The organism is Bacteroides helcogenes P 36-108 (assembly GCF_000186225.1).
GTDB classification, from domain to species: domain Bacteria; phylum Bacteroidota; class Bacteroidia; order Bacteroidales; family Bacteroidaceae; genus Bacteroides; species Bacteroides helcogenes.
This window is the reverse complement of sequence record NC_014933.1, coordinates 3,690,971-3,748,641: the sequence shown is the minus strand read 5'-3', so window position 1 is coordinate 3,748,641 and position 57,671 is coordinate 3,690,971. Positions and strand designations below refer to the sequence as shown.

55 protein-coding genes and 1 pseudogene (2 of these 56 running past the window's edge) are annotated in these 57,671 nt (G+C 47.6%); 34 read left to right on the top strand and 22 right to left on the bottom strand.

All coding sequences use genetic code 11. From position 1 onward, the window contains the following. From BACHE_RS15570 to BACHE_RS15545, 6 genes are all read left to right on the top strand, one after another. On the top strand, positions 1-341 hold the end of the coding sequence (locus tag BACHE_RS15570; RefSeq protein ID WP_041579919.1) for a dipeptidyl-peptidase 3 family protein. 1,708 nt of this gene lie to the left of the window's left edge; only the last 341 of its 2,049 coding nucleotides appear in the window; its start codon lies beyond the left edge, outside the window; the stop codon is at positions 339-341. 5 nt (positions 342-346) lie between these two features. Next, positions 347-1,051 carry a DNA alkylation repair protein gene (locus tag BACHE_RS15565; RefSeq protein WP_013548673.1) on the top strand — a complete coding sequence of 235 codons (705 nt, stop codon included), beginning with the start codon at positions 347-349 and terminating at the stop codon, positions 1,049-1,051. 30 nt (positions 1,052-1,081) lie between these two features. After that, positions 1,082-1,570, top strand: a complete 489-nt coding sequence (locus BACHE_RS15560) for a Fur family transcriptional regulator (RefSeq protein WP_013548672.1) — start codon at positions 1,082-1,084, stop codon at positions 1,568-1,570. Further along, complete coding sequence (locus BACHE_RS15555; RefSeq protein WP_013548671.1) at positions 1,567-2,838, top strand: adenylosuccinate synthase; 1,272 nt, start codon at positions 1,567-1,569, stop codon at positions 2,836-2,838. The genes BACHE_RS15560 and BACHE_RS15555 overlap by 4 nt, the downstream gene beginning before the upstream one ends. Before the next feature lie 100 nt (positions 2,839-2,938). Continuing rightward, positions 2,939-4,237 carry an alpha-L-fucosidase gene (locus BACHE_RS15550; protein WP_013548670.1) on the top strand — a complete coding sequence of 433 codons (1,299 nt, stop codon included), beginning with the start codon at positions 2,939-2,941 and terminating at the stop codon, positions 4,235-4,237. A gap of 130 nt (positions 4,238-4,367) precedes the next feature. Next, a complete protein-coding gene (locus BACHE_RS15545; protein ID WP_013548669.1) occupies positions 4,368-5,063 on the top strand; it encodes a zinc metallopeptidase in 696 nt (231 codons plus the stop codon). A gap of 64 nt (positions 5,064-5,127) precedes the next feature. On the opposite strand, the gene BACHE_RS15540 is transcribed toward BACHE_RS15545, so the two are convergent. Beyond that, positions 5,128-6,291, bottom strand: a complete 1,164-nt coding sequence (locus BACHE_RS15540) for a TPR end-of-group domain-containing protein (protein WP_013548668.1) — start codon at positions 6,289-6,291, stop codon at positions 5,128-5,130. A gap of 131 nt (positions 6,292-6,422) precedes the next feature. Between BACHE_RS15540 and hisS the strand changes: the two genes are divergently transcribed. Continuing rightward, complete coding sequence (gene hisS, locus BACHE_RS15535; protein WP_013548667.1) at positions 6,423-7,784, top strand: histidine--tRNA ligase; 1,362 nt, start codon at positions 6,423-6,425, stop codon at positions 7,782-7,784. Between the two features lie 81 nt (positions 7,785-7,865). On the opposite strand, the gene BACHE_RS15530 is transcribed toward hisS, so the two are convergent. Beyond that, positions 7,866-9,080 (bottom strand): TPR end-of-group domain-containing protein, encoded by a 1,215-nt coding sequence (locus tag BACHE_RS15530; protein WP_013548666.1) that lies wholly within the window; start codon positions 9,078-9,080, stop codon positions 7,866-7,868. Between the two features lie 216 nt (positions 9,081-9,296). Here BACHE_RS15530 and BACHE_RS17445 point away from each other — a divergent pair, with 216 nt between their 5' ends. The 9 genes from BACHE_RS17445 (at position 9,297) to BACHE_RS15490 (ending at position 16,265) form a co-directional block, all read left to right on the top strand. After that, positions 9,297-9,503, top strand: a complete 207-nt coding sequence (locus BACHE_RS17445; RefSeq protein ID WP_148229867.1) for a hypothetical protein — start codon at positions 9,297-9,299, stop codon at positions 9,501-9,503. A 41-nt stretch (positions 9,504-9,544) separates the two neighbouring features. Further along, entirely contained in the window at positions 9,545-10,288 is a 744-nt protein-coding gene (locus BACHE_RS15525; protein WP_013548664.1) for an EFR1 family ferrodoxin, read from the top strand. A 180-nt stretch (positions 10,289-10,468) separates the two neighbouring features. Then, a complete protein-coding gene (locus tag BACHE_RS15520; RefSeq protein ID WP_013548663.1) occupies positions 10,469-10,741 on the top strand; it encodes a co-chaperone GroES in 273 nt (90 codons plus the stop codon). Between the two features lie 40 nt (positions 10,742-10,781). Continuing rightward, a complete protein-coding gene (gene groL / locus BACHE_RS15515) occupies positions 10,782-12,419 on the top strand; it encodes a chaperonin GroEL (protein ID WP_013548662.1) in 1,638 nt (545 codons plus the stop codon). A 193-nt stretch (positions 12,420-12,612) separates the two neighbouring features. Further along, positions 12,613-12,831, top strand: a complete 219-nt coding sequence (locus BACHE_RS15510; RefSeq protein ID WP_013548661.1) for a winged helix-turn-helix domain-containing protein — start codon at positions 12,613-12,615, stop codon at positions 12,829-12,831. A gap of 157 nt (positions 12,832-12,988) precedes the next feature. Continuing rightward, on the top strand, positions 12,989-14,008 hold the full coding sequence (locus tag BACHE_RS15505) for a threonine aldolase family protein (protein ID WP_013548660.1): 1,020 nt from the start codon (positions 12,989-12,991) through the stop codon (positions 14,006-14,008). Positions 14,009-14,199: 191 nt separating this feature from the next. Further along, entirely contained in the window at positions 14,200-15,141 is a 942-nt protein-coding gene (locus BACHE_RS15500; protein ID WP_013548659.1) for a DnaJ C-terminal domain-containing protein, read from the top strand. Positions 15,142-15,158: 17 nt separating this feature from the next. After that, positions 15,159-15,449: a chaperone modulator CbpM gene (locus tag BACHE_RS15495; RefSeq protein WP_013548658.1), complete on the top strand. Its 291-nt coding sequence runs from the start codon at positions 15,159-15,161 to the stop codon at positions 15,447-15,449. A gap of 99 nt (positions 15,450-15,548) precedes the next feature. Next, the gene (locus BACHE_RS15490; RefSeq protein ID WP_013548657.1) at positions 15,549-16,265 is read left to right on the top strand and encodes a sulfite exporter TauE/SafE family protein; all 717 of its coding nucleotides are present in this window, start codon (positions 15,549-15,551) and stop codon (positions 16,263-16,265) included. 196 nt (positions 16,266-16,461) lie between these two features. On the opposite strand, the gene BACHE_RS15485 is transcribed toward BACHE_RS15490, so the two are convergent. From BACHE_RS15485 to BACHE_RS15455, 7 genes are all read right to left on the bottom strand, one after another. Beyond that, positions 16,462-16,944, bottom strand: coding sequence for a DinB family protein (locus tag BACHE_RS15485; protein ID WP_013548656.1), 483 nt, complete (start codon positions 16,942-16,944; stop codon positions 16,462-16,464). A gap of 495 nt (positions 16,945-17,439) precedes the next feature. Further along, the gene (locus BACHE_RS15480) at positions 17,440-17,889 is read right to left on the bottom strand and encodes a DUF6078 family protein (RefSeq protein WP_013548655.1); all 450 of its coding nucleotides are present in this window, start codon (positions 17,887-17,889) and stop codon (positions 17,440-17,442) included. A gap of 10 nt (positions 17,890-17,899) precedes the next feature. Further along, the gene (locus BACHE_RS15475) at positions 17,900-18,670 is read right to left on the bottom strand and encodes an N-acetyltransferase (protein ID WP_013548654.1); all 771 of its coding nucleotides are present in this window, start codon (positions 18,668-18,670) and stop codon (positions 17,900-17,902) included. 594 nt (positions 18,671-19,264) lie between these two features. Beyond that, the gene (locus BACHE_RS15470) at positions 19,265-20,971 is read right to left on the bottom strand and encodes an acyl-CoA dehydrogenase family protein (RefSeq protein WP_013548653.1); all 1,707 of its coding nucleotides are present in this window, start codon (positions 20,969-20,971) and stop codon (positions 19,265-19,267) included. Positions 20,972-21,047: 76 nt separating this feature from the next. Next, positions 21,048-21,419: a four helix bundle protein gene (locus tag BACHE_RS15465; RefSeq protein ID WP_013548652.1), complete on the bottom strand. Its 372-nt coding sequence runs from the start codon at positions 21,417-21,419 to the stop codon at positions 21,048-21,050. 52 nt (positions 21,420-21,471) lie between these two features. Beyond that, positions 21,472-22,491 carry an electron transfer flavoprotein subunit alpha/FixB family protein gene (locus tag BACHE_RS15460; RefSeq protein ID WP_013548651.1) on the bottom strand — a complete coding sequence of 340 codons (1,020 nt, stop codon included), beginning with the start codon at positions 22,489-22,491 and terminating at the stop codon, positions 21,472-21,474. Between the two features lie 84 nt (positions 22,492-22,575). Beyond that, on the bottom strand, positions 22,576-23,469 hold the full coding sequence (locus tag BACHE_RS15455) for an electron transfer flavoprotein subunit beta/FixA family protein (protein ID WP_013548650.1): 894 nt from the start codon (positions 23,467-23,469) through the stop codon (positions 22,576-22,578). Between the two features lie 304 nt (positions 23,470-23,773). Between BACHE_RS15455 and BACHE_RS15450 the strand changes: the two genes are divergently transcribed. From BACHE_RS15450 to BACHE_RS15420, 7 genes are all read left to right on the top strand, one after another. Next, positions 23,774-24,538 carry a polyphosphate polymerase domain-containing protein gene (locus BACHE_RS15450; RefSeq protein WP_013548649.1) on the top strand — a complete coding sequence of 255 codons (765 nt, stop codon included), beginning with the start codon at positions 23,774-23,776 and terminating at the stop codon, positions 24,536-24,538. A 160-nt stretch (positions 24,539-24,698) separates the two neighbouring features. After that, positions 24,699-25,370, top strand: coding sequence for a DUF4956 domain-containing protein (locus BACHE_RS15445; protein WP_041579915.1), 672 nt, complete (start codon positions 24,699-24,701; stop codon positions 25,368-25,370). A gap of 89 nt (positions 25,371-25,459) precedes the next feature. After that, complete coding sequence (locus BACHE_RS15440) at positions 25,460-26,209, top strand: DUF2490 domain-containing protein (RefSeq protein WP_013548647.1); 750 nt, start codon at positions 25,460-25,462, stop codon at positions 26,207-26,209. Positions 26,210-26,306: 97 nt separating this feature from the next. Beyond that, the gene (locus BACHE_RS15435) at positions 26,307-28,247 is read left to right on the top strand and encodes a carbohydrate-binding domain-containing protein (protein WP_013548646.1); all 1,941 of its coding nucleotides are present in this window, start codon (positions 26,307-26,309) and stop codon (positions 28,245-28,247) included. Between the two features lie 82 nt (positions 28,248-28,329). Beyond that, positions 28,330-29,625 (top strand): sensor histidine kinase, encoded by a 1,296-nt coding sequence (locus tag BACHE_RS15430; protein WP_013548645.1) that lies wholly within the window; start codon positions 28,330-28,332, stop codon positions 29,623-29,625. A gap of 49 nt (positions 29,626-29,674) precedes the next feature. Continuing rightward, complete coding sequence (locus tag BACHE_RS15425; RefSeq protein WP_013548644.1) at positions 29,675-30,376, top strand: LytR/AlgR family response regulator transcription factor; 702 nt, start codon at positions 29,675-29,677, stop codon at positions 30,374-30,376. A 94-nt stretch (positions 30,377-30,470) separates the two neighbouring features. Beyond that, complete coding sequence (locus BACHE_RS15420) at positions 30,471-30,869, top strand: FKBP-type peptidyl-prolyl cis-trans isomerase (protein WP_013548643.1); 399 nt, start codon at positions 30,471-30,473, stop codon at positions 30,867-30,869. A 104-nt stretch (positions 30,870-30,973) separates the two neighbouring features. Here the strand turns inward: BACHE_RS15420 and BACHE_RS15415 are convergent, their stop codons facing one another. Beyond that, positions 30,974-32,188, bottom strand: a complete 1,215-nt coding sequence (locus BACHE_RS15415; protein WP_041579910.1) for a C1 family peptidase — start codon at positions 32,186-32,188, stop codon at positions 30,974-30,976. A 138-nt stretch (positions 32,189-32,326) separates the two neighbouring features. Between BACHE_RS15415 and BACHE_RS15410 the strand changes: the two genes are divergently transcribed. The 5 genes and pseudogenes from BACHE_RS15410 to BACHE_RS15390 all read left to right on the top strand — a co-directional run bounded on the left by BACHE_RS15410 (position 32,327) and on the right by BACHE_RS15390 (position 37,404). Then, complete coding sequence (locus tag BACHE_RS15410) at positions 32,327-33,175, top strand: patatin-like phospholipase family protein (protein WP_013548641.1); 849 nt, start codon at positions 32,327-32,329, stop codon at positions 33,173-33,175. Further along, positions 33,169-33,378 (top strand): annotated as a pseudogene (locus BACHE_RS15405) (hypothetical protein); the annotation flags it as partial. The gene BACHE_RS15410 and the pseudogene BACHE_RS15405, both read left to right, overlap by 7 nt. 44 nt (positions 33,379-33,422) lie before the next feature. Beyond that, positions 33,423-35,297 (top strand): glycoside hydrolase family 32 protein, encoded by a 1,875-nt coding sequence (locus BACHE_RS15400; protein WP_013548640.1) that lies wholly within the window; start codon positions 33,423-33,425, stop codon positions 35,295-35,297. A gap of 33 nt (positions 35,298-35,330) precedes the next feature. Then, the gene (locus tag BACHE_RS15395) at positions 35,331-36,497 is read left to right on the top strand and encodes an MFS transporter (protein WP_013548639.1); all 1,167 of its coding nucleotides are present in this window, start codon (positions 35,331-35,333) and stop codon (positions 36,495-36,497) included. Positions 36,498-36,516: 19 nt separating this feature from the next. Further along, a complete protein-coding gene (locus tag BACHE_RS15390) occupies positions 36,517-37,404 on the top strand; it encodes a carbohydrate kinase family protein (RefSeq protein WP_013548638.1) in 888 nt (295 codons plus the stop codon). A gap of 135 nt (positions 37,405-37,539) precedes the next feature. Here BACHE_RS15390 and BACHE_RS15385 read toward each other — a convergent pair whose 3' ends face one another. From BACHE_RS15385 to BACHE_RS15370, 4 genes are all read right to left on the bottom strand, one after another. Continuing rightward, entirely contained in the window at positions 37,540-38,088 is a 549-nt protein-coding gene (locus BACHE_RS15385; protein ID WP_049778970.1) for a flavin reductase family protein, read from the bottom strand. An 89-nt stretch (positions 38,089-38,177) separates the two neighbouring features. Beyond that, entirely contained in the window at positions 38,178-38,633 is a 456-nt protein-coding gene (locus tag BACHE_RS15380) for a putative quinol monooxygenase (protein ID WP_013548636.1), read from the bottom strand. A 2-nt stretch (positions 38,634-38,635) separates the two neighbouring features. Then, positions 38,636-39,646 (bottom strand): amidohydrolase family protein, encoded by a 1,011-nt coding sequence (locus tag BACHE_RS15375; protein ID WP_013548635.1) that lies wholly within the window; start codon positions 39,644-39,646, stop codon positions 38,636-38,638. A gap of 10 nt (positions 39,647-39,656) precedes the next feature. Then, complete coding sequence (locus BACHE_RS15370; protein ID WP_013548634.1) at positions 39,657-40,601, bottom strand: aldo/keto reductase; 945 nt, start codon at positions 40,599-40,601, stop codon at positions 39,657-39,659. Positions 40,602-40,774: 173 nt separating this feature from the next. On the opposite strand from BACHE_RS15370, the gene BACHE_RS15365 reads away from it, so the two are divergent. The 4 genes from BACHE_RS15365 (at position 40,775) to BACHE_RS15350 (ending at position 45,724) form a co-directional block, all read left to right on the top strand. After that, positions 40,775-41,668, top strand: a complete 894-nt coding sequence (locus BACHE_RS15365; protein WP_013548633.1) for a helix-turn-helix domain-containing protein — start codon at positions 40,775-40,777, stop codon at positions 41,666-41,668. 119 nt (positions 41,669-41,787) lie between these two features. Beyond that, on the top strand, positions 41,788-42,030 hold the full coding sequence (locus tag BACHE_RS15360; RefSeq protein ID WP_013548632.1) for a hypothetical protein: 243 nt from the start codon (positions 41,788-41,790) through the stop codon (positions 42,028-42,030). Positions 42,031-42,108: 78 nt separating this feature from the next. Further along, complete coding sequence (locus BACHE_RS15355) at positions 42,109-44,316, top strand: tetratricopeptide repeat-containing sensor histidine kinase (RefSeq protein WP_013548631.1); 2,208 nt, start codon at positions 42,109-42,111, stop codon at positions 44,314-44,316. Between the two features lie 931 nt (positions 44,317-45,247). Then, positions 45,248-45,724: an HU family DNA-binding protein gene (locus BACHE_RS15350; protein WP_013548630.1), complete on the top strand. Its 477-nt coding sequence runs from the start codon at positions 45,248-45,250 to the stop codon at positions 45,722-45,724. A 204-nt stretch (positions 45,725-45,928) separates the two neighbouring features. On the opposite strand, the gene BACHE_RS17650 is transcribed toward BACHE_RS15350, so the two are convergent. Genes BACHE_RS17650 through BACHE_RS15340 form a run of 3 tightly spaced genes read right to left on the bottom strand, consistent with a single transcriptional unit; the run spans position 45,929 to position 50,942 of the window. Next, positions 45,929-46,132: a hypothetical protein gene (locus tag BACHE_RS17650; RefSeq protein WP_187289277.1), complete on the bottom strand. Its 204-nt coding sequence runs from the start codon at positions 46,130-46,132 to the stop codon at positions 45,929-45,931. Positions 46,133-46,168: 36 nt separating this feature from the next. Further along, a complete protein-coding gene (gene nifJ, locus BACHE_RS15345; RefSeq protein WP_013548629.1) occupies positions 46,169-49,726 on the bottom strand; it encodes a pyruvate:ferredoxin (flavodoxin) oxidoreductase in 3,558 nt (1,185 codons plus the stop codon). A 37-nt stretch (positions 49,727-49,763) separates the two neighbouring features. After that, positions 49,764-50,942, bottom strand: a complete 1,179-nt coding sequence (locus BACHE_RS15340) for an ATP-binding protein (RefSeq protein ID WP_013548628.1) — start codon at positions 50,940-50,942, stop codon at positions 49,764-49,766. A gap of 128 nt (positions 50,943-51,070) precedes the next feature. Here BACHE_RS15340 and BACHE_RS15335 point away from each other — a divergent pair, with 128 nt between their 5' ends. Then, the gene (locus tag BACHE_RS15335) at positions 51,071-52,246 is read left to right on the top strand and encodes a hypothetical protein (protein ID WP_013548627.1); all 1,176 of its coding nucleotides are present in this window, start codon (positions 51,071-51,073) and stop codon (positions 52,244-52,246) included. Between the two features lie 2 nt (positions 52,247-52,248). On the opposite strand, the gene BACHE_RS15330 is transcribed toward BACHE_RS15335, so the two are convergent. From BACHE_RS15330 to BACHE_RS15310, 5 genes are read right to left on the bottom strand one after another with little or no spacing between them, the layout of a single operon-like run. Then, positions 52,249-52,614, bottom strand: coding sequence for a hypothetical protein (locus tag BACHE_RS15330; protein ID WP_041579492.1), 366 nt, complete (start codon positions 52,612-52,614; stop codon positions 52,249-52,251). A gap of 23 nt (positions 52,615-52,637) precedes the next feature. Then, positions 52,638-53,153, bottom strand: coding sequence for an HU family DNA-binding protein (locus BACHE_RS15325; RefSeq protein WP_013548625.1), 516 nt, complete (start codon positions 53,151-53,153; stop codon positions 52,638-52,640). Continuing rightward, positions 53,132-54,166 carry a hypothetical protein gene (locus tag BACHE_RS15320; protein ID WP_013548624.1) on the bottom strand — a complete coding sequence of 345 codons (1,035 nt, stop codon included), beginning with the start codon at positions 54,164-54,166 and terminating at the stop codon, positions 53,132-53,134. The genes BACHE_RS15325 and BACHE_RS15320 overlap by 22 nt, the downstream gene beginning before the upstream one ends. After that, positions 54,163-54,789, bottom strand: coding sequence for a hypothetical protein (locus BACHE_RS15315; protein WP_013548623.1), 627 nt, complete (start codon positions 54,787-54,789; stop codon positions 54,163-54,165). The genes BACHE_RS15320 and BACHE_RS15315 overlap by 4 nt, the downstream gene beginning before the upstream one ends. A 23-nt stretch (positions 54,790-54,812) precedes the next feature. Continuing rightward, positions 54,813-56,270 carry a glycoside hydrolase family 10-like protein gene (locus BACHE_RS15310; protein ID WP_013548622.1) on the bottom strand — a complete coding sequence of 486 codons (1,458 nt, stop codon included), beginning with the start codon at positions 56,268-56,270 and terminating at the stop codon, positions 54,813-54,815. 140 nt (positions 56,271-56,410) lie between these two features. On the opposite strand from BACHE_RS15310, the gene BACHE_RS15305 reads away from it, so the two are divergent. Beyond that, a protein-coding gene (locus tag BACHE_RS15305) for a carbon starvation CstA family protein (protein WP_013548621.1) crosses the window boundary here: on the top strand, positions 56,411-57,671 show its 5' portion. The gene runs 182 nt beyond the window's last position; 1,261 of the gene's 1,443 nt are visible here — the first part of the coding sequence; its start codon is at positions 56,411-56,413; its stop codon lies off the right edge, out of view.

Genomic DNA, 57,671 nt, shown 5'->3' with positions numbered 1-57,671 from the left:
CTTACGTGGTGGTGAATGATTACGAAAAGCTCCGTAGCTTATTTGGTGAGCTTCTTGCCGAAATACAGCGTGTTAAGTCCACAGGAGATTTTAAAGCAGCCCGTAATTTGGTAGAAACTTATGCGGTAAAAGTAGATCCGGTTTTACATGCGGAAATTCTGGAACGTTACAAAAAGTTGCATCTTGCACCGTATAAGGGATTTGTCAATCCGAGGTATGAGGCAGTGATGGATGCCGGTGGCAAGATTACCGATGTGAAGATTACTTACGATGAAGGATATGCGGAACAGATGTTGCGTTATAGCAAAGACTATTCTACGTTGCCTTCGATAAATAATTAATGAAGATGGATTCAAAAGAACAACTACATCAACAACTGAAAGAAATAAAAACACAGCTCCGTCTCTCCATGAACGGGGCTGTGTCCCAGAGTATGCGCGAGAAAGGGTTGGTATATAAACTGAATTTCGGCGTAGAGCTTCCTCGTATCAAAGGCATTGCTGCCGGATATGAAAAAAGCCATGCGTTGGCTCAAGCCTTGTGGAAAGAAGACATCCGGGAGTGCAAAATCCTTGCCGGTCTTATACAGCCGGTAGATCGTTTTTTGCCCGAAATTGCTGATATTTGGGTAGAAAATATCAGCAACATAGAGATAGCTGAACTTACTTCCATGAATTTGTTTCAATACTTGCCATATGCACCGGCAAAGTCTTTTCATTGGATTGCGGATGAAAGAGAATACTTGCAAGTTTGCGGCTTTCTCACCATTGCCCGTCTGCTGATGAAAAAAGGAGATATGAATGAACGTGTTGAAAATGAGTTTCTGGATCAGGCTATTTGCGCTTTTTTGTCAGGTACGTATCATGTCCGTAATGCTGCGACGACTGCTATCCGCCGTTTCATGCAGCACAGTGAAGATAATGCTTTTCGGGTATGCCGTCGTGTAGAGAGTTTTAAAGATTCAGCTTCTGAAACAGAGCAGTTGCTGTATAATCTTGTGAGAGAAGAAATTTTCTCCCTTTCTCTCTTGCTTTCCACAAAAAAGGATTAACTTTGTTGGCCGTAAAAACTGCGCCGTCAAATGGAAAGTCAGAATGTGAAAGATACAGTAAGGCAGATATTCACTGAATATCTGAATGCGAACGGGCATCGGAAGACTCCCGAACGTTATGCCATACTCGATACCATTTACTCCATGGAAGGGCATTTTGATATTGACACGCTCTATTCGTTGATGGCCGACCAGGAAAACTTCCGTGTAAGTCGCGCCACACTTTACAATACCATTATTTTACTTATCAATGCCCGCTTGGTCATTAAACACCAGTTCGGCAATTCCTCACAATACGAAAAGTGTTATAACCGTGATACGCATCATCACCAAATCTGCACACAATGCGGGAAAGTAATAGAATTTCAGAATGAGGAATTGCAGCACGCTATTGAAAACACCAAGTTGAGTCGCTTTAACCTGACGCATTATTCCTTATATATGTACGGACTTTGCAGCAAGTGCGACCGGGCCAATAAACGGAAAAAGAAGAATAATAATCATAAGAAAGAAAAATGAAAGTAGATGTTCTATTAGGATTACAATGGGGCGACGAAGGCAAAGGCAAGGTCGTTGATGTATTAACTCCAAGATATGATGTTGTGGCACGTTTCCAAGGTGGGCCAAATGCCGGGCATACACTGGAATTTGAAGGTCAGAAGTATGTGCTTCGTTCCATTCCTTCGGGAATCTTCCAAGGTGACAAGGTAAATATCATCGGTAACGGTGTAGTGCTCGATCCGGCTCTTTTCAAGGCTGAGGCCGAAGCTTTGGAAGCTTCCGGTCATAACCTGAAAGAACGTTTGCATATCTCCAAGAAAGCGCACCTTATTTTGCCTACCCATCGCATACTGGATGCTGCATACGAAGCTGCCAAAGGCGATGCTAAGGTAGGAACTACCGGAAAAGGTATCGGACCTACTTATACGGATAAGATAAGCCGTAACGGTGTGCGTGTGGGGGATATCCTGCATGATTTTGACAAGAAATACGCTGCTGCCAAAGCTCGCCACGAACTGATTTTGAAGAGTCTGGACTATGACTATGACCTTACAGAGCCGGAGAAGGCTTGGTTCGAAGGTATTGAATATCTGAAGCAGTTCCGATTGGTGGACAGTGAGCACGAAATGAACAACTTGCTGTCTGCCGGTAAGTCTGTATTGTGCGAGGGTGCACAAGGAACCATGCTGGATGTTGATTTCGGGTCTTATCCGTTTGTCACTTCTTCCAATACTGTTTGTGCGGGTGCGTGTACCGGTTTGGGTATTGCTCCCAACAAGATTGGAGAAGTATATGGCATTTTCAAGGCCTATTGCACACGTGTGGGAGCAGGTCCGTTTCCTACGGAACTGTTTGACAAGACCGGCGACCAGATCTGTACGTTAGGGCATGAGTTCGGTTCTGTAACGGGACGCAAGCGCCGTTGCGGTTGGATTGACCTGGTTGCATTGAAATATGCCATTATGGTGGACGGCGTTACCAAACTGATAATGATGAAGAGCGATGTGCTCGACTCATTTGAAACCATCAAAGCCTGCGTGGCTTATAAAATGAATGGTGAGGAAATTGATTACTTCCCGTTCGATATCAAGGAAGAAGTGGAACCGGTATATGTGGAGTTGCCCGGTTGGCAGACTGACATGACCAAGATGCAGAGTGAAGATGAGTTCCCTGAAGAATTTAATGCCTATCTGTCTTTCTTGGAAGAGCAATTAGGTGTACCCGTCAAGATTGTATCTGTGGGGCCTGATCGAGAGCAGACCATTGAGCGTTATACCGAAGAATAATATCAACAGACAACCTTCAGGTACGGATTACACGGATTTACGGTTTCGTCAGAAAAGCCGCGGGTATCCGGAGAATCCGTACCTTTTTAATTTTATTTCCATGAAAACACAAATTCTATCTTTTTTCTTGTTATTTCTATTTATACCCTCTGCCAAGTCACAGACTTATCGGCCGACGGAGGAGAACCTGAAGTCCCGTCAGGAGTTTAGGGACAATAAGTTTGGCATTTTTTTGCATTGGGGGCTTTATGCCATGCTGGCAACCGGTGAGTGGACCATGACCAACAAAGATCTTAATTATAAGGAGTATGCCAAATTGGCGGGAGGCTTTTATCCTTCTAAGTTCGATGCTGCCAAATGGGTGGCTGCCATCAAGGCGTCCGGAGCAAAATACATCTGTTTTACAACTCGTCATCACGAGGGCTTCTCTATGTTTCATACCCGTTATTCCGATTATAATATTGTGGATGCCACTCCCTTTAAACGTGACATTCTGAAGGAACTGGCAGATGAGTGTCATAAGCAAGGTATTCGTTTGCACTTGTACTATTCGCATATTGACTGGTATCGTGAAGACGCTCCGTGGGGACGTACAGGACGTGGAACGGGACGGCCCAATCCGAAAGGCGACTGGAACAGTTACTATAAGTTCATGAACAATCAGTTGACCGAGCTGCTCACCAATTATGGAGAGATTGGCGCCATCTGGTTTGACGGTTGGTGGGATCAAGACCGGAATCCAGACTTTGACTGGCAGTTGCCGGAGCAATATGCCATGATACATCGCTTGCAGCCTGCCTGTCTGGTTGGAAACAACCATCATCAAGTGCCTTTTGCGGGAGAAGACATACAGATCTTTGAGCGTGACTTGCCTGGTGAAAACCGTGCCGGCCTTTCCGGTCAGGATGTCAGTTCTTTGCCTCTCGAAACTTGCGAGACGATGAATGGCATGTGGGGATATAAGATTACGGATCCGGACTATAAATCTGCCAAGACATTGATTCACTATTTGGTGAAAGCTGCCGGAAAGGATGCTAACTTGCTGATGAACATCGGTCCTCAGCCTGACGGTGAATTGCCTGCCGCCGCATTGCAGCGTTTGGCAGAAGTAGGGGAATGGATGAAGGTGTATGGCGAAACCGTTTACGGCACTCGCGGGGGATGTGTCGCTCCGCATCCGTGGGGGGTAACCACGCAGAAAGGTGATAAATTGTATGCACATATCCTCGATTTGCAGGATAAAGTTCTTTTTTTGCCTTTAGAGGGCAAGAAAGTGAAAAAAGCCGTCCGTTTTGCAGATAAAACTCCTTTGAAAGTTCAGAAATGCGAAGGTGGTGTTATATTGCTTTTACCTGAAGTACCTGTGGCAATAGACGAAGTGGTGGAAATTCAGCTTTGAATAATCTTTTAATTCTTCCTAAAAGATAGGGGAAACTGCGGCAATGCTCGCAGTTTCCTTTTATTTTTGGCAAACTATTTGTTATACAGTAAAAAAAGACAGATTTATTCACAAGTTAAAGGAAAAAATTATGGGAACAGGAATGATAGGAATGCAATGGATTATCTTTATCGGTATTGCTGTAGTCAGTTGGCTGGTACAGATGAACTTGCAAAGCAAGTTTAAGAAATACTCTAAGATCCCCACAGGGAATGGAATGACCGGTGCAGATGTAGCTTTGAAGATGCTGCATGACAATGGTATTTATGATGTTACCGTGACGCATACACCGGGACAACTGACCGACCACTACAACCCTGCAAACAAGACAGTGAATCTGAGTGAGGGAGTGTATGGCAGCAATAGTATCATGGCTGCCGCTGTTGCTGCTCACGAATGTGGTCATGCCGTGCAGCATGCACGTGCATACGCTCCGTTGACGATGCGCAGCAAGTTGGTTCCGGTAGTTTCGTTTGCTTCCAACATCATGACGTGGGTGTTGCTGGCAGGTATCCTGATGCTGAATTCTTTTCCACAGATGTTGCTGGCAGGCATCATCCTGTTCGCGATGACTACATTGTTTAGCTTCATCACTTTACCCGTGGAGATCAATGCAAGTAAGCGTGCGTTGGTATGGCTCAGCAGTTCCGGCATTACCAATTCTTATAATCATGCGCAGGCAGAAGATGCGCTCCGTTCGGCTGCTTATACTTATGTGGTGGCTGCACTCGGTTCGTTGGCGACGCTGATTTATTACATCATGATCTTCTTGGGTCGCAGAGATTAAGTTTATACACTATGTATATAGGTAAACAGATGATGTGCTTCTGCTGGATGCATCATCTGTTTTTTTATTCCTGATAGGGCGACTGCCAGAACCAGGCATCGTCATTGACCACATACTTGGCGTGGAAGAAGTTTTCCGCATTAGGGTCTGAAGGGCAAAGCAGCACATCGTCTGCTTTTATGCTATAGAGGTTCTTGGCCATATAGCTGTCTAAATAATATTCTTTGGTAATCTTCTGCTGGTTGTTCCAGTTGGCTTCTTCGTTTAGGGTCACCGGACGACCGTCTCGCAGACGTTCGCGCACTTCTTGCACGCTTAGCATGATGCCGCTTTCATCCATCACCCAGGCATTGTTGGTAGGATCCATCCATATCCATTTATCCAAGGTATTGGAATAAACTACGTTGATGGAATGGCATTCGCCGATGTACTTTTGGGGTAAGCCGCTGATGTGGCGTGCCTTAAATCCCATGGCCAAATAACAATTCTTCAGTACGTGGGCAAGACCTCCGCAATGCAGACCTCGTGCACCGCCTTTGCAAGCTTCTGCCCATTTGATGATGTTGCTGCCTGCCGGGCTTTCATGGTTTCCATCATGTTTTATGGTATTGTGGATATAAGTCAGTATGTTCTTTATTTTTGATAATTCGTCGCCTGCGCCTGCCACACTGTCCAGCTTGAAGTATTGGCGTACCTCTACTAAATACTTGTTGTTGGGATTGATGTATTCGAAGCGGGGAAGTGTATCAGGGCACTCATTGTGGGTGTATCCCGGTGCTTTTTGAAGTATGTCGAGGTAGTCTCCCACTTTCTTCACTTTGGCAAGCACTGCCTTGAAGCGTTTGTCGCTGTGCAGGTTGTCTAAGTCGGTATCATTCATCATGTGGTTGTAATCTTGAAATCCATTGTCGTAGGCCAGTTCTAAATTTTTGATGGCTTCACTTTTCTTTTTTAGTATGGATTGGAAACAAGCTAAATTGTAGTAATAGGATTGTATGAGCCAACTGTACTTTTTCTGAGTGTTCTTGTCTTGCTCTTTGAACAGAGTTATCAAAGCCTTACCGTTCTTTTCGGCTTCTTTATAGTTTTTCTCGTTGACGGCTTGTTGCAGCTTTTGTGCGATGGCTTCTTCTTTTTGGTCGAAGTCTTTGGTGTTGTCGGATTGTGCCTGGCTAACACCGATGCCGCATAGCAGCAACATGCAGAATAAGATCAGTCTTTCTTTCATAAATGTGTAAGTTTGAAGTTCGTTTTGTCGTTTTTATGCGACGGTAATGGTACAAAGGTAAACATTCTCTTTTCTTAATCAATAAAATGCTGTAACTTTGTCGTCCGATTTTTAAAGTAATTGAAACGATTATGGCAGCTAAACCCAGTATTCCAAAAGGAACTCGTGACTTCTCGCCCGTAGAGATGGCGAAACGTAACTATATATTCAATACGATTCGTGAAGTGTATCACCTTTATGGTTTCCAACAGATAGAAACACCTTCGATGGAGATGCTTTCTACCTTGATGGGGAAATATGGAGAAGAAGGTGATAAACTTCTATTCAAGATACAGAATTCGGGCGATTACTTCTCCGGCTTGACCGATGAGGAATTGTTGAGCCGCAATGCCGTGAAACTTGCCAGCAAGTTTTGTGAGAAGGGTTTGCGCTATGACCTCACCGTGCCCTTTGCCCGCTATGTGGTGATGCACCGTGATGAAATCACTTTTCCTTTTAAACGCTACCAGATACAGCCTGTCTGGCGTGCCGACCGTCCACAAAAGGGACGTTACCGTGAGTTCTACCAATGTGATGCCGATGTTGTAGGCAGCGACTCCCTGCTTAACGAGGTAGAACTGATGCAGATTGTCGATACCGTGTTTACCCGGTTCGGCATCCGTGTCTGCATCAAGATTAACAATCGCAAGATATTAAGTGGCATTGCCGAGATTATCGGTGAGGCAGATAAAATAGTGGATATTACCGTAGCAATAGACAAGTTGGATAAAATCGGCCTTGACAATGTAAATGCAGAACTGAGGGAGAAAGGCATCAGTGATGAGGCTATCGCTAAGTTGCAGCCTATCATCCTGCTGAATGGCAATAACGAAGAAAAACTGGCTACGCTGAAGGAGGTTCTTGCTGCCAGCGAGACAGGGCGGAAGGGAGTGGAAGAAAGTGAATTCATTCTTTCTACTTTAAAGAATCTCGGCTTGGAAAATGAAATAGAACTTGACCTGACACTGGCTCGTGGATTGAATTATTATACCGGCGCCATCTTTGAGGTAAAGGCACTTGATGTACAAATCGGGAGTATCACCGGTGGAGGCCGTTATGACAATTTGACGGGAGTATTCGGTATGGCAGGTGTCAGTGGGGTAGGTATCTCTTTCGGGGCTGATCGTATCTTCGATGTTCTGAATCAGCTCAACCTTTATCCTAAAGAAGCTGTGGACGGTACTCAATTACTTTTTATCAATTTTGGTGAGAGAGAAGCTGCTTTTTCCATGAATGTGCTTGCCCAAGTACGTGCAGTTGGTATTCGTGCAGAAATTTTCCCGGACTCAAGTAAGATGAAGAAGCAAATGGGGTATGCTAACTCCAAGGCTATTCCGTTTGTTGCTTTGGTAGGGGAAAATGAGATGAATGAAGGGAAGGTTACTCTGAAAAATATGGAAACGGGTGAGCAGAAACTTGTTTCTCCCAAGGAACTGATCGGTGAACTGAATTGACCAATTTTTATCTATCATAATAAATTTACTGAAGCGCCTTTTCCCTTGATATCAAGGGAAAAGGCGCTTTTTCTTCTATTCTTAATGAGGTGTCTGCCAGAACCAGACGTCATCATAAACTATGTGTGATCCTTTTTCCATGTCATTATGATATCCATTGGGCATGAGAGCTACGTAGTCGGCAGGATTGTATTTCCGGTCTTCAGTACCGAACTCGCTATACAGCGTACAGTTAACGTAATATAGGTTTTTGGCCATATAGTAGTCCAGATAATGCTCTTTGGTTGTTCTTTCCTTGTTATTCCAATTTGCTTCTTTGTTCAATACAAGTGGCTGGCCTCTGTACAGACGTTCACGCACTTCCTGAATGCTGAGTAAATTACCGTTTTCATCCATCACCCAGGCATTGTTGGTGGGATCCATCCATATCCATTTATTCAAAGATTCAGAATATACGGCATTGATGACATGACAATCGCTGATATATTTCTTTGGCATGCAGGTTACGAAACGCGATTTGAAGCCCATTGACAGATAACATTCATTCAAAACTGTGGCCAATCCACGGCAATTCAGTCCGCGGGAGCCGTCTTTACAGGCTTCGGCCATAGTGATGGAATTCATTTTTGTAGGGTTCCCATGTTGTCCGTCATGCATTATTTTGTTATGTACGAAAGTCAATATATTCTTTATCTTCGAGATTTCGTCCCCGTTGCCGGCTACACTGTCCAGCTTGAAGTATTGACGTACTTTTATCAGATTGCTGTCGTTCTGATTCATGTAGGTGAAATGTGGGAGTGTATCCGTTCGTTCATTCCGGACATATCGGGAAGATTTTTGCAGGATATAAAGGTAGTCTCCTTCTTCTCTGATTTTGGCCAATGTCTTTTTGAATTCTTTTTCTTGACGTATGTTGTTCAGGTCAGAGTCTTTCAGTATATGGTTGTATTCGGTAAATCCGTTTTGATAGGCCAATTCAAAATGTTTCAAGGCCTCTTCTTTTTTATTTTGTAAGGATTGGTAGCATGCAATGTCATAGTAATAATGTCCATAATCCAGTCCGATTTTCTTTTGTGCCGTTTCCGGTAGTTGTTCATAGTTGTGGATGATGCTCCAGATGCATTGTTCGACTTGTGCGTAATTCTTTTCCATCAGTGCTTGCTTTTTCTTCTTGCTCTGAGAATTGAGCAGTTCGTAAAACTTGTCTGTCGGCTGGTTTTCTTTGGAGGTTTGTGCATGGCAAAGAGCCGTACAGCAAAATAGGAGTGTGAATAATAGGTAGATTTGCTTTTTCATTGCGTATAATATTTATATATTTTAGTTATAGTTGCGAAATTATAAAATTAATGCCAGAGGTGTTATGGCTTTTGTATAAAAGTTTGAATGAAAACTGAAATACATTTAAAAAGAAGTGTATGGTTGCACCTTTTTTTGTATATTTGAAGGACAAAAGGATGTGGTGTAAGTCAGTTTCTCATTTTGCCTTACATTTGTAATGGTGGTGTAGGCAGAATGAAACATTCTGCATCTATCTTTGTACTGACAAAAAAGGAGGTTCTTATGGTTTCTATTGAATTAAAGCAAGAAAAGCACAATGCCCTCGTCAGTTTCTTGATGATTGTCATAGCGGCATTGTTCCTGCTGTATATGGGAAGTTCACTTATACATTCTACAAAAGCGTTTTGGGAGAGTTATTCCATTGAGGATTTATTGGAATAGGCATTTATTATTATCTTTGCAGTCTTATAAAAAGCAAAGATATGATACTCTATTTTTCCGCTACCGGAAATTCCCGTTGGGTTGCAGAACAGATTGCTGAAGTCACCCATGATGAAATTTTCAATTTATCGGTCTGCTGTTTGAAAAGAGGAGTTGTACCGGAGTCTGTGAAGAATGCCGTGGTGTTGGGAGTCGTTTTTCCGGTTCATGGATGGTATGCGCCACATGTCGTGGCTAATTTTCTATCTAAATTGAAGCTATCGGCCTGTGAATATCGTTATGCGGTATGTACGTGCGGCGATGATGTAGGTAAGGGAATGAACCGTTTGTCCGGACACTTTCCTTTGAATGCCGCATGGTCTGTAACAATGCCCAATACTTATATTCCTATGTTCAATCTGGATACCGCTGAACTTTGTCACCAAAAAATCAGCAATGCTCTTTGTGCTGTTCGTTCCATAGGTAGGGATGTTTTATTGCGCAGAAATGTCTGGCAAGTGCATGAGGGAAGTGCCGCATGGCTGAAGACATACATTGTAAATCCATTGTTTGCCCGCTTTATAATCTGTTCCACGGGATTTCATGTAGATGAAGGATGCATATCTTGTGGGATATGCAGTAAGTCATGTCCGGTAGAGAATATAAAAATGGTAGATGGAAATCCGGTTTGGGGAGAAGATTGTATTCATTGTATGGCCTGTGTGCATGCTTGTTCTCAGAAAGTGGTGCAATACAGAAAGACTACACAAAGGAAAGGTCGCTACCGTTTGGCAGATTATCTGTAGAAATACGGTTCGCTTCCGATTTCATAGATATAGCACACATTTGTTATGATATTGCCATTTTGTCAGTCATATCCTGCCAAACAAGCGCTTTTATGCTTTGGCACGCTTTTCGCAATTCATTCAATGCTTGTATAAAGCAAAACCATTAACATGATATGTATAACATAAAACAAAAGAACTATGAACATTAAACCATTGGCAGACAGAGTGCTGATACTCCCTGCACCTGCAGAAGAAAAAACAATTGGCGGTATCATTATTCCTGATACAGCAAAAGAGAAACCTTTGAAGGGTGAAGTTATTGCAGTAGGCAACGGAACGAAAGACGAAGAAATGGTGTTGAAGGTGGGCGACACAGTGTTGTATGGCAAATATGCCGGTACGGAACTGGAAGTGGAAGGAGTCAAATACCTTATCATGCGTCAGAGCGATGTACTCGCTGTATTGGGATAATTAATTTTAAATAGTAAACCGTTAAATAGTAAATAAAATTATGGCAAAAGAAATATTATTCAATATCGATGCCCGCGACCAATTGAAGAAAGGTATCGATACATTGGCAAATGCAGTAAAAGTGACTCTCGGCCCGAAAGGACGTAACGTTATCATCGAAAAGAAATTCGGTGCTCCCCACATCACGAAAGACGGTGTGACGGTTGCTAAAGAAGTGGAATTGGCTGACGCTTATCAGAATACCGGTGCGCAATTGGTGAAGGAAGTTGCTTCCAAGACTGGTGACGATGCCGGTGACGGTACTACCACTGCTACTGTATTGGCACAGGCTATTGTTGCTGAAGGTTTAAAGAACGTAACTGCCGGTGCAAGTCCTATGGACATCAAACGTGGTATGGACAAGGCTGTTGCCAAAGTGGTTGACTCAATTAAGTTACAAGCTGAAAAAGTAGGTGACAACTATGATAAGATTGAACAAGTAGGAACAGTTTCTGCCAACAATGACCCGGTTATCGGCAAATTGATTGCAGATGCCATGCGCAAGGTTTCTAAAGACGGTGTCATCACTATCGAAGAGGCTAAGGGTACGGATACTACTATCGGTGTGGTAGAAGGTATGCAGTTTGATCGTGGTTATCTTTCCGCTTATTTCGTTACCAACACTGAAAAGATGGAATGCGAAATGGAGAAACCGTACATCCTGATTTACGATAAGAAGATTTCCAATTTGAAAGATTTCTTGCCTATCCTTGAACCGGCTGTACAGACAGGTCGTCCTCTGTTGGTTATAGCAGAAGATGTGGATAGCGAAGCGTTGACTACACTGGTTGTAAACCGTCTGCGTTCTCAGTTGAAGATTTGTGCTGTGAAAGCTCCGGGCTTCGGTGACCGTCGTAAAGAAATGCTGGAAGATATTGCCGTTCTGACCGGTGGCGTTGTGATTAGCGAAGAAAAAGGTTTGAAACTGGAGCAAGCTACTATCGAAATGTTGGGTACTGCCGACAAGGTTACTGTTTCTAAGGATAATACAACCATTGTAAACGGTGCTGGTGCAAAAGAAAACATCAAAGAACGTTGCGAACAGATTAAAGCTCAGATTGCTTCCACTAAGTCAGACTATGACAAAGAGAAATTGCAGGAACGTCTGGCTAAGTTGTCGGGGGGAGTAGCTGTTCTTTATGTAGGTGCTGCTTCTGAAGTTGAAATGAAAGAAAAGAAAGACCGTGTGGATGATGCACTTCGTGCTACTCGTGCAGCAATTGAAGAAGGTATCGTTCCTGGCGGTGGTGTGGCATATATTCGTGCACTTGATGCGTTGGAAGGCTTCAAGGGGGATAATGTTGATGAAACCACGGGTATAGACATCATCAAACGTGCCATCGAAGAACCTTTGCGCCAAATTGTTGCCAATGCAGGCAAGGAGGGTGCTGTTGTTGTTCAGAAGGTGCGTGAAGGTAAGGCTGACTTCGGATATAATGCCCGTACTGATGTTTACGAAAACTTGCATGCTGCCGGTGTGGTAGATCCTGCTAAGGTTACTCGTGTAGCCCTTGAGAATGCGGCTTCTATTGCAGGTATGTTCCTGACTACCGAATGTGTAATCGTAGAGAAGAAAGAGGATAAGCCTGAAATGCCGATGGGTGCTCCCGGAATGGGAGGCATGGGCGGAATGATGTAATATCGTTTTTCCCTGATCTTTTAATTAGATATATTGACGAGCCGCAATGTTTTTGAAAAGACATTGCGGCTTTTTTTGTTATAAAAGTAACAAAATATCTTCTTTTTTGCTTTATTTCTATCTTTTTTCAAGGAAATGTATTATCTTTAAGAACGGAAACCTAATCTATAAACTTAATAAAATCAATGTTGTTATGAATAAGGAAGAAATAGGACTGAATGCAGGAATGGTTTGGCACTTGCTTAGCGACAACGCCAAATGGAGTTACAGAACTTTGAAAGAGAAGGCCGGACTTGGTGATAGAGAGTTGGGTGCTGCCTTGGGATGGCTGGCTCGTGAGGATAAGATTGAAATTCATCAGGAAGGAGATGAACTCTATGTTTCACTGGGGATAAACATTTTTATCGGATAAAAAGAAACATTTGAATTGACTGATTGAGAAGTACCGGTTTTACAATGCGGAAATGATTTCCGTTTTAGTTGTAAAATCGGTGCTTCTTTGTTTTTTCATATTGTAGAATATTATTTCCTTTGCATATTCTTTTCAAACGATAAAAACGGAAACAATAATGAGAAGTTTTGCATCAGACAATAATTCCGGTGTGCATCCTTTGGTTATGGAGGCGTTGAACCGGGCAAATCAAGATCATGCCATAGGTTATGGTGATGATCCCTGGACAGAGGAAGCTGTCCGTAAAATCAAGGAAGTTTTTACCCCGGATTGCGAACCTCTGTTTGTGTTCAACGGAACGGGTAGTAATGCAGTGGCTCTACAACTTTGTACACGCCCTTACAATTCCGTTATCTGTGCGGAGACAGCACATATTTATGTCGATGAGTGCGGTTCTCCTGCTCGCATGACAGGTTGTCAGATACGTCCCGTCGCTACTTCCGACGGTAAGCTGACACCTGAGTTGATTCATCCTTATCTGTGTCATTTTGGTGAACAGCACCATTCGCAGCCGGGAGCAGTTTATATGTCTCAGTGTACAGAGTTGGGCACTATATATAAGCCGGATGAGATTCGTGCTTTGACGGAGCTTGCCCATCGGCATGGCATGTATGTTCATATGGACGGTGCTCGTCTGGCAAACGCCTGCGCAGCTCTGAATCTCAGTTTCAAGGAACTGACAGTGGATTGTGGCATTGACGTTCTAAGTTTTGGCGGTACAAAGAATGGCTTGATGTTGGGAGAAAGTGTAATTGTCTTTAATCCTTCCTTAAAGAAAGAAGCTTGTTTTGTACGTAAGCAGTCAGCACAACTTGCTTCCAAGCTTCGTTACCTGTCTTGCCAGTTCACTGCTTACTTGACGGATGACCTTTGGTTGAAGAATGCTATGCATGCCAACCGGATGGCAAAGATTCTCCATGACGGATTGAAAGAGTTGCCCGGAGTGCATTTTACGCAGAAAATGGAAAGCAACCAGCTTTTCCTTACAATGCCTCGTCCGGTGATTGACAAACTGCTGGAAAGCTATTTCTTCTATTTCTGGGATGAGGCTGCGAATGAGATTCGTTTTGTGACGTCTTTCGATACGACGGAAGGGGATATAGAGGAACTGCTGCGGGCGGTGAAAGAGTATTTGTAAGAATAGGATTCCCTTTCTGTCCGGTGGTGAGAAAACAGGCAATGAGTGCTTGTTGTTAACACAAAGAACAGCATCATAAAAGGGAAAGCAGTCAATGGTCATTTCCTTTATAGTTTATCTATTTTAGCATTTTCCAAATCAAATTGGCGTGTTATTTGTTCTATCATATTCAGAAAATAAAACTAATAGATATGGCTTATATTGATTACTATCAGGTTCTTGGAGTGGACAAAAAAGCATCTCAAGATGATATTAAGAAAGCGTTCCGTAAGTTGGCACGTAAATATCATCCTGACTTGAACCCGAATGACACTACGGCCAAGGATAAGTTTCAGGCGATTAATGAAGCAAACGAAGTGCTGAGTGATCCTGAAAAAAGAAAGAAATATGATGAATATGGCGAGCATTGGAAGCATGCCGACGAGTTCGAAGCGCAGAAGCGGGCACAGCAGCAAGCCGGAGGATTCGGCGGTTCCGGTGCTGGATTTGGTACGGACGGAGGCGGTACGTATTGGTATTCTTCCGATGGTCAGGAGTTTTCGGGCAGCAATGCCGGTGGCTTCTCGGACTTCTTTGAACAGATGTTCGGTCGTCGTACCCGTGGTGGAGGCGCTAATGCAGGCTTCCGCGGGCAGGACTACCATGCAGATTTAAACCTTTCGCTTCGTGATGCAGCCCGGACTCATAAACAAGTGTTGACTGTAAACGGGAAGAATGTGCGTATTACCATTCCTGCCGGTGTGGCAAACGGGCAGGTTATCAAGCTGAAAGGTTATGGCGCCGAAGGCGTGAACGGTGGCCCTGCAGGAGATTTGTACATCACGTTTGTAATTCCGGATGATCCTGTATTCAAGCGTTTGGGGAATGATTTGTATGAAGATGTCACTATTGATCTCTATACAGCTCTCTTGGGTGGTGAGCAACTGGTAGATACGCTGGACGGAAAGGTGAAGCTGAAAGTAAAGCCTGAAACGCAAACCGGAACCAAGGTTCGTTTGAAAGGGAAAGGCTTTCCCGTATATAAGAAAGAAGGACAGTTTGGCGACCTCATTGTAACTTATACCGTAGAGTTGCCGACGCATCTCTCGGAACAGCAGAAAGAGTTGTTCCGCAAACTTCAAAGTATGATCTAAAAACAGGAGAATGAGTTATGCAGAACGAATTGATTATAATCAGTGAGTATTGTGAAAAGTGCCAAATAGAGCCTTCCTTCATTGATATGTTACAGGAAAGTGGTCTGATAGACATCCGGATAGAGGGTGGTGAGCGTTGTCTGCCTTTCGACGAGTTGCCTGACGTGGAGCGCTACTGCCGCATGTATTACGATCTGTCTATCAACATGGAGGGGATAGACGCCATCCATCATCTGCTGGAGCGTATGGATGAGATGCAGCGGGAAATTCATGCGTTGCGCGGCAGGTTGAGGCTGTTTGGAGAATAAAGATAGCAGAATCTCCGAAAAAGTGATTACTTTTGCACGCTGATAAGAACAACGCCCTTTTAGAAGGTGCGCCGGCAATATCCTGTAATCACAGAAAACATGATGATTGATATATTCCTGCTCTGTATAGGAGCCAGTTTCATCCAACGCACCACCGGTTTCGGATTCGGTATCTTCATCATGACGATGCTCCCTTTCCTGATGCCTTCGTATGGCGAGGCCACTACGCTGTCCGGGCTTCTGGCCCTCACCACCTCCCTTGTGATAACGCTGAAGATGCGGCGCTACATCGTGTGGCATCGCCTGTGGCCCATCCTCACCGCCTTTGTCCTCGTTTCGGGCTGCGCCATCTTCCTGCTTTCCCGGGTGGAAGACCATCTGCTGCGCAAGGTATTAGGAGTTGTGCTGATGCTGATTAGCCTCTACTTCGCCTTTTTCAGCCGACGCATCAAGCTGAAGACCACGCTTCCGGTGCAGCTCACAGCCGGTACGCTGAGTGGGCTGATGGGCGGGTTCTTTGCCATGCAGGGCCCTCCGGCAGTGCTCTATTTCATCTCTTCCGAAGAAGACAAAGACCACTACATGGCCATCACGCAGTGCTACTTCCTGATAGGCAACCTCCTGATGACGGCTGTCCGCGCGATGAACGGCTTCCTTACGCCCACCGTCGGCATGGACTACCTCTATGGCTTGGGCGGCGTGGTGATAGGTTCGTCGCTGGGTGCTTACGTCTTCAAGCGCATTCCGGGCCGTGTCTTCCGCTATATCGTGTATTCGTACATCGGCATCAGCGGGCTGATTATCTTACTCTCTTGACGCACCGTCCCTTCCGGGCTGTCCGAGTACCTTGTGTATGCTTAAATTATGATATTTCTTTGGCGCGGATAATGCGGAAAACGCGGATTTCTCTTTATTCTTTCCGTGTAATCCGTGTCTAAAAGAAAGTGTACGCAACGTTTTCGGACAGACTCTCCTTCCGGGCTGTCGGTGGCGGGTCGCCGGGGTTTGGCGGCTACTTGCTGCGGTTTACCAGTTCCTTTATCTCGCTTATATGTAGCTGCAAGTGATCCAGATAGCCTTCAATCATTTCGCGCAGCGTCACCCGCGTACCCTCGAAGTCACACCAATAGCTGTCCAGCCGGTCGGGGGCTACGGAGCGTATGACCTGTATGATGTGCAGGTTGTAGCACTTCCACAACTGCACCAGGTTGTGCCAGTCGGCGTGCTGATAGTCTTGCAGGGCTATCCAGAGGTCGTTGTCCTGCCGATAGTCCGGGAAGACGAGCAGGTGCTTGCTGTATTGCAGGCGCACCATGCGCTGTTGGTTGTTGGAGGCGGAGTCTATCAGATGCCCCAATATCTGCTTCACGGTACGGTTCTGACCGTTACGGCGGGTGGTTATCACTTCTTCCTGAAGGTTCGTCAGGAAGCTTTCTTCGGTGCGGACGATGGCGGCGATACCGTCAATCACTGCTGAAAATTCATTCTTTTCCATATCTTCTTTTAGTTTGAATAAGGGTAAAGTTAGGTAATTCAAGTTTCGCAAGTTCCTATTTTCGGGAGTTAAGGAGATTTCGGGAGTTAAGGAGATTTCAGGAGTTAAGGAGTGAAGAAGTTAAGGAGTTAAGCCGATAGTATTATGATTTATCAACTATCAACTTTCACCTATCATTTATCACCTTTCAACTATCAACTGAAAAGAAGACTATCGGCCTTTAACTCCTCAGCCCGCTTGCGGGCGATAACTCCCTCTAACTCCTAACTTTCCCTCCCTCTAACTCCTAACTTTCCCTTCCTCTAACTCCTTAACTTTCCCTTCCTCTAACTCCTTAAGAAGCGTATAGCTCGGCATTGCTGGTTTCACGCTTTGGCACTGTTGGTTTCATGGCTTGGCACTGTCGGTTTCAAAACATGAAACCGTCGGTTTCTAATGTAGAAACCGATAGTGCCAAACTATGAAACCGAGTTGGCACTCGCATCCTTTTGATTATCAAAGGTTATGTGTCGACCAGTTATATTCCTCGGTGTAGTACTCGTAAGTGGGTTCGTCGGTCACTCCGTAGCGGCGGAACAACTGCCGGATGTACTCCTGTTCTTCGGGGCGCAGGTAGCGTTCCTTGCGTTGCAGGCGGTAGTAGTGCGTCTTGGTGAAGTGGTAGATGAGCGTGCGGCGTATGGCTTTGGCATCTTCTAAGGGCAGGCGGTTCAGGAAGTCCTTGATGCCCCAGGCGATGCGCACCTTCTGCGTAGTGAGGAAGTAGGGGCACTTGGCAAGGTCGGCGGGCAGGTTGTTGGGGTTCACGGTTTTCATGGAGTGCAGCGTCTTGGGCGCATGGATGGCGGCAAGGCGGCGCAGGCAGGTGTCGGCTTGCGGGCACTGGGCCTGCTGGCAGTGGTCGAAGTCGTAGGGCACGGTGGCGTAGTCTAATGTTTCGTTCATGGTGGTGGTATTAATCTATCTTCAATAACTTGCTGAATCGGGACTCCACGCATAGGCTCATGTCCGTGGTGAGGAACTTGCCGTTGTAGAAGGCAGAGAATATGGTGGCGGGGGTGGGCGCGGCTTGTGCCTGCTCCATCGTTTCTAACTTTATTATTTTGAGTGGGATGTTATTCTCTTGTGCCAATACTTGCAGGGAACCGTTCACATAATAATCCGTGTAGGGGCAGCGATTGGTGTAATACACGACCAAGCCTCGCTTTTCTGCACATTCCCCGCTTTTGGCGCACTCCTTGAAGGAAGGGGCGGGAGCATTCTTGTCAAGTTTCAAGGCCAGCAGTGAGAAGCCGTCGGGTAAGCTCTCAACCGTCTCAAATCCTTGCTTGAGCAGCCATTTCGTATCTCCCATGAAAGGGAATTTCTTTGTCCCGGCAACAGTGACCAGGCCGTTTCTGCCTTGTGCCTTTGCGTCTTCAACGGCCGATTGCAGCAATGCTTTGGCGTGCCCGTTCCCTTTGTATTGTCCGGCCACCCAGAGGCAGTTCACCATCAGATAATTCCGGGCATCTACCGGAATCCAGGCTTTCTCGGCAGGGACGTATTCGATGAACACCTTTGCCCGGGCATCCAGTCTCCTGAAAACATATCCGTTGTCGAATTCATTTCTTAGCCATGCCTTTTTCTTCTCATAGCCTTCCGCGCACTTCTTGTCGGAGAAAGCACAGCAGATGTGCTCCTTGTCTATGTTCTCTTTGGTGAGCGTAATGTATCTTGTTTCCATGACAGTATTTGTTTTGATATGGGTATTTAACCTACATTATTCATATTGGTAGTTAAGGAGTTAAAGGGAGGGAAAGTTAGGAGTTAGAGGGAGGGAAAGTTAAGGAGTTAGAGGAAGGGAAAGTTAAGGAGTTAGAGGGAGTTAAAGGGAGTTATCGCCCGCAAGCGGGCTGAGGAGTTAAAGGCCGATAGTCTTCTTTTCAGTTGATAGATGATAAATGATAGTTGATAGTTGAAAGTTGATAGATGATAAATCTACTATCGACTTAACTCCTTAACTCCCGAAATCTCCTTCACTTCTTCACTTCTTCACTTCTTAACTTCTTCACTCCTTAACTCCTGAAATCTTCTTCACTTCTTCACTTCTTCACTCCTTAACTTCTTCACTCCCGAAATCTCCTTAACTCCCGAGCATGAATTAAGTAGGTTAAAAAGTATATGAGTCCTTTCATTATGATAAATTTTAAGGCGCGGATTACGCGAATTGCACAGATTTAGTTTTCCCAATCCGCGTCATTCCGCGCAATTCGCGCCTTAAAGAATGTACATAGAAGGTTGACACGCCTGCTATGTATTGTCTTTCTGAACTGTGCGTTTACTTGCGGTAGCTCTCCAGTTCCTCAGCTTTGAACTTGCGGATGAAGTTGAAGTGCTTCTCCACTTCGGCCTCGGCGTAGTTCACATATACAAGAGCCGACTTGCCGAACAGTTCGGGTGCTTTGGTGGCATCCTGAATGAGCAGGTGGGACATCACGCACACGGCAGCCATTTCGTAGAGGCGACGTGCCACGAAGTCCAGCAACTCTTGGTTGGCAGTCTCCTTCACGGCATTGGTGCAGGCATCGAGCTTGTTGGCCATTTCCTTTACGCGGTCCATCAGCGGCTGCATCTCGGCACTGCAAGGCATCTGTTCGTAGTCGCGCAGGGTGGCGATGTACGAACCGTTCGTCACATAGCGGATGGCGGCAACGGTCTGCAATTGAGTCGTACCCTCATAAATACTTGTGATACGTGCATCGCGGTAGATGCGTTGGCAGGCATATTCCAACATGAAGCCCGAACCGCCGTGTATCTGGATGCTGTCGTAAGCATTCTGGTTGGCATACTCGGAGTTCATACCTTTGGCAAGCGGAGTGAAGGAGTCGGCAAGCTTGGCGTACTTCTTTTGCTCCTGACGTTCTTCGGGAGTGAGCTTGCGTTCACGCTGGATGTCGTCCAGTGCCTTGTAGATGTCCACGTAGCGGGAAGTCTGATAGAGCAGAGCGCGTCCGGCATCGAGCTTGGCCTTCATAATGGCCAGCATGTCATACACAGCCGGGAATTCAATGATGGCCTTGCCAAACTGCTTGCGGTCTTTGGCATAAGCCAAACCTTCGTTGTAGGCAGCTTGAGACAGACCTACCGACTGTGCGGCAATGCCCAGACGGGCGCCGTTCATCAAAGCCATTACATATTTAATCAGACCGAGTTTGCGGTCGCCGCAGAGTTCTGCCTTTGCATTCTTATAAACCAACTCGCAGGTAGGAGAACCGTGGATGCCGAGTTTGTTCTCGATGCGGCGCACGTTTACGCCACCTTCGCGTTTGTCGTAGATGAACATGGACAAGCCGCGTCCGTCTTTGGTTCCTTCTTCCGAGCGTGCCAATACGAGGTGCAGGTCTGCGTCACCGTTAGTGATGAAACGCTTCACACCGTTCAGTCGCCAGCAGTTGTTTGCCTCGTCGTAGGTGGCTTTCAGCATTACGCTTTGGAGGTCGGAGCCTGCATCGGGTTCGGTCAAGTCCATAGACATGGTTTCTCCGGCGCAGATGCGGGGGATGAAACGGCTGTGCTGGTCTTCGTTGCCAAATTCGTACAAAGTCTCGATACAGTCTTGCAAAGACCAGATGTTACCGAAACCGGCATCGGCGGCAGCCACGATTTCGGCGCACATGGTGTACGGGGTAATCGGGAAGTTCAGTCCACCGAAGCGGCGCGGCATGGTCATGCCGTTCAGTCCGGCCTTCACCATAGCGTCGAGGTTCTGCTTGGTTCCGCTGGCATATTCCACACGCCCATTGGCGCAGTGAGGCCCTTCGGCATCCACGCCTTCGGCATTGGGGGCGATAATCTCTCCGGTAATCTCTCCGGTGATTTCGAGCACCTTGTCGTAGGAGTCCATTGCATCCGCATAGTCCTGCGGGGCATAGTCAAATTTATCTTTGTCTTGGTATCCGCGCTCTTTCAGTTCGCAGATACGTTCCATGAGTGGGTTGTTCAGTTGGAACTTCAACTCGGGAACTTCGGTATAAAAGTTTGCCATATTGTTTTTCTTTTAGGAGTTAAAGGAGTTAAGGAGTGAAAGGGAGTTAAGCCGATAGTTCTGCTTATTCTTTCTTTCAGTCTTCAAAGCGGCGCGCTACTATGCTTTTGCAATAGGCATTCAGTAGTTTGCTTGCCTCCTCTATGCTCTTAGTTAATGTAATATATCTCTCTTCAGTAATATAATTCAGGTCTTTGGAAAGGAGTATGTAATATCTGCACTCTTCTAAGCTGCCTTGTGCGATATTCATGAAACGGAGTTTATCTGCATTGCCAAGCTTTTTGTAGCCTTCGGCTATATTGGCCGGGATAGATACGGCGGCTCTCTGGAATTGGGAGCACAAGCCGAAACGTTCTTCTGCCGGATAGCTTCGCGTGGCTTGATATACCTGCAATACGAAAGTATGCGCTTTCTGCCATGCTATAATGTCTGTAAAGCTGTTTGTCATAAGAACTATCGGCTTAACTCCTTCACTCCCTTTAACTCCTTAACTCCTCAAATTATTTACTATGAGCCTTGTAGTACTTAATCATCTTCGGAATCACCTCTTCTACCGTACCATTAATTACGTAGTCGGCAATGGTATTGATGGGAGCGTTCTCGTCGTTGTTCACGGAGATGATGATGCCACTCTCTTGCATACCGGCGATGTGCTGGATTTGTCCGCTGATGCCGCAAGCGATATAGAGCTTGGGACGAACCGTAACACCTGTCTGACCTATCTGACGGTCATGGTCGGCATAGCCTGCATCGACGGCGGCACGGCTGGCGCCTACCTCGGCATGAAGTTCCTTAGCCAGTTCAAACAGCATATTGAAACCTTCCTTGCTGCCCATGCCGTAACCTCCGGCAATCACGATGGGAGCACCCTTCAGGTTGTGCTTGGCGGCTTCTACATGGCGGTCGATGACCTTTACTACATAGTCCGTTTCGGGTACGTACTTGGCAACGTCGTGGTTGATGACTTCACCCTTGTAGTTGGCATCGAGGATTTCTTTCTTCATCACGCCCTCACGCACGGTCGCCATCTGCGGACGGTGTTCGGGATTCACGATGGTGGCAACGATGTTACCACCGAATGCGGGACGGATTTGATACAACAGATTTTCATATACTTTGCCTTCCTTCTTGTCTTCATGATCACCGATTTCAAGGGAAGTACAGTCGGCGGTAAGTCCGCTTGTCAGTGCGGAAGAAACGCGGGGGCCGAGGTCACGGCCGATAACTGTAGCACCCATCAGGCATATTTGCGGTTTTTCTTCCTTGAATAGATTAATGAGGACGGAAGAGTGGGGAAGGGAAGTATAGGGGAATAATCCCGGAGCGTCGAATAGATGGAGTTTGTCAACGCCGAATGGCAATACCTGCTTTTCAATATCTGTCAGATTGTTTCCGACAGCAATGGCTTCTAATTGACAACCTAACTGATTAGCCAGTTTACGACCTTTGGTCAGGAGTTCGAGACTGACGTCGGCAACCGTAGTGCCTTCTATCTCTAAATATACAAATACATTATTCATATTGTTTTCTTTTTTGAGGAGTTATGTCGTTAAGGAGTTATCATCCACTTCGTTCTCTAACTCCTTTTAACTTCTTTCACTCCTTTACCCGATAGTATGGTTAGCTAACAGTTCAATAATTAAATCTTCTACATCCTTGTCGCTGCCTGTCAGTGTTTTGCTTTCTTTGGCTTGGAATGAGATGTTCTGGATGGTTTTCACCTTTGTGGGCGATCCGCTGAGACCGCATTGGGCAAGATCACCGTTGACGTCGGCAACGCTCCATTCCGTGATGTTCAGATAGGGATATTTCTCGTAAAGGCCGGCGTATGCCAGTTCATCGCCTTCTTTGGTGATGGCGGCTTTCTCTTGTGCACCGAGGGCGCGTTTGTACTTTTGCACCAGTTTGGCATTGCGCGGGCGACACGGGGCTGCGCTTCCGTTCACGGTAATTACGATGGGCAGGGGAGCTTCTACGGTTTCCACACCGCCGTCAATATGACGTTTCACGGTAATTTTTTTGGTGGTTTCGTCCACGTTCAGAATTTCTTCTGCGTATGTCACTTGTGTCAGTCCCAACTTCTCGGCCACTTGCGGACCTACCTGTGCGGTGTCACCGTCGATGGCTTGACGCCCGCCGATGATGACGTCATAGTCGCCAATCTTCCTGATGGCTGTGGCGAGGGCATACGAAGTGGCCAGAGTATCTGCTCCGGCAAAGGCGCGGTCGGTCAGCAGATAGCCGTTGTCAGCACCACGGTAAAGTCCTTCACGGATAATTTCGGCTGCGCGTCCCGGTCCCATGGTCAGAATGGTTACGGTGGAGCCCGGATGGCCGTCTTTCAGCCGAAGCGCTTGCTCAAGGGCATTCAGGTCTTCGGGGTTGAAGATGGCAGGGAGTGCCGCGCGGTTGATGGTTCCGTCGGCTTTCATGGCATCTTTCCCGACGTTACGTGTGTCGGGAACTTGTTTTGCCAATACTACGATTTTCAAACTCATGCTATTAATTATTAGTATTAGTATTTCTACATGAAACATGTCAGTAACGGGACAGTAGGAGTAGTAAGGAAAGGAGTTCCTGCTACTGAAATCATCCGGTTAACTTGATTATCAGCGTGCAAATTTACGCAAAGAGTTGGTTTTGGCAAGAAAATGGAATGAAAAATGCACAAACGGGAGGATTTTGAGCAGAAACACTGTGGTATCTGTTCACATAGAAAAACAGTCCGTTCACCGAAACTACTTTCTTTTCTTGGAATAGCCATTTACATTTGTCACACGAACGAAACATCTGTTACTCAATATGCTGATTAATTTCGATAAAGAACAATTGCTCGCCGCCTTCACCCCCATCTCGCTGGAAGAGATGAGTGGCATAAGGCTGATGAACCGCTTAGACACGAAGTATGTGATGACGCTTGACGTGCTCGATGCCTTTCTGCTGTTGGCTGCCCGTGACTATCGTGTGCAACAGGTGGAGGGGGAGCGTGACATTGCTTACCGCACGGTTTATCTTGACACTGCCAACCGTGGCATGTATCTGGAGCACCTGCATGGACATGCTGTGAGAGAGAAAATCAGGGTGCGCACTTACGTGTCTTCCGGCCTCGCTTTTTTGGAGGTGAAGAATAAGAACAACAAGGGGCGGACGGATAAGAAGCGTATTGCCGTGACTTCGGCCGATACGCTGGCTGCCGATGGGGGAGACGACTTCCTGCGACGTTATGCGTGTTATACTCTGGCGCAGCTCACCCCTCAGTTGGAGAACCGCTTCAGGCGCATTACTTTGGTGAACAGGGCTTGTACGGAACGCCTGACGATAGATTGTGACATCCGCTTCCGTTGCTTGACGAACGGGGCGGAGGCTGCTTTGGGCAATCTGGCCGTGGTGGAACTGAAGCGTGACGGGCGCAGCTTCTCGCCCGCCCGCGAACTGTTGCGAAGCCTGCGCGTGCGGCCCTCCAACTTCAGTAAATATTGCATGGGCTGTGTGCTGACTGACACGGGACTGAGGCAGAACCGCTTCAAGCCTCGCCTGCGGAAGCTGGAACGGCTTGGCGGCAAGTAATATCTTTTGAATCGCATTTCCGGGAAGCGACAGATAAATCACACGGCTTTCGCGAACAGCATAAAGAAGAAATCCGTGCCCGAAAGGAAGCATGGCAAAAGTTATCGGGGGCAAGCCGGGGATGGAATAATCTTTATTAATAAACCAAATGAAGTACAATATGGATGAACTTACAGAAATGACAATGACGGAAATGCCGCTGATGGACGGCGCCGGTTTCCTTGAACTTTTTCTTCACTTCGGGCTGAATATGCTGGTGGTGCTGGGCATGATACGCCTTTTCTACTATCCCAAGAGCCACCGCAGGGATTACGTTTTCACCTTCACGCTTATCAGCATCAGCATCTTCCTGATGATATTCCTTTTAGGTAGCGTGAAACTGAAGATAGGCTTCGCCTTGGGGCTGTTTGCCATCTTCGGCATTATCCGCTACCGCACGGAGTCGATGCCGGTGAGGGAGATGACGTACCTGTTCGTCATTATCGCCGTGTCCGTCATCAATGCTCTGGCGGTGGGCATCAGCTATGCCGAACTGCTATGCACCAACCTGCTGTTTGTGCTCAGCGTCTGGCTGTGCGAGAGCAACCGCTGGCTGAGGCACATCTCCTGCAAACTGGTGCAGTACGACCGCATCGAACTCATCACTCCCGGACACCGGTGCGAACTCATCTCGGACCTGGAAGAACGCACCGGACTGGATATCACCAAGGTGGAGGTGGGACACATCGACTTCCTGCGTGATACGGCTATGCTGAAAGTCTATTATGAGCCTGCTGGCGATGAAGTGAATACAGTGGATACGCTCACTAAGCTGCCCCGCGAAGGAGAATGAAAAAGGGAAGATAATTTCACAGACTTTGAACTTAGGCTTTCGGTCATTGAGAGATCCCTATATACGACTGTTAATGAATTAATTGATAGATGATTGTGAATAAAAGAATACTTACTGTCTTATTTGCTCTCTGCCTCCCCTGTGTGGCAGTCGGCCTGCGGGCTCAGAGCGACGACTTCGGCATCTGGACCGACATTGAGGTGAAGAAGAAACTTTTTCCCGGCTTCGATGCTTCGGCAGAAGGAGAATTCCGCACACGCAACGGACTGAAGAACGTAGAACGCTGGTCGGCCGGCTTCGGCATGGCCTATCGCCCGGTTTCCTTCCTGAAAGCCGACGGCGGATACACCTATATATACAGTCGCCAGCCCGTCGAAGAAACCAAGAAGGGCAACCTGATATCCGCCTATTGGAGTCCCCGACATCGATTTTACGCTTCGCTTACGGGTAGCTACACCTGGTATCGGCTGGAGCTCTCCCTGCGCGAACGCTACCAGTGGACCCGTCGCATGGCCCTCTCCGTGCCCAAGTATGACGGCGACGACGGATCTCGCAAGGCTGACGAAGAAATCAGCGCCAAGACCAAGAATATACTCCGCACCCGCCTGCAGGCAGTGTGGAACATTCGTAAGTCTGCCTTCAGCCCATACGCCTCGTGCGAACTCTATCACAGCATCACCGACGGTTGGGGCATAGACAAGACGCGCTGGACCTTAGGCACGGGCTATAGGATAAACAAATGTCACTCCGTAGATGCGTTCTACCGCTATCAGAACCATGCTGACGACGATGAGGCAAACGGGCACGTCCTCGGCGTCGGATATAAGCTGAAGCTCTGAACTGTACTTTCTTAGCCGTATTTTTTTTATCTTGATACGAAAGAAAAAGTATATCCACAGTTCTAAAACAAATATTTTAAACGTAATAAAGAATAACATGAAAATGCAGAAAACAATTTGGACCATTGTCTGCCTGACGCTATGCCTGTCATGCAGCACAGATCCCATAGACTATTGGGACAGTACCGACAGCGATGGCGGTAACCTCCCCGGCGGCACTGGCATCGGCGGTAGTACACCCTCCTCCGGCACTTCCGATGCGTCGGGCAATCTGCTCGACTTTGATGTGGCGTGGGACGATGTGACCGACGCTGCCTTCACCGATGCCACCGAATCCGTGATAACCGACACTTCCGCCGATGAGTACGATGATTACGTGGAGAACTCCACCTTCGCTTCGGTGATACAGATAGCCTTTGATGACGGGCAGGCCGCGGTAACCGGATCCGTCACAGGTGTAACTGTCACCATAGATGGAGCCTACGTCACCGTCAACTCCACCGTGGCGGGTGTGGACTATCGCCTCAGCGGCTCCACCACCGATGGAGCGTTGAAAATATACAGTGAGAAGAAGTTCAAGCTCACCCTTTCCGGTCTGAACCTGGCCAGCACCAAGGGCGCTGCCGTCAACATCCAGGGCAAGAAGCGCGTCTTCGTGGAGTGTGCCGCGGGAACCGCCAACACCCTGACCGATGCTGCCACCTACACCAATACCCCGGACGGAGAAGACCAGAAGGCTTGCCTTTTCAGCGAAGGTCAACTTATCTTCAGCGGCAGTGGCACGCTTACTGTGAACGGTAACTGCAAGCATGGCATCTGTAGCGATGAATACATCTTCGTGCACGCTGCCACGAATCTCACCGTAGCCTCCGCCCCGAAAGATGCCATCCACACCAACGAGAAAATAATCATTGCCGGTGGTATGCTCAAGCTCATCCCCGGCGGCGACGGGCTGGACTGTGAGGAGGGGAACATCGACATCCGCGGCGGGCTGCTCAAAGCCGATATATCGGGCACGGCATCCAAAGCTCTGAAGTCGGCCACGGACATCACCCTCACCGGCGGGCAGCAAATTTTGCTCACTTCCGGCTCGGCCGAATATGACTCCGATGATGGCGACATCAGCTCCTCTGCCGGCATCAAGTGTGACGGCAATCTTACCGTGGACGGGGCTTCACTCTCCATCAAGAGCACCGGTGCGGCAGGAAAGGGCATCAATTGCGACGGTGCGTTTACAATGACATCGGGTACGCTGAAAATCATTACTGCTGGCAAGCAATACACCTACAACCGTCTGGACTCCTCGGCCAAAGGCATCAAAGCGGACGGAACGCTCACTATCGGCGGCGGCACAGTATGGGTGCGCACCATCGGTGGTGAAGGCAGCGAAGGCATCGAAAGCAAGAGCACGCTTGTCATTAACGGCGGCGATGTGCGTGTCTATGCCTATGACGATTGTCTTAACGCTACAAACAACATTACCATCAATGGCGGTTCTGTCTATTGCTACAGTAGTGGCAACGACGGCATTGACTCCAACGGTACGCTCACCATTACCGGTGGCACGGTGGTGGCCAGCGGCACTACCAGTCCCGAAGAAGGTTTTGATTGCGACCAAAACACTTTCAGGATTACCGGCGGCACGCTGCTTGGCATCGGCGGTAGCACCAGTACGCCTACATCGAGTGTTTGTACACAACACGCCGTGATCTATGGCGGTTCGGGCAGCAGTGGCACGCTGTTCACTATTGTGGCGTCAGACGGTACGCAGGTGATGTCCTATACCATCCCGCGTACCTACAGCCAAATGACAGTTTTGTTCAGCAGCGCCAAGCTCATTTCGGGTGGCAGCTATACGATATATATCGGTGGCAGCGTCAGTGGAGGCACTTCCTTCTACGGACTGACTACGGACGGCACTTACGAGGCAGGCACACAAACTGCTACCTTCACAGCAAGCAGCATGGTGACTACGGCAGGCAGCACTTCCGGCGGCACGGGTGGCGGAGGAGGCTTTCCCGGTGGAGGCTGGCATTGATGATAAATCTTTGTCTTTGTCTTTAAAATGTTCCCATTCGTCTATTTTTTTCTTATTCTGTTGAATCACTTTTACTTTTGCCATGCTGAAACTGAATATTATACTCCGCATGAAGGAAACATTTGTCCATTCGGGCTATAAACGCTATTTGCCGGAAATGATGATATACATGGCCGTATGGGGCATCGTTATCCTCTTTCCCGTAGTGAGCCATTTCTTCGACTATCTGTCCGGCAAAGATACGGGCATGGGTTGGGGAGAGATCCTGTCGGCATGGATAGACGCATCACCTTTCCTGCTGCTCTTTGTACTGAATAATCGGTTGCTGGCTCCACGACTGTTCATGCGGCAGAAATTAGTGGTTTATGTGGCTTCCGCCACATTGTGCGTATTGCTGACGTTCGGTATGATGAACCTCGTCATGAAAGACCGTGTTCCGCAGAATTTCCGCATGGAGATGAAGAAGAACCGACATCACGTATATCCCGGAGTAGGTGATATTCGCTCTGAAGCTAATGCTCATTCCGAAAGCAAGGCACATCCAGAGGCTGACGTTCTTCTCGAAACCGAGGCTCGCCCTGAGTATAAAGCCGGGCAGGTTCGTCCGGACAAAGTGTATCCTGACGGGCGGCGTATGGGTAAACCACTTCAGGGACATCCGCCATTCTTTGTATTCCTGTTCCGGGGACCCTTTTTGGGGCAGGTAATGATTGCCCTGCTGATGTTCAGTTTCAATATCGCCGTCAAGCTGTTCTTCAAGTCTGTGCGCGATGAAGAAGCGATGAAGGAACTGGAACACCACAACCTGCATTCCGAATTGGAATACCTCAAGTATCAGATAAACCCGCACTTCTTCATGAACACGCTGAACAATATTCATGCTTTGGTAGATATTGACACAGAGAAGGCCAAGGAAACCATCGTGGAACTTTCACGCCTGATGCGCTACATGCTCTATGAAAGTGACAAGCGCACCCTGCCACTCTCCAAGGAAGTGCAATTCCTCCGTCACTACGTGGAGCTGATGCGCATCCGCTATCCGGAGAGTGTACGCATAGAACTGTCACTGCCGGAGGAAGAATCAGGCGTGCAGGTTCCGCCGTTGCTTTTCATCTCATTTGTGGAGAATGCTTTCAAACACGGGGTGAGCTATCAGAAAGATTCGTTCATCACTGTCAGTCTGACGTTGGAGAGACGTGAACTGCTTTTCCGTTGTTCCAACAGTAACTTTGGAAAGAACGTTGACGAGCACCACGGCATTGGTCTGGAGAATGTGCGCAAGCGCCTGCAACTGCTTTTCGGCGATGAATACACTCTTGCCATCAGCAACATGGAGCAACGGTTCGATGTGTTGCTTACCATTCCCATAGGAAAATGAAGAAGCCTCGTGCGGGCATTATAAAAGTAAATAATAAACAGATTGAGATATGATAAACTGTATTGCTATTGACGACGAACCCCTTGCTCTGACGCAACTGACGGAATATATTTCCCGTATTCCCTACCTGAATCTTGTGGCTTCTTGCCATGATGCTTTCTCTGCCATGAAAGCCCTGTCTGTCGAGCGTGTGGACCTGCTTTTTATCGACATCAACATGCCCGACCTCAACGGCCTGGAGTTTGTCCGTTCACTGACGGAGTGTCCGATGGTTGTCTTTACCACTGCCTATTCAGAGTATGCCGTGGACGGCTTTAAGGTGGATGCCGTGGACTATCTGCTGAAGCCCTTCAGTTTTCAGGACTTGCTGATGGCTACCGAAAAGGCACGCAGACGCCTGGAACATTCGCTGGAGGAGGGAGGCGAAGAATCACTGTTTGTCAAGAGTGACTATCGTGTGACGCGTGTTCGCCTGAACGACATCAAATATATTGAGGGAATGAGCGAATATGTTCGCATTTATGTGGAAGGAGAGCCCAAACCGCTGATGCCGTTGCTCAGCATGAAGCGCCTGGAAGAAGTACTTCCGCCGTCTCAGTTCATGCGGGTGCATCGCTCGTACATCGTCAATCTGAGGAAGATTGCGGAAATCTCGCGCCTGCGCATTGTCTTTGGCGAAACTTACATCCCTGTTGGGGACATTTATAAGGATAAGTTTCTGGAATATGTGAATGGAAGGATGATGAAGTGAGTGTTTTCCAGAATGAACTTATCTATGTTTCCGTTGGAAATTGTAATTTTGCGCTCGAATAGTGTTTACTACACCTATAAATGATAGTAAAAATATGAATAAGAGAGAATATGTTCAAGTCAACAAGGATTGGCTGGAGTCAAAAGCACAAGAAGAAGGGGTGAAGTCACTTCCGAAAGGTATATATTATAAGGTATTGGCATCAGGTGAGGCCAAAGGCAGTCATCCATCACCGCGAAGTATTGTCACTGCCCACTATACGGGGCGTACCATCAACGGCAAGAAGTTTGACAGTAGTCGTGGCGGTGCACCATTGGCTGTCCGTCTGTGTGATCTCATTGAGGGATGGATTATTGCCATGCAGCAAATGTGCGTGGGCGATAAGTGGGAGGTGTATCTCCCGGCAGAGATGGGTTACGGCAAGTTTTCCCAGCCCGGTATTCCCGGAGGCTCTACGCTTATTTTCGAGATAGAACTCTTGGGGATAGCGTGACGGGAGAGTTTTTCATTAAGAAAAGAGACAGGGTGATAAAGTACAGCTTTTTGATGAGCGTACTTTATCACCCTGTCTGATTTATACTATCTCAGTATCCTTTCTTACTTTACGCCCAGTTTCTTGGCAATCTCTTTGGGCAGTGCTTTCTTGTTCACTACAATGTTCATTGTCTTGTAGCGTGCAAAAGCTTTGGAAGCATACCACAAGCCATCATACTTGCCGGCCTTTCCCCAAGAATTCTTCACCATATAATAGTCATTACCTTCCTGATCTTTGGCAGTACCATAAATCAGCATACCGTGGTCATCGGTGGTTTCCCAATTGTCATAAGCTTCCTGACGTTCTTCTTGAGTACACCATTTTTGCGGTTGAGGTTTGCTGTTCAATTTCTTTTCTTCAGGTTTCATCTTCAGCCAATGTGCCATGTCCGAGCCACTCAGTTCCTGTGCTTTGGAAGCATCGGGCATCACTGCGATACCGTCGCGTGTAAAGCCTTCTTCACTCACATCAGCACCCCAAGCGATGGTATAGCCGGTGGATATGGCATTGTCGAACACCTGCATCAGCTCGTCGATGGGGAGATTATAGGATTGTCCCCAGCGCCAGTTGTCCTGAATCTCCAGTACGAACGGTTCATAGAATGGATGGTGAGTGTAGGAGGTCAGGGAAATATAGTCATCAGGATTCAGTCCGGTGGATTGGTAGAAAGATTGCGGAGTATATTCTTTCCCTTTGTAGGTGAACTTCTCCGGACATTCTCCCAAGTAGATGTCATGGATAGCGGCAATAGCCTTCTTCCACAATGGATTGTGGTTGACGTCTGTCTGGAGCTTACGCAACTTGCCTTTTGCTATGGCGGCAACGACAGCTTCGGAAACAGCGGAGAGTTCAGTGTGGTTGCTCAGTGTATCACCGTACATTACACCCGGGCGCATCGCCTCTTCGGGAATCAGACCGAACTTCTTCATGCCATACATTACGTCATAGAAAGAACCGCCTTGTGAAAATGACACATCGCCGTGAGTGCGGACTGCGATATCTGCACGGTCTTCATAAGTTTTGTGTACGATGTACATTTCGGAAAAGTCATATTCACCTTTTCCCATGCGCAACAATTCCGATTCCAGAAAGGCTATGCCTGAGTAGCACCAACATGTTCCGGCACGGTTCTGATTTTTGATGGACGTGATAGGCAATTCCTTGACGGTGGTAAAAACGAAGCCTTCTTCCTTCGGCTTTTCTTCTTTTGGGGCATCTTGGGCTGCCATATTGAGGCTTAGTATTCCAAGTGCGGCAATGAGTATTGTCTTTTTCATCATGATTAAAAATATATTAATAGATTTCTTGATGGGGCAAAGATAATCAGAATATCGTTAACAAAGACTATCTTTGCAGGGGTAAATTAACGTTTGCTTCTCAATGTAGGGCTGTGTTTACCCTATAAAGACAAAATTATGGAACAAAACAGCAAGATATCCCTTACTCCTTATAGCGGACTGGTGCTTGAGGGTGGAGGCATGCGTGGCGTTTTTACTTGCGGCGTACTTGACAATTTCATGGATCGGGGCATCCGCTTTCCTTATACTATCGGTGTCAGTGCAGGTGCATGCAACGGGCTTTCGTACATCTCCGGACAGCGTGGGCGGGCCAAGTACAGCAACATTGACTTGCTGGAGAAATACAACTACATCGGTCTGAAGCATCTGCTGAAGAAGCGCAATATTATGGATTTTGACCTGCTGTTCCGTGAGTTTCCCGAACATATTCTGCCTTACGATTATGATGCTTACTTTCGTTCTCCCGAACATTATGTCATGGTAACTACCAATTGTGAGACGGGAGAGGCGAACTACTTTGAGGAGAAGCAAAGTAAGGAGCGCGTCATCAGCATTGCACGTGCTTCGAGTAGCCTGCCTTTTGTTTGTCCCATTACTTATGTGGATAATATTCCTATGTTGGATGGAGGCATTGTGGACAGCATTCCTCTGGTGCGTGCCCGTCTGGATGGCTATATGCACAATGTGGTGGTACTGACTCGCAACCGTGGCTATCGTAAGGAGATACAAGGCACTAAAGTCCCACCGTTTATCTATAAGAAGTATCCTCTTTTGCGTAAAGCCATCAATCTTCGTAGCCATGTCTATAACGAGCAGCTTGATTTGGTGGAACGTCTGGAAGATGCCGGCGAAATAACTGTTATCCGTCCGCAGAAGCCGATAGTGGTGGATCGCATTGAACGAGACATTCGGAAACTGACGGATTTATATGAGGAAGGTTATGAATGCGCTTCTTCCTTCATGTAAATACGCATTGGCGGGGTGACAGTAGTCTGGAACATACAGACTTGTTGAAAATATCCGAAACTGCCATTACTATAGGAAACATTGGTTATGCAGTAAACTCATTTACTCGATTGGGCATCGGTAACGATGGCTTCAACGGAGTGCTGAACTATAATACCAATCATTTCGGCAAGCAGCAGTTCGACCTTAATCTGAATGGTGGTTCAGAATAAATTATTAACTTTGTATTATTCATAATATCGATATCATGAAAACGTCTATCTTTTATGCAATGCTTTGTGCGCTTGCGCTCGCATTAGGCCTTTCTTCCTGCCAGATGTCCAAGAGTGAGTTAAAACTTGAATGGCAGGGTGACAGCCTTGTAGTGATTCACATTGCCAATCCCCCAAAATATCTTCTTCTTCCGGTAGAGGAAAATGCTGCCGAGAGTCAGGTACGCCTCGATACCGGCGGTGCTGCTGATACAGATATGGATGTACGTCTTGCTCAGAAAAAAGTAGATTACTTCGTTCCATTTGAACTTCCTGCAGAGGCAAAAAAGGCTACTGTACGCATTGATCGCATAGCCCAGAATGCCCTCTGTTGGGAACAAATGAAGCTTTCTGATACCTTTGATACTGTCAATACCGACAGGTTCCGCCCGGTTTACCATCATACCCCGCTTTACGGCTGGATGAACGATGCCAACGGACTCGTATATAAAGGTGGCGAGTATCACCTTTACTTCCAGTACAATCCTTATGGTTCTATTTGGGGAAATATGCATTGGGGGCATTCTGTCAGCAAGGATCTGATGCACTGGGAGCATCGTGCTCCCGCCATTGCACGTGATACTTTGGGGCATATCTTCTCCGGTAGCTCGGTGGTCGATGTGGATAATACCTCAGGTTATGGCGAAGGTACTATTGTTGCCTTCTATACGTCTGCCAGCGACAAGAACGGGCAGATTCAGTGCATGGCTTATAGCCGTGACAATGGAAATACTTATACCAAGTATGAAAAGAATCCCATACTGACTCCTTTTGACGGACTGAAAGATTTCCGTGATCCTAAGGTTTTCTGGTATGCCCCTGAAAAGAAGTGGATAATGATTGTTTCTGCCGACAAGGAAATGTGCTTTTATGCTTCGCGAAACCTGAAGGACTGGACATATCTCAGTGTATGGGGGGAAGGTTATGGTGTACAGCCCCGTCAGTTCGAGTGTCCTGATATGGTTCAATTGCCCGTGGACGGTAACAGGAGTCGGATGAAATGGGTGATGATTGTCAACGTAAATCCGGGTTGCTACTTTGGCGGCAGTGCCACACAATATTTTGTAGGTGACTTTGACGGAACACATTTTATTTGCGACAGTCCGAAGGAAACGGTGAAGTGGTTGGATTGGGGAAAGGATCACTATGCGGCCGTCTGTTTCTCTAATACCGGTGACCGTGTCATTGCTGTGCCTTGGATGAGCAATTGGCAGTATGCCGATGTCGTTCCTACCCGGCAGTTTCGCAGTGCCAATGCACTGCCACGCGAACTGACCTTGTATAGACAAGATGGTGAACTTTATGTTTCTGCCATTCCGGTAAAAGAGGTACAAAGCTTGCGTAAAGAGATGAAAGATATCCCCGCCTTTACTGTCAATGCTGATAAGGAATATCCGATAACCCCGTTGCTGGACAACAACAAAGGTGCGTATGAACTGTCAATGCGATTCACGGTCGGTACTGCCGGAGTGATGGGATTCAGGCTTTCCAATGAAAAGGATGAGGTGGTGGATGTTTATTTCAACCTCCCGGAAAGAAAGTTCGTGATGGACCGCACCAAGAGTGGTATCGTGGACTTTGGATGCAAGAGTAGGCCCCATGCTCTCGAAGCACCTGACAAGCGTATGTCTGCTTCCATTAATTACATTGATGACTTTGCCCTCGCCACTTGGGCTCCGGTTGTAGAAGCACCCTCTCATAGTCTGGACATATTTGTGGACAAGTGTTCTGTGGAAATCTTTCTTGATGGAGGTAGGGTAGCCATGACCAATCTCATCTTCCCAAACGAGCCGTACAACCGTATAAGCTTTTATGGTAAAGGCGGCAGTTATGAGGTGGACGGCTGCAAGGTATATAGACTGGGAATGTAATCCGGATTATTCACATTGTTATTACTCAGAATCATGAACAATCAAAACACTCATTTTTTTTCCAAGCTCCTCCCCATGATGCTTTGCTTCTTTGCCATGGGTTTTGTTGACTTGGTGGGCATCGCCTCGAACTATGTGAAGGCCGACTTGAATCTGACGGACTCTCAGGCAAACATCTTCCCGTCGCTTGTCTTTTTCTGGTTCCTCATCTTCTCTGTGCCTACGGGCATGCTGATGAACCACATCGGACGCAAGAAGACGGTGCTCCTCAGCCTTGTTGTCACCTTTGCATCTTTGCTGTTGCCGCTTTTTGGTGACGGATATGTGTTGATGCTCGCTTCGTTCTCTCTCTTAGGCATTGGCAATGCGCTGATGCAGACCTCGCTCAACCCGTTGCTTTCTACCGTCGTGAATGGCGAACGGTTGGCAAGTTCCTTGGGCTTCGGTCAGTTTGTCAAAGCGATTGCCTCATTCCTTGCCCCTTACATTGCCATGTGGGGAGCTGCTCAGGCCATGCCTTCATTCGGTATGGGTTGGCGTGTGCTGTTCCCGGTCTATATGATTATTGCCGTCATTGCCATTCTTTGGTTGGGCAGCACCTCCATTCAAGAGGAGAAAGAAGGAGGCAAGCCTTCCTCTTTCGGTGAGTGTCTTGCCCTGTTAGGCAAACCGTTCATCTTGCTCTGCTTCCTCGGCATCATCTGCCATGTGGGCATTGATGTAGGTACTAATACCACCGCCCCCAAGATATTGATGGAGCGCTTGGGCATGTCGCTTGCCGATGCGGGCTTTGCAACCAGCCTCTACTTCATCTTCCGCACGATGGGCTGCTTCTTTGGGGCATTCATCCTTCAGAAGATGGCAGCACGAACATTCTTCGGCATCAGTGTATTGTGCATGCTGGCGGCCATGGCGGGGCTGTTTGTCTTCGGGGACAGAGCAATGATATATGTCTGCATTGCCCTGATAGGTTTCGGTAACTCTAATATTTTCCCTATTGTCTTCTCGCAAGCCTTGCTTGCCCTGCCGCAAAAGAAAAACGAAGTCAGCGGCCTGATGATTATGGGCTTGTTTGGAGGAACCATCTTTCCACTTGCCATGGGTGTGGCGAGTGATGCCGCGGGGCAAAGCGGTGCTGTGGCGGTAATGGCCGTCGGCGTGGTGTACCTGTTTTTTTATATGGTGAAAATGAAGAAGTAAAACTTGAAATTATAATAGTATGAATCAGATTATTGTAGGAATGGGTGAGGCGCTATGGGATTGCCTGCCCGAAGGAAAGAAAATAGGTGGTGCTCCGGCGAACTTCGCCTTTCATGTGTCGCAGTTCGGCTTCGACAGCCGTGTGGTGAGTGCCGTAGGGCGTGATGCCGATGGCGACGAGATATTGGAGGTCTTTGCCGGTAAAGGTCTGCGCACGCAGATAGAACGGGTAGATTATCCCACAGGTAGGGTGCAGGTGACGCTTGATACCGTGGGTGTACCCTGTTATGAGATAAAAGAGGGTGTGGCATGGGACAATATCCCTTTTACCGATGAACTGAAACGTTTGGCACTGAGCACCCGTGCCGTATGCTTCGGCTCGCTGGCACAGCGCAGTGTCGTGAGCCGCACTACCATCAATCGCTTCCTCGACACCATGCCGGACCACGAGGGACAGATCAAGATATTCGACATCAATCTCCGCCAGGGCTTCTATACCAAGGAGATACTTTGCGACTCCATGCGGCGTTGCAATGTCCTTAAAATAAATGATGAGGAACTGGTTACCATCAGCCGTATGTTCGGCTATCCAGGCATCGACTTGCAGGACAAGTGCTGGATTCTGCTGGCCAAGTACAACCTGAAGATGCTGATTCTTACGTGTGGCACGAATGGCAGTTATGTTTTTACTCCGGGCGAGGTGTCATTTCAAGAGACTCCCCGTGTACCGGTGGCGGATACGGTGGGTGCGGGCGACTCCTTCACCGGAGCTTTCACCGCTTCCATCCTGAAGGGCATCTCCATCCCCGAAGCGCATAAGCTGGCGGTAGAAACTTCCGCCTACGTTTGTACACAGAGCGGAGCCATGCCCGAACTGCCGCAAGTCTATAAGGAACGGCTGGGATAACGTCGCTATATATAGAATAAGAGATGCTCCTGCTGTACTCAGGATCAGATACAGCCTTGAGTAAAATGATTTCCCCCTTGCAGCCGCCTTCTACAAGACGAGTTGCAAGGGGGAAATCTCATTTCACTAAACCTTCTATTCGCTTTTTCCTAAAGTTTTGCACTTGCCTATCTTTTCGCCTGTGCGCAGATAAGTATAGGTAGGCATTTCAAACAATACGGGTTTCAATTCGTCATAGTCAATTTTTCCAGCTTCGTTCAGCACGGTTTCATCAGCGTAGGTGTCGATGATGGAACAGATGAAATTGTCGAAGCCATTCAATACATAGTTGTCTTCTACCTTGCACTCCATTACCACGGGAGCGTTTTTGATGACCGGTGTGCCGCCATCGCCCATGAAGAACTCGAATATCTTGCTTTTGTCGGTTTTCTCGCCACTCACCGTGCCCACATAGTCAGCTTTGGGAAGCAGAGTTTCGTCCACGATGTTTACCGAAAACTTCAAGTTTTCCTTGATACCTTTGTTGGTGTAGTGCCTCTGAAAGAGGCTCACCATGATATGGTCGTGGCACATAATGCCTACGTGTCCGGCAAGCATCCAGTTCACCTTGCCGTCCACCATCGTGCCGATTACTACCGCAGGTGTGGGGTAAAGCGCCAGCACGCTTCCGATATTCTTTTTCATATTATTATCCGTTTGCTTATTATTTACATTCGTACAAGCAGAGATGATAATTACCATTGGGATTATCACCCATTGTTTTAATATATTCATTATTCTGCGGTGTTATAGTCGCTAATTATTGCCATTTCATTGATTTTCTCATTAGCTTGTGGCATTTTTACGAATATCTGTGGCATCGTTGCCAGATCAAGCGCATTCATATCCACCAAGTCGAGACTTTTCACCATGTGAAGCGTGCTTGTCTTGTACTTTTGGAAATGTGCGCTCTTGATGTGATGTTGATAGGCTTCGGACGAAGCATAGATTTCGAGTATACGTATGTGGCAGGAATCCCGCTTTGTCTGCATCGGATAGATACAGACGACTCCTGATTCCTCTTTGACTGACGTAGCTCCCACCGTATAGGCATATTCCAAATATTCCTTTAGATACTGTGGATGAACTTCTATCTCGGAAATTCTGATTAGCATATTGTCTGTATTTTGTTGCGCCCTGCATAATGTGCCGAAGCAGAAGAGCAGGGCTAATAATAAAAATGGTTTCATTTTCACTTTGATTTATTAAACAGTCGGTTGGCATTATTGCCGAAGATGTCTTCTATGTGATTTCTCAAAACGTCATCCTGCTGCAATCTCTCCTTCAGTGTCTGTTTCACTGCTACCAGCACTTTGTTCGGTACAAATCCGTAGTCTGAACCATACATGATATGTTCGGGCACGGTAATAGTGAGTAGCATTTTAAGCATTTCGGGTGTCGGACCTCCTGCTAAATCATAATAGAGATTCGCCAGATTCTTGGTAATATCCACCTGACGCATAAGACCTTGCTTGACAAGCAAGGGTTGCGCTGCCCGAAAGCGTGGCAAGGCGATAGGCAAGAACGAACCACTGTGAGGCACTACGAACTTGATGTCGGGATAGCGTACCATAATGTCGTTCTCTATCATGTTGAGTACCGCGCGAGTAGTCTCGGCAGGATATTCATAGACGAAAATCGGGCCTCCTGTAAACGTGTTTGCAGGACGTTGTTCCGGAGTATGCGGATGCAGGATCACTACGGATTTGCGTGCGTTCAGCACTTCCATCAACGGGTCCAATGCCTTGTCGCCAAGATATTGTCCACGGCTGTTGGTCGCCAGTTTGATGCCATCGGCATGAAGGGTGTCGAGGGCATAGACTGCTTCGCGGATGGCAACTTGTACATCGGGGAGAGGCAACGAAGCGCAGAACAAGAATTTGCCGGGATGTTCCGCCTTGGCACGTGCCGCTTCTTCATTGATGGAACGGATGCAGCGACGGCTCTCTTCCGTATCACCGAAATAAGGCTGTGGAGAAGGCATGGAAAGTACCGAACAGTCAATACCCGCCTCCTGCATGAAAACGATATGCTTTTCCACACTCCATTTTGGCAGCGGATAGCCGTCTTCCAGCTCTGCATTGTGTTGCTTGAGCAGTTGCGTATATCTGTCCGTCACGATATGCGAATGTACATCCAACACCGTTTGTGCCATTGTTCCCACCGAACAGATGAGAGCGGGGATGATAAATAGATTCTTCATCTTTTGGATTTTAAATCATGGGATGTTCCCAAGAGCCTTTGGTATCAACTCCGGTTTTTGCAGCCAGATTCTCCAGGAGAGCCATTTCTTCATCGGTCAGATTGATAGCTGTGGCAGCTACCGTTTCAGCAATGTACTTCGTTTTGGTCACACCGATGACAGGCAGCGTGTATTTGGCAATAGCCCACGCTATCGCTATCTGTGAAACAGTGGCATTGTGATGTTTGCCGATTTCACGCATGGCATCGACCAGCTTTTCAATCTGCGGAAGCATCTTATTGTACATCTCGCCACGTCCGCTACCTTGCGGCAAAGGATTTTTTGTGTTGTATTTTCCGGATAATGTGCCCTGTTCCAGTACCATGTAGGCAAAAAACACAATGTCATTCTCCTTGCAATAGTCAAGGATTCCGGCTTCTTCTGATGAACGGTAAAGCAAGCTGAAATGGTTTTGGACAGCAGATATTCTGAACCCTTCGGTTGCAAGAATCTCGTTGGCACGTTTTAATTCCGCAAGGTTGTGGTTGGAAACGCCGACACTCTTCACTTTGCCACTTTTGAGCAAAGGAATCAGGTCGGGAGTCCAACGTTCGACATCGGCAGGATTGTGAATCCAGTAGAGATCGATGTAGTCGGTGTTGAAGCGTTTCAAGGAAGCGTCACACATCTGTTCCATCGGATTACCGTACACTCCGGCAATCTGCGGTGTGAACTTGGTGGAGATAATCACTTCTTCACGATTATAAGAGCGTGTGAAACCGCCGAGAATACTTTCCGACGTTCCCATGCCGTAAACGGTGGCTGTGTCCCACAAGTTCAGCCCGTTCTTCATGGCCTCCTCAAATACGGGCTTTAAGTCCTCTGCCTCCAGATGATTCCCGAATACTTGGTCGCCTCCTGCGACACCTGTGCCCCACGACCATGTTCCTAATGCAATTGCAGGTAATTTTTTCATTATTCTTTTTGTTTTAATTTGAAACAACTTCGATGGTGCAAAATTAGGTGATTTCTTTATGAGAGTCGCTATACCTATTACGGATGCTCCGACCAATTTTACGGATTCTTCATCGAGAGGTATTCTGCTAATTATAAAACTATTATCTTTGCCTTGTCTAACAAGATAAGAATATGAATGGGATAAGAAAGATAAATACCATCCACGCTTACAATGAATATATGGGCGTGGAGACGCTACATCCATTAGTCAGTGTCATTGATATGTCAAAGTGTACTCTTAGAGAGTTTCACCGTATGAATTATGGTCTGTATGGCATTTTTTTGAAGGATGTGATGTGTGGACCATTGCGTTATGGTATCAATTACTATGATTATCAGAAGGGAACAATCGTAGCGGTTGCTCCGGGGCAAATATTCGGCGTAGAGAGCGAAGGGCCGATTCAGCCCAAAGGGTGGGCTTTGGTCTTTCATCCGGATTTGATCTACGGGACAGAATTGGGACGCACAATCAAAGATTATACATTTTTCTCATACGATGCAAATGAGGCTCTGCACATTTCTGAAAAGGAGCGTGAAATCATCGAGCAATGTTTTGTCAATATACTGACGGAACTGAATCGTGAAATAGACAAACATACCAATAGCCTGATTGCACGCAGTATCGGAATGTTGTTGGATTATTGTATGCGCTATTACGACCGCCAGTTCATTACTCGTGGGAAAGTCAATAAAGATGTCCTCACACGATTTGAGAACCTGTTGGATGAATATTTTGAATCAGGTAGACTTTGCATAGAGGGTGTTCCGTCTGTTTCTTATTGTGCAGGAAAGGTGTTTCTGTCCCCCAACTATTTCGGTGACATGATAAAGAAAGAAACCGGGAAAACTGCGCAGGAGTATATTCAGTTGAAGATTATAGATCGGGCTAAACAATTATTGGCGGAAGACGTATTGTCTGTCAATGAGATAGCCGAAGAATTGGGATTCAAATATTCCACCCATTTCACTCGCCTGTTCAGGAAGTGCGAGGGGATGTCACCCTCTGAATATCGGCGGAGTTGCTGACAGTGTTTCCTACCCTTGCCACACACACCCTATACCTTATCTTATATTAAAAGCCTTTTTATTTACACAGAGGTTACTACTTGACTATCTTTGATTTCATAATCAATACAGATAAGTTTATGTTCTACAAGTTGAGCTGTGCCGGTAAGGGAGCTGATACGCCTGAAGAAACTGGCTTGGATCAAATTTCGGCTATACGTGTGCAGTTTGTGTCCGAACGGGAAGAAAAAACCTCGGCAGATACTTGCGTGTATCGGGCGATGATGTGGAATTGGTGGAGATGGGTGGAAAACAGATCGGGAATGAGTAGATATTATAAGTTTTCGGAGTCAATTGTTGCAGTTTCTGTTTTTTTGCTATAATTTTACAAATCCTTAAAGAACACTCTTTCCGCAAGGTCATGTCTTATTGAATAGAGGCAAACAAACAAACAAGCATCCGTGAACAAAACATTCTCACATATCACTACCCTGTTGTTGTGTACAGTATTTCTGCAGCTTATGCCTCTTTCTGCCCAAAACAATGTCTATAAGATAGACGACTCACTCTATCCCTACCTTGTGAAATGTACCAAAGCCGTCCGTAGTCCGCAAGTGCTCCTCATGGCGGATACCCTCTTCCACATGGCGGAATGCAAGGGTGACCAGAAGGCGCAGTGTCTGGCTCTGCATCAGAAGGTGGATTATTACTACTACAAAGGTAATCTCTCTGCCTTGCAAGATGCCGTCCGTACGTTGCGCGGCTTTGCCGTCCGCACCCCCTTTCAGCAATACGTGTTCAGCGGATGGAACCGGATTATCGCTTATTGGAAGATGAAGGTGATGTACGTCAAGGCGTTGGAGGAGGTGAACGACTATCAGGCGGAAGCCCGGCGACTGAACAATCCCTATGGAATAGGTTTCTCCTTTCAGCACTTCAGTTCCATTTATAAGATGCAGGCCAGCTATGAACTGGCGATGAAGTATGCGGTTCAGGGAGCCGAATACATAGAACAGCACGGAAATCCGGGGGATGCCGTCAGCCTCTACCTTACGGCGGGTGAATCCTGTCAGATGTTGCGTGATGACGCCAAAGCCCTCGGCTATCTCAAGAAGGCGCTTTCTCTGGCTCCCGACCCTACAAGACGGGTGCAACCGCTTTGCTATTTAGTGGGGCTTTATCTGTCATCCGGTTCTATGCAGGATTTGGTAGAGAGCAAGAAATGCTTGGACGAAATGAATCGGATTACGGAGAAACATCCTGTATTCGGTGGTATGCTACTTAATTGCCAGATGGGAAATGCTGATTATTATATGGCTGTCGGAGATTATGAACGGGCTGCCACCATAATAAATACTCTGCCTCACGACAATATTTCATATTTCGATTGCATGAAGAGGCTTAGCCGGTTGCAGGGGCGGTATGAGGAATCATTGAGCTGGTGTGACAAGTGCGACTCCATAAAGAGAAACGAGGATGATGTGGAGCGCCACAGGATGCTGACGGAATACACCGCCCGCTTTGATAATACCCGGCTGGAAACTGAGAAAAACCGTCTTGCCTTGCAGAACAGCGAGATGCGCATTCGTCAACTGGCTGATGAGCACCGCTTGATGGAAACCGACAAGGAACGCGACCGGCTGGCATTGCAGGCTACCGAACTGAAATTGAAGAACTCCGACCTCGCCTTGAGGCAGCGGATGATTGAGGTGGAACGCAACCGCACGGAAGCGCTTCATCAACAAGAACGTGCTGCATCTGCTGAAGAACGAGGACGCATGCAGATGTTTATCACCTCGGTGCTTCTCCTCCTGTCCGTCAGTCTGATAGTCTTTATCTTTGTCTATACGCTGCAAAGGCGCAAAAGCATTGTTCGTCTGCAAAAGGAGAGGAATATTGCTTTACGTGCCCGAAACGAGTCTGAAGCTGCCCGCAAAGAGGCTGAACATGCCCGTGAGGTAGCTGAGTATGCCAACCGGCAGAAGTCTATTTTTCTGCAAAATATGAGCCATGAGATACGTACACCTCTCAATGCTATTGTAGGTTTCAGCGATGTGGTGAATTCCGAGGAAGATCTGGGGCTGACAGTGGAAGAACGTGCCGACTATCTTAGCCTTATTCATACCAATACTGAACTCCTCACGACGCTTGTGAATGATGTGCTCGACCTTTCTAAATTAGAAAGCGGCTCTTATGCGCTGGCGCTGGCTCCCACATGTATCAGTGACTTGTGCCATGCTACGCTCCGAAGTATCGCCTCGCGTGTTCCGGATGGAGTGCAGCTAAAATTGGATGAGCCTGAGGATGCTTCTTTCATCTCCTTCCTTACCGACGCCGTGCGCCTGCAACAAGTGATCACCAATTTTCTGACCAATGCCTGTAAATATACTGACCGAGGCAGTATTACGTTAAAATATCGTATCCAGGAAGACGGTGGTATTGTATTTTCTGTTACAGACACAGGCTGCGGAATCTCTGAAGACAAGGCGGAAATTGTCTTTGGACGCTTTGAGAAGCTGGACACCTTTAAGCAAGGCACGGGACTGGGGTTGAGCATCTGCCGCCATATAGCCGAATTGGTAGGCGGACGAGTCTATCTGGACACCACCTATACTGGGGGTGCTCGTTTTGTATTTGTGCATCCGGAATTGAAACAACCTGTTGCATGATTTCGCTTTTTGAAAAGCTTATCATAATAAATTGCCGGTTAGTAGTTAAGAACCGAGAGGTATGGATGAATTTCAAATGAATCAACTTTCGTAAAGGCGCAAAGGGTGTTTATAATATCTATGAGCATAATCTGAATCTTTATCAGCCTTCCAAGCAGGTGGTGACCGAGTCGGCACTGAATATGCCGAAGGGGAGACACCGGAAGGCGTGATAGGGGGCTGCTGAGACTTCTTGAAACTTCTTGAAGAAGAAGCTGTTTATAGAAAAGCACTTAAATAGTACAGATGCAGAAAGTGCTTATTTCACTTCGTTCTGCTGAAATGTGCTTATATATGATACACGAAAATTGAACTTTTGGGATTAAGAAAGAGGATGACCGTTTTTCAATGCTATACTGAACCCTACTCAGTCGTATAGTGAATGCCATTGAGTCGTATACTGAACCCTATTCGGTAGTATAGTGAATTGCCCCTGCTTTAGAAGATGTCCTGGGAGGGATAGGAACTTTCCTATTTGTGCTATACGGTACAATATTTCTTGGAACTTAATTTGGCAGTAAAATAAATGATAACTAAAAACACAAAATAACAGCATTGTAGAGATTGATAAGAATAGCTGTATTCATTATCAATCATTTACCTTCCCATCTTGTAGAGATTGATGCAATATTGCTTTTCCTTATGTTTTATTCTCTCCTGTTCCTTGTAGAGATGCTGATTTTGTAATCGACTGTTTTATAGTGATTTAAATAAAAATGTTGTAGATGCCATTTTCTTGTATTCTCTTGCATCGTACCCTAACTTTGCAACATCGAAATTAAGAAAGCGTATGGCTTAATCGTTGAGGCCTCACGATGAAACTTTCGCTTTTTTAAGCAAGATAAAAGAGAGTATATATACATTATTATTGATCATTTTAAACATTACGATTATGGCATTTTTTAGAAGAGTTCAGAAGAAAGTAAACAATTTGTGGTATCCTCAATCTGTAACAGTGTTGAAACCGGTAACTACCCGTGAAGTAGCTGATGAATTGGCGGCACTCTCTACAGTGAGCCGTGGTGATACATTTGCTATCATGGAGAATCTTGGACGGGTATTGAGTGGTTATATGGGAGGTGGACGTACTGTGAAATTGGATGGTGTGGGTACTTTTTATTATACTGCTGCTTCTACCAAGAACGGTGTGAGCAATAAAGAGGATGTAAGTGCCTCGCAGATTATCGGGGTTCGTGTTCGCTTTATTCCTGAGGTAGAGCGTAACAGTGGACGTCAGGTGACTACCCGCAGCATGGTGAACACCAAGATAGCTTGGGAAGAGTGGGGCAAGACCTCCTCTTCTACTACTACCGGCACTGGTAGTGGTACTGGTGATGGTGGTGACGAAAATGAAAACCCCTTGGGATAATCGTCACCTCACGGTCTCACGTCATTTGCATTTCTGTGCATAGTTTGGCGCAATCAATCAATGCCCCTGCATGACTTTCCGGTCAGGCAGGGGCATTATTGTTGTTCGCCCGGCATGTGTATATTCTAACGGGTGCAAGTCCCTAACGCAGTATTAAGGCTTATGAACGTGGATTAGATTGCAATACAAATCAAATTCCCATAGCTATTCGGAACGTTCGGAGTAAATCAAGCGGGTATAAGATGGAAAGAATGTATTCTTAACCGGGGAGGTCTCATAGGCGACTAAGAATGTATATATGGAAAAGTTGGAAAGAGGTTGCATCGTAAATAAAGAACCGCCGTATGCCGAACGGCACGTACGGTGGTGTGAGAGGTCGGAAAATGAAAGTAGGAAGAAAACTTTCATTTTCCTCCTACTCGATTTTATTTCAGTAAACCGGAATTATTCTGTAACTTCAGCACCCCAGTTTTCCTTAGACAAACGTTTGTAGCTGTTGTAACGCCACTTAGCATTATCTTCGGCAGCCTGGAACAGTTGTTCTGCCTCCTGCGGATATTGTTTCATTACGGAAGCGTAACGAACTTCACCTTTCAGGAAGTCCTTGAAGCCTGTCCAATCCGGCTCTTTGCTGTCTAACGTGAACGGATTCTTGCCTTCTGCTTCTAAGGCCGGGTTGTAACGCCATAAGTGCCAATAGCCACACTTGACTGCTTTTTCTTCCTCAGCCTGACTCTTACCCATACCGGCTTTCAATCCGTGGTTGATACACGGAGCATAAGCGATGATGAGTGAAGGACCATCATAAGCCTCAGCTTCGCGGATTGCTTTCAAAGTCTGTGCCTGGTCGGCTCCCATAGCAATTTGGGCAACATATACGTAACCGTAAGTTGTAGCCATCAGACCGAGGTCTTTCTTGCGTACGCGCTTACCTGCAGCGGCAAACTTGGCGATAGCGCCTACCGGAGTAGCCTTAGAAGACTGACCGCCTGTGTTAGAGTAAACCTCAGTATCCAGAACGAGGATATTGACGTCCTTACCGCTGGCGATTACATGGTCGAGACCACCGTAACCGATGTCGTAAGAAGCACCGTCACCACCGATAATCCATTGGCTGCGTTTAACCAGATATTGAGACAGGCTGGCAATAGTCTTGCAGTTGTCACATTTGTCTTTGGCAGCTTCTACCATAGGAATGATCTTTTCAGCAAGTTCCTTCGTCTTGTCTGCATCGTACATATTCTCAATCCATGCTTGGAATACTTCTTTGTATTCGGCCGGAGTACCTTCTGCTGCGATTGCTTCTTCCATAGCCTTCACGATACGTGCACGCATCTTTTCGTTAGCGAGCTCCATACCCAGACCGAATTCGCAGAAGTCTTCGAACAGTGAGTTAGCCCAAGCCGGACCATGACCCTTTTCGTTCTTAGTATAAGGAGTGGAAGGTACAGAACCGGAGTAGATAGAAGAACATCCTGTAGCGTTAGCAACCATTTCACGGTCGCCGAACAACTGAGAAAGTAGTTTTACGTACGGAGTCTCACCACAACCGGAGCAAGCGCCGGAGAATTCAAACAGCGGAGTTGCGAACTGAGAGTTCTTAACGTTAGCCTTGATGTCAACCAAGTGTTGTTTGCTCTTCACGTTTTCTACGCAGTAAGTCCAGTTGGCAGCTTCCGGCAATTGGCCTTCAAGATGTTTCATTGTCAGAGCCTTGCCACCCTTTTTCGGATTGCCCGGACAAACGTCGGCACAGTTGCCGCAACCCAGACAGTCGAGAACGTCAACCTGAATACGGAATGTCATACCGTCAAATGCCTTACCCACAGCCTTCAGTTGAGTGAAGTCAGCACCTTTTTGCTCTTCAGCGTCGAGTACGAATGGACGGATAGAAGCATGAGGACAAACGTATGCACACTTGTTACACTGGATACAATTTTCAGCATTCCATTCAGGAACGAATGCAGCTACGCCACGTTTTTCATATTTTGCTGTTCCCTGATGCCAAGTACCGTCTTCGATGCCTTTGAATGCGGATACCGGTAGAAGGTCACCATCTTGTGCATTGATAGGACGAACTACCTCATTGATGAATGCAGGGTCATTATTTTCTGCTTTTGCTTCATCTGACAGGTTGGCCCAAGCCGAATCAACGGTAAGTTGCTTGTATTCGCCACCACGGTCAACGGCTGCATAGTTCTTGTTTACTATATCTTCACCCTTCTTACCGTAAGACTTAACGATGAATTTCTTCATCTGTTCAACAGCCAGATCAACAGGTATCACACCCGTAATGCGGAAGAATGCTGACTGAAGGATTGTGTTGGTACGGTTACCCAGACCGATTTCCTGTGCAATTTGAGTTGCGTTGATATAGTAAACGGTGATATTGTTCTGAGCGAAATATTTTTTGACCTTATTAGGCAGGTTCTTTGCCAGTTCTTCACCTTCCCAAATGGTATTCAGCAGGAATGAACCATTCTTACGCAAACCACGTGTGACATCGTACATATGCAGGTAAGCCTGAACGTGGCAAGCCACAAAATTCGGAGTGTTTACCAAATATGTAGAACGGATTGGAGTATCACCGAAACGCAAGTGAGAACAAGTGAAACCGCCTGACTTCTTGGAGTCATAAGAGAAGTAAGCTTGGCAGTGCTTATCTGTGTTGTCACCGATAATCTTTACGGAGTTCTTGTTAGCACCTACTGTACCGTCAGCACCCAAACCGTAGAACTTAGCTTCGAACATTCCTTCGCCGCCCAATGCGATTTCTTCTTCTTGAGGAAGAGAAGTGAAAGTAACATCATCCACAATACCGATAGTGAAGTGATTCTTCGGCATCGGCATAGCCAAGTTTTTGTAAACTGCAATGATTTGTGCAGGAGTAGTATCCTTAGAACCCAAACCGTAACGGCCGCCTACGATAACCGGAGCATTTTCTGCACCATAGAAGCAGTCTTTTACATCGAGATACAACGGCTCACCGTTAGCACCCGGTTCTTTTGTACGGTCAAGTACGGCAATCTTCTTGGCAGTCTTGGGAACGGCAGCAAGGAAGTGCTTGGCAGAGAACGGACGATACAAGTGAACTGCAACCAAACCTACCTTTTCGCCATTGGCAACGAGGTGGTCGATGGCTTCACGGGCAGCTTCCGTTACAGATCCCATAGCGATGATTACGCGTTCTGCATCTTCAGCGCCATAGTAATCGAATAAGCCATATTTGCGGCCTGTGATTTTAGATATTTCGTTCATGTATTCTTCTACAATGGCAGGAACTGCTTCATAGTAGTTGTTGCATGATTCGCGATGTTGGAAGAAGTGGTCGGGATTTTCAGCCATGCCACGGGCTACCGGATTTGCAGGATTCAGTGCACGCGTACGGAATTCAGCCAACGCTTCCTGGTCGATAAGCGGAGCGAGATCTTCGTTTTCCAACATTTCGATCTTTTGGATTTCGTGAGAAGTACGGAAGCCGTCGAAGAAGTTCATGAACGGAACGCGAGACTTGATAGTAGCCAAGTGAGCAACACCTGCCAAGTCCATAACTTCCTGTACAGAACCTTCTGCCAACATAGCAAAACCGGTCTGACGGGCAGACATAACGTCTTGGTGATCACCAAAGATACACAGTGCATGAGAAGCTAACGTACGGGCTGATACATGGAATACACAAGGCAGGAATTCTCCGGCAATCTTGTACATATTCGGAATCATCAGCAACAAGCCTTGTGAAGCTGTGTATGTGGTTGTTAATGCACCGGCCTGCAAAGAACCGTGAACAGCACCGGCCGCACCGCCTTCCGACTGCATTTCCTGTACCAATACTGTTTCGCCGAAGATGTTCTTGCGACCTGCGGCAGCCCATTCATCTACGTACTCAGCCATCGTAGAAGAGGGGGTGATGGGATAAATAGCCGCTACTTCGGAGAACATATACGAGATATGTGCAGCAGCCTGATTACCATCACAAGTAATGAATTTCTTCTGTTTAGTCATAACTAAATTGAATTTATTAAGTAAAAAAATCTCTCATTTAATATAAGAAACCGAACAACCAGAGAGGAATCAGGTTATTCCGGCCTATTTCCGCCTTGTGCAATGCATAAGTCATACCCGGATTATTTTTTATCTTCATGCCTTCCGGACAGATTCTGAACGGCATCACCTCATCTACCATGAACGAGATGTTTTTATCACCTTTGTTCACTTTGTGGTCTTTCCACATTGTATTTGCAAAAAATGTATCGAGCACATCCTGTTCTTCCACTTTCACGGGATAGATGGAGTACATCAGATTTGAATTGTGCATCATTATCTTTGACGGTTTTTTGGGGAACTCTTCTCCTTTGGGATATACCATATTGATAAGACGTGCGTCTGCCAGATATTTGATGTAGTTCATCACAGTGGCTCGTGATGTCTGTATATCATTAGCAAGCTGGCTTACGTTCGGAGCTTTCGGACCGTCTAATGCCAGCAAATATAACAATTTCTTTATTTTTGAAAGGTATTTCAACTCTATTTGTTTGATGAGCAGGATATCTACTTCCACCATCATGTTCATGGTCTTGAGCAGGTTTTCTGAGAAGTTGCGTTTTTCGAGGAAGAAAGGATAGAAACCATGATGCAAATAGTCCTGAAAATAATCCAAAGGGCGTACTTTGGAAAGAATTCCTTTAGCGATTTGTTCGTGGTTACTTAGGATTTCTTCTAATGAATAAGCGCGGAACTTCATGTCTGTTTGCAGGTTCAGGTATTCGCGAAAGGAGAATCCGCGCAGGTTATAGCTCTTGACAATGTCGCGTAACTCCAGGTTTTCTTCCTTCAAACGCATTACGGAGGAGCCGGTAAATACAATTTTCAGGTTCGAGAAACGATCGTAGCACATGCGAAGTTCTTTACTCCAGTCAGGATATTTGAATACTTGATCTATTAGCAACACCTTTCCTCCGCGGCGTTGGAATTCGGCGGCAAACTCTACGATACTGTGTCCGGCAAAGTAGAAGTTGTTCATGTTGATGAAGAGGCAGGAACGGTCAGTGCCGAATTTTTCTTTGGCATATTGCAGTAGAAACGTGGTTTTACCTACACCACGGGTTCCTTTAATGCCGATAAGTCGGTCGTTCCAGTTAATCTCATCCATGAGATCCCGGCGGACGGGGGCATTCGTGTGTTCTACAAGATAGGCGTGTGTACGGTAGAATGATTCCATGCTATGACATTAGTTTATCGGGTGGCAAATATACACCTTTTTTGTAGAATTGCAAAGTAGAGATGGCAGATTATTATATATCTTTGCACTCTCATGCAAAAAGAGGGTAATAAATTAATAATTGAAAGATGAAGCTCTATGTGTTCAATCCCGATGCGGACATGGCGTTGGGGAATAATGAAGAAAACTATATGCCCCCTGCCACAGTCCGCCTTATGACGGAAGATTTGGCTTTGCTGCCGGTGTGGTATGCCTCTCCGGGCAGTGCGGTGCTGGCCGCATCGGCCTGTAACGCCGCTTATCTGGAGGAGATGAAATGTCTTTTCCCATTATCCGTGGAGCTGGTTACCGAACCCGAACTGACAGAACGTCCTGATGCGCAAGTCTCCCCGTGGGGGTGGAATCCGGCATTGCGCAAGCGGCTGCAGAGGGCGGGATTGCCCGAACGCAAGTTGCCGGAGAAAGATGAGCTTGAGACTTGGCGGCGGCTTTCTTCCCGTGAGAAGGCGATGGAGGTGATGGGCGTGTTCGCTTCTTTGAGGAAGGATGAATATTGCGGAAGTTCTTATCGTCTGTCGTGCCTTTCCGCCTGCAGGGAGTTTGTAGAGGGGCATGATGCCTGTGTGCTGAAAGCTCCTTGGTCGGGCAGCGGCAAGGGGCTGAATTGGTGTAAGGGCGTTTTCACCCAATCCGTAGGGGGCTGGTGCGAACGCGTCATCAGGGAACAAGGGTTCGTGTCGGGGGAGCCCGTCTGCCATAAAGTAGAAGATTTTGCGATGGAGTTCTTGTCCGACGGGCACGGCAGGGTGTCGTTTGCCGGTTATTCTTTGTTCTCAACCAATAAAAGCGGTGCATACAGCGGCAATGTGCTGATGGCTTCGGAGGAGATAGGACGGAGAATCGCGGGATATGTTTCTCCGTATGCGTTGGCAGACATACGCGAGAGGTTGTGCGGCATGCTTTCGGATATATATGGTGCGGCCTATGCGGGCTGTATAGGAGTGGATATGATGGTCTGCCTGTTGCCGGACGGGCGGTATGCCGTTCATCCTTGTGTGGAAATCAATATGAGGATGAATATGGGGGTGGTGTCTCTGCTGTTTCAAGAGCGCTTCATGGCTCCGGAAAGCGCAGGCCGTTTCTCCATCGAATATTATCCTTCCAATGAAGAATTGCGCGAGAGGCATGAACAAGACCGGACGGCATATCCTTTGGTGGTAAGGGATGGGAAAATGCTGTCCGGCTATCTTCCGTTGGTTCCGGTAACGGTGAAAAGCCGCTACCGGGCATACGTCAGAGTTTGATGTTAGGGGAACGGCGCCGCCCTTACTCTGTGCTGTTGCTGTCTGTGCCTGTCCCGTGCTGTTGCTGCCCGTGCCTGTCCCGTGCTGTTGCTGCTTGTACCTGTCCCGTGCTGTTGCTGTCTGTTCCTGTCCCGTGCTGTTGCTGCCCGTGCCTGTCCCGTGCTGTTGCTGCCTGTTCCTGTCCCGTGCTGTTGCTGTCTGTACCTGTCCCGTGCTGTTGCTGCCCGTGCCTGTCCCGTGCTGTTGCTGCCCGTGCCTATCCCGTGCTGTTGCTGCCTGTGCCGAATCTTGTATTGATGGTTATCCGCCCTTTCTGCCCTGCGGACAGGGCGACGGTGCTTCAATGGCTTTATAAGCAACAGGGGCATTTCTGCCCCTGTCTCTGTGTGGTCTATCCCAAGGGATTTTCGTTCTCATCGCCGCCTCCGCTGGGTGGGGTGACGGTTCCGCCGCCTCCGGTGGCACTGCCTTTGGCGCGCTTGTAGTCGGAGAGGGAGGTGTAGCTGATGCCGTCTTCGAGCACTCCGCCGTTCTGGTACTGGAGGCCTTTGACCACGGATTCACGCAGCTCCTTGGATGGGGTGAACAGCACGCGTGCCTCCTTTATCATCTGTCCGGCGTTGAACTGGTTGATGTCGTCCACGCCCTCGCTCTTGAAGGTGATGCGCAGCGTGCCCAGCGACCCTATGCGCACGATGTGCCCTTGCAGGAGTTGCTGCTTGGCATAGTTGCCCAAGAGTTCGAGGGCACTTTCCAGTTCGAAGGGTGCGGTGGTGGTGTTTTCGGTGGCGGCGCGGGTCATGGTCTTCACGTTCTGTGCTTCGTAGGAGACGGGGATGGCGTACCATTTCTTCGGGGCATCCTTCTTGGCGGGATTGCCTCTTTTCACAAGTTTGTAGTTCTGCATAATGATGTTGCAAGTTTTTTGGTTGATAAATCCTGATTTTGTTTGATATGTATCGGTAGTGGACGGAGACGGACGATGCTGTCCGGCATGTGCCACTGTCCATGAGAGTCCGCCCGTGGGGATAGCAAGGGCGTGGGGAGCACCGGAACAAGTCCGGTCAATGAGAAAGCGGTGCTCTCAGCCATGATGTGGGCAGTGCTTTCTTGTGCGATGTGAGCATTGCTCTCTTGTATGGTGAAAGCAGTTCTCTCTGCTGCGATGTGAGCATTGCTCTCTTGTATGGTGAAAGCAGTTCTCTCTGCTGCGATGTGAGCAGTGCTCTCTTGTGTAGTGTGAGCAGTGCTCTCTGCTGCAATGTGAGCAGTGCTTTCTTGTGCGGTGAGAGCAGTGCTTTCTTGTGCGGTGAGAGCAGTGCTCTCTGCTGCGATGTGAGCAGTGCTTTCTTGTGCGATGTGGGCAGTGCTCTCTGCCGCGATGTGAGCAGTTCTCTCTGCTGCAATGTGAGCAGTGCTTTCTTGTGTGGTGAAAGCAGTTCTCTCTGCTGCGATGTGAGCAGTGCTCTCTTGTATGGTGAAAGCAGTTCTCTCTGCCGTGATGTGAGCAGTGCTCTCTGCCGCGATGTGAGCAGTTCTCTCTGCTGCAATGTGAGCAGTGCTTTCTTGTGCGGTGTGAGCAGTTCTCTCTGCTGCGATGTGAGCAGTAGTCTCTTGTACAGTGTGAGCAGTAGCCTCTTGTGCAGTGAGAGCAGTAGTCTCTTGTGCAGTGTGAGCAGTAGTCTCTTGTGCAGTGAGAGCAGTAGTCTCTTGTGTGGTGAGAGCAGTAGTCTCTTGTGTGGTGAGAGTAGTAGTCTCTTGTATGGTGAGAGTAGTAGTCTCTTGTATAGTGAGAGTAGTAGTCTCTCCGGTGGAGCCTTTGGTATGCCGTTTGCAAGGGCGCCGGGGTGTCTGTCGGAAGGAGCCTGGCAGTGGCATCCGCCGTTGCTTCTTCTCTTGTCTTTCATTCCAATCTGTCATAGCTCTGATGCCGGGACGGGCCGGTTATTGTTTGTTGCGCCCGGCTCCATTTTCTGCTTGCACGGATCGGTTCTTGACTTGGACAGGCTTTCCGTTGTAGGGTCTTCGATTGTCCTTTTCTCCGGTTCCCTTGTCAGGCTTGGGTCTTGCTTGCCGGGGAGCGTCTCTTTCTGGGGGGAGGTGGCTTCTTCTTTGGCCACGGTGATTGACTTCACGGCCTGAAGTGTTTCGGGATGGTTGAGGGGGCTGACGGTGAAACGGGTGTGGAAGGTTGCCGCTATGCTGAAGAGCATCGGCGGGAACCACAACGGGGCGAAGGCGGCGTAGGGCAGCCCTGAGATTTCTGTCGAAAAGGCGGTGTAGCGCCGGAATGATGCCCGGAGGCTGAGCCGGATGTCTCCGTCGGAATGGCAATTGTCTGTCTTGCCGGGGGAGGTGTGGCGGTGGAACATGTGCATGTAATGGGTGGGCAGCTCCTCGCGCAGCGCACGGCGGCGGGTGAGGAGGCGTATGTCCGTCGGGGTGATGCGGGGCATGCGCAGGAAGAAGCAGCAGATGGCCGCCCCCGACAATATGCCGGGAAGGGTATGCATGGACGGCAACGCGTGGATTTCTTCTATCATGGGTGTGCGGGGTTATGGGTTTGTCAATGGCTCTGGCAGGGCGTGCTTTCGTTGCCGCAGCGGTCCACTGCCGTGACTGCGAAATATCTCACGGCGTTCCAGGGCAGTATGGGCGCGTAAACATATTCCGTGCCTTGTATCCGCTGTGCCAGGATGTTTTCGGGATTGGCGGTGTCCACCGGATAAGAGTCCGAACCATAGACTACGTAGGTGGGTTCGTTGCGCTTGTCATTGTCGGTGGAAGGCTTCCAGCGCAGCAAGGTGTAGCCGTCGGCCGGCCTCTCTATGCCGAGGCTTGAGGGGGCGGTGGGAGGTGTGCCGTCGATCCACGGCATGGCGGGTTGCAGGGCGGGGGCGGTGTAATAGCTGTCTTTCAGTATGCCGTATAGGTTGCGGGTGTCGTCCATCAGATACTTTACGCGATAATGTGCTTCTCCGGCCAGCCCGTGCGTGCGTACAAAGTTTATCTGTCGCTCTATCTCGTCCGTGCTCCAGTCTCCCTCGTCGGGGTGGAGGAAGTAGATGCCCAGTCCGGGGATTATCTGCCGGCCGTTGCTTTGCTCTTTCCAGTCGAGGGCAAAAGGGTAGAAGCCGTTTCCACGGAAGTACATCATGGGGTATATCTGGTCCTGAATGCCTTCGCCCAGCCATCCTTCGACATCTTGATAGACGGTGTGGAAGGCGTTCCAGCCGCGGGATGAGTAGCGGGATGTGTCGCGGTATTTCCCCACGGGACATGTGCTTACCTTTACCCACGGTTTCATGGCTTTTACACCTTTATATATATAGCGCACGATTTCGGTAAGATTATCCCGTCTCCACTGGGCAAGGCTGCGTCCGTTGCCGTACTTCCTGTAATCATAACCGTCGGCAAAGCGGGGGGCGTTTTCCGGATAACGCAGATAATCGAAGTGCACTCCGTCAATGTCATAGCGTTCCACCACTTCACGGACAAGGCTCATGAGGTATTCCTTGGTTTGCGGGTGTCCGGGATTGAGAAAATATTCCTGCTTGTAGGGCACGCAGATGGCAGGTTTTCTTTTGGTTACGGATTCTTTCCCCAAGGCGGCTACATGCTTGCGGTTGCCCAACGGAATGGTTACCATCCATGCATGGCATTCCATACCGCGCTTGTGGCATTCTGCCACCGCAAACGCAAGCGGGTCGTAACCGGGATTTTTGCCGGTCTTTCCGGTCAGGATGGAGTTATAGGGTTCGATGGAAGAGTCATAAAGCACATCACCGCGGGTACGTGTCTGAAACAACACTGTGTTGAAGTGGGCGGCTTTCAGCTTGTCCAGTATCTCGATAAGTTCGTCTTGCTGCCTGCGCATGCTTTCGGGGGTGGTGGCGCGCGTCCGGGGCCAGTCCAGCCCATACACGGCAGTGACCCATGCGGCGCGCACTTCGTATTTGGGAGGCTGTGCCGCAAGCGGCAGCAGGAAGAGGCTGTATAATAAAGTGAGGAGTATTCGTTTCATACAAAATGTTTGTTGTAAATTCTCATTTACTTCTTCTTTTCTGTTATATTTTGCGGCGAAGATAAGCAAAACGCTTGATAAATGCGCGGAGTTTACTTAGAAACTATTACATTTGCACGCATTAAAAGCATTAACACGCCATGATTACATTTACGCTTTGCCTGTTGGCACTGATAGCCGGTTATTTTCTTTACGGACGCTTCATCGAGCGTGTCTTCGGCCCCGATGACCGCAAAACGCCTGCCTTGACCCGGGCCGACGGGGTGGATTATATCCCATTGCCCACATGGAAGGTCTTTATGATACAGTTTCTTAATATTGCCGGTGTGGGTCCGATATTCGGCGCGATTATGGGGGCTATGTTCGGAACGGCTTCCTATCTTTGGATCGTCCTCGGTTCTATTTTCGCGGGAGCAGTGCATGATTATCTTGCCGGTATGCTCTCCCTCCGTCATGGCGGAGAGAGTCTTCCTGAAATTATAGGACGCTATTTAGGATTGACCACCAAGCAGGTGATGCGTGGCTTTACGGTTATCCTTATGATGCTGGTGGGGGCGGTGTTTGTCGCTTCTCCGGCAGGTCTGCTTGCCAAACTGACGCCGGGCTGTCTGGATAATACTTTCTGGATTATCGTGATTTTCGTGTATTATATTTTGGCTACCTTGTTGCCGGTTGACAAGATTATCGGTAAGGTTTATCCGTTGTTTGCCATAGCTTTGATTTTTATGGCGGTAGGGATATTGGTTATGCTCTATGTAAAGCATCCCGCACTGCCGGAATTGTGGGACGGATTGCAGAATACTCATCCGAAAGCTGCCGGCAATCCCATCTTCCCGATGATGTTCATTACCATTGCCTGTGGAGCGATTTCCGGTTTCCATGCTACGCAAAGCCCCCTTATGGCACGTTGCATGACCAGTGAACGTCACGGACGCCCTATCTTCTACGGGGCAATGATCACAGAGGGCATCGTGGCACTTGTATGGGCAACCGTAGCCACTTACTTCTTTCATAAAGAAGGTATGGGGATTACGGATGCTTCGGTGGTTGTGTTCGACATCAGTAAGGGGTGGCTGGGAGCTATGGGCGGCGTGCTTGCCATATTGGGAGTGGTTGCAGCACCCATTACCAGTGGCGATACGGCTTTCCGTTCGGCACGCCTTATCGTCGCCGATTTTCTGGGACTGGAACAAAAGTCCATGCGGAAACGTTTGTACATCTGCATCCCCATGTTTGTGATAGCCGTGGGATTGCTGCTTTACAGCCTGCGTGACGCGGATGGCTTTCAGCAAATCTGGCGTTATTTCGCATGGGCCAATCAGACGCTTTCTGTCTTTACGCTTTGGGCTATCACCATATATCTGGTGAACGCGCGGCGCAATTATTGGGTGACTTTGTTGC

Excerpts from the sequence above, each read along its gene's own strand:
- BACHE_RS15565 (WP_013548673.1), top strand. The coding sequence starts at position 347 with ATGGATTCAAAAGAACAACTACATCAACAACTGAAAGAAATAAAAACA.
- BACHE_RS15560 (WP_013548672.1), top strand. The coding sequence starts at position 1,082 with ATGGAAAGTCAGAATGTGAAAGATACAGTAAGGCAGATATTCACTGAA.
- BACHE_RS15555 (WP_013548671.1), top strand. The coding sequence starts at position 1,567 with ATGAAAGTAGATGTTCTATTAGGATTACAATGGGGCGACGAAGGCAAA.
- BACHE_RS15550 (WP_013548670.1), top strand. The coding sequence starts at position 2,939 with ATGAAAACACAAATTCTATCTTTTTTCTTGTTATTTCTATTTATACCC.
- BACHE_RS15545 (WP_013548669.1), top strand. The coding sequence starts at position 4,368 with ATGGGAACAGGAATGATAGGAATGCAATGGATTATCTTTATCGGTATT.
- BACHE_RS15540 (WP_013548668.1), bottom strand. The coding sequence starts at position 6,291 with ATGAAAGAAAGACTGATCTTATTCTGCATGTTGCTGCTATGCGGCATC.
- hisS (WP_013548667.1), top strand. The coding sequence starts at position 6,423 with ATGGCAGCTAAACCCAGTATTCCAAAAGGAACTCGTGACTTCTCGCCC.
- BACHE_RS15530 (WP_013548666.1), bottom strand. The coding sequence starts at position 9,080 with ATGAAAAAGCAAATCTACCTATTATTCACACTCCTATTTTGCTGTACG.
- BACHE_RS17445 (WP_148229867.1), top strand. The coding sequence starts at position 9,297 with ATGAAACATTCTGCATCTATCTTTGTACTGACAAAAAAGGAGGTTCTT.
- BACHE_RS15525 (WP_013548664.1), top strand. The coding sequence starts at position 9,545 with ATGATACTCTATTTTTCCGCTACCGGAAATTCCCGTTGGGTTGCAGAA.
- BACHE_RS15520 (WP_013548663.1), top strand. The coding sequence starts at position 10,469 with ATGAACATTAAACCATTGGCAGACAGAGTGCTGATACTCCCTGCACCT.
- groL (WP_013548662.1), top strand. The coding sequence starts at position 10,782 with ATGGCAAAAGAAATATTATTCAATATCGATGCCCGCGACCAATTGAAG.
- BACHE_RS15510 (WP_013548661.1), top strand. The coding sequence starts at position 12,613 with ATGAATAAGGAAGAAATAGGACTGAATGCAGGAATGGTTTGGCACTTG.
- BACHE_RS15505 (WP_013548660.1), top strand. The coding sequence starts at position 12,989 with ATGAGAAGTTTTGCATCAGACAATAATTCCGGTGTGCATCCTTTGGTT.
- BACHE_RS15500 (WP_013548659.1), top strand. The coding sequence starts at position 14,200 with ATGGCTTATATTGATTACTATCAGGTTCTTGGAGTGGACAAAAAAGCA.
- BACHE_RS15495 (WP_013548658.1), top strand. The coding sequence starts at position 15,159 with ATGCAGAACGAATTGATTATAATCAGTGAGTATTGTGAAAAGTGCCAA.
- BACHE_RS15490 (WP_013548657.1), top strand. The coding sequence starts at position 15,549 with ATGATGATTGATATATTCCTGCTCTGTATAGGAGCCAGTTTCATCCAA.
- BACHE_RS15485 (WP_013548656.1), bottom strand. The coding sequence starts at position 16,944 with ATGGAAAAGAATGAATTTTCAGCAGTGATTGACGGTATCGCCGCCATC.
- BACHE_RS15480 (WP_013548655.1), bottom strand. The coding sequence starts at position 17,889 with ATGAACGAAACATTAGACTACGCCACCGTGCCCTACGACTTCGACCAC.
- BACHE_RS15475 (WP_013548654.1), bottom strand. The coding sequence starts at position 18,670 with ATGGAAACAAGATACATTACGCTCACCAAAGAGAACATAGACAAGGAG.
- BACHE_RS15470 (WP_013548653.1), bottom strand. The coding sequence starts at position 20,971 with ATGGCAAACTTTTATACCGAAGTTCCCGAGTTGAAGTTCCAACTGAAC.
- BACHE_RS15465 (WP_013548652.1), bottom strand. The coding sequence starts at position 21,419 with ATGACAAACAGCTTTACAGACATTATAGCATGGCAGAAAGCGCATACT.
- BACHE_RS15460 (WP_013548651.1), bottom strand. The coding sequence starts at position 22,491 with ATGAATAATGTATTTGTATATTTAGAGATAGAAGGCACTACGGTTGCC.
- BACHE_RS15455 (WP_013548650.1), bottom strand. The coding sequence starts at position 23,469 with ATGAGTTTGAAAATCGTAGTATTGGCAAAACAAGTTCCCGACACACGT.
- BACHE_RS15450 (WP_013548649.1), top strand. The coding sequence starts at position 23,774 with ATGCTGATTAATTTCGATAAAGAACAATTGCTCGCCGCCTTCACCCCC.
- BACHE_RS15445 (WP_041579915.1), top strand. The coding sequence starts at position 24,699 with ATGGATGAACTTACAGAAATGACAATGACGGAAATGCCGCTGATGGAC.
- BACHE_RS15440 (WP_013548647.1), top strand. The coding sequence starts at position 25,460 with ATGATTGTGAATAAAAGAATACTTACTGTCTTATTTGCTCTCTGCCTC.
- BACHE_RS15435 (WP_013548646.1), top strand. The coding sequence starts at position 26,307 with ATGAAAATGCAGAAAACAATTTGGACCATTGTCTGCCTGACGCTATGC.
- BACHE_RS15430 (WP_013548645.1), top strand. The coding sequence starts at position 28,330 with ATGCTGAAACTGAATATTATACTCCGCATGAAGGAAACATTTGTCCAT.
- BACHE_RS15425 (WP_013548644.1), top strand. The coding sequence starts at position 29,675 with ATGATAAACTGTATTGCTATTGACGACGAACCCCTTGCTCTGACGCAA.
- BACHE_RS15420 (WP_013548643.1), top strand. The coding sequence starts at position 30,471 with ATGAATAAGAGAGAATATGTTCAAGTCAACAAGGATTGGCTGGAGTCA.
- BACHE_RS15415 (WP_041579910.1), bottom strand. The coding sequence starts at position 32,188 with ATGAAAAAGACAATACTCATTGCCGCACTTGGAATACTAAGCCTCAAT.
- BACHE_RS15410 (WP_013548641.1), top strand. The coding sequence starts at position 32,327 with ATGGAACAAAACAGCAAGATATCCCTTACTCCTTATAGCGGACTGGTG.
- BACHE_RS15400 (WP_013548640.1), top strand. The coding sequence starts at position 33,423 with ATGAAAACGTCTATCTTTTATGCAATGCTTTGTGCGCTTGCGCTCGCA.
- BACHE_RS15395 (WP_013548639.1), top strand. The coding sequence starts at position 35,331 with ATGAACAATCAAAACACTCATTTTTTTTCCAAGCTCCTCCCCATGATG.
- BACHE_RS15390 (WP_013548638.1), top strand. The coding sequence starts at position 36,517 with ATGAATCAGATTATTGTAGGAATGGGTGAGGCGCTATGGGATTGCCTG.
- BACHE_RS15385 (WP_049778970.1), bottom strand. The coding sequence starts at position 38,088 with ATGAAAAAGAATATCGGAAGCGTGCTGGCGCTTTACCCCACACCTGCG.
- BACHE_RS15380 (WP_013548636.1), bottom strand. The coding sequence starts at position 38,633 with ATGAAACCATTTTTATTATTAGCCCTGCTCTTCTGCTTCGGCACATTA.
- BACHE_RS15375 (WP_013548635.1), bottom strand. The coding sequence starts at position 39,646 with ATGAAGAATCTATTTATCATCCCCGCTCTCATCTGTTCGGTGGGAACA.
- BACHE_RS15370 (WP_013548634.1), bottom strand. The coding sequence starts at position 40,601 with ATGAAAAAATTACCTGCAATTGCATTAGGAACATGGTCGTGGGGCACA.
- BACHE_RS15365 (WP_013548633.1), top strand. The coding sequence starts at position 40,775 with ATGAATGGGATAAGAAAGATAAATACCATCCACGCTTACAATGAATAT.
- BACHE_RS15360 (WP_013548632.1), top strand. The coding sequence starts at position 41,788 with ATGTTCTACAAGTTGAGCTGTGCCGGTAAGGGAGCTGATACGCCTGAA.
- BACHE_RS15350 (WP_013548630.1), top strand. The coding sequence starts at position 45,248 with ATGGCATTTTTTAGAAGAGTTCAGAAGAAAGTAAACAATTTGTGGTAT.
- BACHE_RS17650 (WP_187289277.1), bottom strand. The coding sequence starts at position 46,132 with ATGAAAGTTTTCTTCCTACTTTCATTTTCCGACCTCTCACACCACCGT.
- nifJ (WP_013548629.1), bottom strand. The coding sequence starts at position 49,726 with ATGACTAAACAGAAGAAATTCATTACTTGTGATGGTAATCAGGCTGCT.
- BACHE_RS15340 (WP_013548628.1), bottom strand. The coding sequence starts at position 50,942 with ATGGAATCATTCTACCGTACACACGCCTATCTTGTAGAACACACGAAT.
- BACHE_RS15335 (WP_013548627.1), top strand. The coding sequence starts at position 51,071 with ATGAAGCTCTATGTGTTCAATCCCGATGCGGACATGGCGTTGGGGAAT.
- BACHE_RS15330 (WP_041579492.1), bottom strand. The coding sequence starts at position 52,614 with ATGCCCCTGTTGCTTATAAAGCCATTGAAGCACCGTCGCCCTGTCCGC.
- BACHE_RS15325 (WP_013548625.1), bottom strand. The coding sequence starts at position 53,153 with ATGCAGAACTACAAACTTGTGAAAAGAGGCAATCCCGCCAAGAAGGAT.
- BACHE_RS15320 (WP_013548624.1), bottom strand. The coding sequence starts at position 54,166 with ATGACAGATTGGAATGAAAGACAAGAGAAGAAGCAACGGCGGATGCCA.
- BACHE_RS15315 (WP_013548623.1), bottom strand. The coding sequence starts at position 54,789 with ATGATAGAAGAAATCCACGCGTTGCCGTCCATGCATACCCTTCCCGGC.
- BACHE_RS15310 (WP_013548622.1), bottom strand. The coding sequence starts at position 56,270 with ATGAAACGAATACTCCTCACTTTATTATACAGCCTCTTCCTGCTGCCG.